The sequence below is a fragment of the Legionella longbeachae genome (assembly GCF_004283175.1).
In the GTDB taxonomy this organism is placed as follows: Bacteria; Pseudomonadota; Gammaproteobacteria; order Legionellales; family Legionellaceae; genus Legionella; species Legionella longbeachae.
The window spans coordinates 173,015-230,685 of the sequence record NZ_RXNW01000005.1; the positions used below are offsets into that span (position 1 = coordinate 173,015).

The following is a 57,671-nucleotide window of genomic DNA, read 5'->3' on the forward strand; positions in this document are numbered from 1 at the left end:
ACGTTATGTTGACTATAAATTTACTGCAGAGCTTGAAGATACTCTTGACGCAGTATCTCGTGGTGAAAAAGAGTGGATACCGGTTTTAGATGAGTTTTGGAAACCATTTGTACAACAAATTAAAACTACGGATGAACAGGTACAACGTAAAGATGTGACTTCAGAAGTTCTGGATGAAAAATGTCCAAAATGTGAGAAGCCTCTTTCCATCAGGCTAGGCAAACGTGGACGGTTTATTGGATGTACTGGCTACCCTGAATGTGACTATACTCAAGATATTGCAGGCCAGGAAAATGAAAAAAAAGAGCCGGAAGTCATTGAGGGAAGAGTTTGTCCTGAATGCTCGAGTCCCTTGCATATAAAAGTTGGACGTTATGGTCGTTTTATTGGATGTAGTAATTACCCTCAATGCAAACACATGGAGCCTATAGAAAAACCTGCAGATACCGGTGTTGATTGTCCCAAATGCCATCAAGCAAAAATATTACAACGCAAATCAAGAAAAGGAAAAATTTTCTACTCTTGCGGTAATTATCCTAAGTGTGATTATGCATTATGGAATGAGCCGATTAATCAACCTTGCCCCAAATGCAACTGGCCTATTTTGACGGTTAAGGAAAGCAAAAAGTTTGGTCGCCAAATTTTATGCCCGCAAGAGGGATGTGGTCATTCCACAAAGGAAGAGTAAAAATATGAAACGTCACCTTCGGTAAAAGAGGGCGACGTTCTTCTAAATATCATCCCGCATAAAAGCAATAGTGAATTTTCCTTAAGTTCTGCCTGCCAGGGATAAACTCAGGGGAATAACGTTTGCTTTAGCGATATAAAAGGTGCTTTTATGCCGGTCGAACGCACCTTAACTAATACCAATCAATAGTGGTTGCTGTAACATCAACTCCCGGATAGGTGTAAACAGCTACAGGTTGAACGGTAGGCATCACTTGCCTGTATTCGACTACATCAGTTGAGTAATAACATCCAGACATTAATACAGCACTAATAATTAGGATACTCCATTTCATGATAACGCCCCTTTCTTGGACTCTTATAAAAATTGTATATTATTTGATCAGTTATGGCCAATTTTGATGCCCATATTGGTGTCAATATTCAAAGAGCGCTGCATATAGAAGTTATATAATGTTTTATAACACATTCTTCCTGTTCATTTTGAATCGGTATATACTCATCAACTTCATAGAAAATAACTCAAACAGGATGTAGCGATGTTAGACAGGGCTATTGTGGTTGATGAGCGGTTTGTAAGCCGGATCCAGCAAGCAGATTTTCCAAAGTCCAGGAGTACGATGGATCCGGAAACGGCGGAATTAGACAAAAAAACTGCTATTGACCTCTTTGATTCGCAAATCAAATCGCGTCTGCTTGATTTGATTGCCAGGCAGCTGAAAGAAAAGGGTTTATCTTTTTATACTATTGGTAGTAGCGGGCATGAAGGCAATGCGGTGTGGGGGCAGGTTTTCCGCCCCGAAGACATGGCTTTTTTGCATTACCGAAGCGGTGCATTTTATCTTCAGCGTGCCAAAAAATTGCCAGGAACTGATGGTGTTAGGGATATTTTGTTGTCTTTGGTTGCTGCTGCTACAGATCCAATATCAGGCGGTCGCCATAAAGTATTTGGTAGTGTTCCCTTAAATATTCCGCCACAAACATCGACTATTGCTTCTCATTTGCCTAAAGCCTTAGGGGCGGCAATATCTATTACACGAGCAAAAGAATTAAAAGTATCGAGTAATTTAAATTCTGACTCCGTCATTCTTTGTTCTTTTGGCGATGCATCTACGAACCATGCTTCTGCACAAGCTACCCTAAATGCGTGCTCTTGGATGGCACAGCAAAATTATCCATTGCCCATAGTTTTTATCTGCGAAGATAATGGAATAGGTATTTCTGTACCTACTCCCCGTGATTGGATAGAACGTTCTATTGGTGCACGTCCTGGGTTGCATTATCTGAGTTGTGATGGATTAAATATTGCTGATGCTTATGCTGTGGCCCAAGAAGCCGAGTATCTGGCTCGAATAAAGAAACAACCTGTTTTTTTGCATATGCGTTGTGTTCGTTTATTAGGGCATGCAGGTTCTGATATTGAATCTCAATATTGTACTCAAGAAGAAATTGAAGCTAGAGAAGCAGACGATCCCCTGCTTCATACTGCAGGTCTTCTTTATCAAGAAGGCTGGATGAGTATTCAAGATATGCTCAGTCTTTATCAAAACAATAAAGATTTAATCGAAGCCAAGGCTGTCGAAGCGATAAGGCAGCCTAAATTGTCCAGTGCAGATGAAATAATGTCTTCATTGATTCCTATTGTGCCTCCCAAACAGATCTATCCTCCTCCAAGTGAAGAACAGCGGGCCAATGTATTTGCTAATGCGTTTTCGCAGATAACTCAAAAGCGTAATTTATGCCAACAGATTAATTTTGCGTTGACAGATTTGATGCTGCAATATCCAAATATGTTGGTGTTTGGTGAAGACGTTGGAAAGAAGGGTGGTGTTTATCGCGTGACGGCTGATTTGCAGGCGCGATTTGGGCGGCGCAGAGTGTTTGATACTCTTTTGGATGAGACGACTATCTTAGGGACTGCTATTGGTTTGGCTCATAATGGATTTATCCCTGTTCCAGAAATCCAATTTTTAGCCTATTTACATAATGCGGAAGATCAACTGCGTGGAGAAGCTTCTACCTTATCCTTTTTTTCCAGTGGCCAATACCAAAATCCTATGGTTGTTCGAATCGCCTCATTAGCTTATCAAAAAGGATTTGGTGGTCATTTTCATAATGATAACTCTATTGCGGTATTACGTGATTTGCCTGGTGTCATTGTCGCCTGTCCATCTAATGGCCCAGATGCTGCAAAAATGTTGCGTACTTGTATGCGTTTGGCTTATGGGCAAGGGAGGGTTGTTGTGTTTTTAGAGCCTATTGCTTTGTATATGACTAAAGATCTGCATGTGCCTGGTGATAACGAATGGTTGTTTCACTATCCAGCTCCTGAGGTTGAGATTCCGTTAGGTGAAGTGGGTATTTATGGTGAAGGAACAACAGTCATTTTGACCTACGCTAATGGTTATTATTTATCACGACAAGCAGCACAGGTACTTCAGGAAGAACATAAAATTTCAGTGAAAGTTGTGGATTTACGTTGGCTTAATCCCTTACCAGGCGATGCAATTTTAAGAGAAATAGCCAAAGCAAAACAGGTATTAATTGTGGATGAAGGGAGAAGAAGTGGTTCTGTTAGCGAAGGGTTAATGTCCTTGCTGTTGGAAGAAGCTTCATCCAGCTTAAAAATTAAACGAATTACGGGTAAAGATTGCTTTATTCCTTTGGGTAATGCATGGCAGTATTTATTACCCAGTAAAGAAAGTATTATTGAAGCCGTAATTGCGTTAGAGTCAGATAAAAGGGAGAAAGAGAGTGGACGACTTGTTGTTTCTTGATGAACAGTTAAATGATGATGAGCGCATGATACGAGATAGCGTAGCGCGTTTTGTCAGCAATGATGTAATGCCTTTGATGGCTGATTCCTTTGAACATGCCCAATTTCCACGGGAGCTGATTCGAAAGTCTGCTGAATTAGGTTTATTAGGGTTAACCTTGCCTGCAGAATATGGAGGAGCAGAAGCTTCTTATGTTGCTTACGGTTTAGTTTGCCAAGAATTAGAAAAAGGGGATAGTGGATTACGAAGCTTTGTTTCGGTACAAAGCTCTTTATGTATGTTCCCTATTTTCCGTTATGGTAGTGAAGAACAAAAAGTACGTTTTCTACCTGGAATGGCTACTGGCGAGATTATTGGATGTTTTGGTTTGACTGAACCAGATTTTGGTTCAGATCCTTCAAGCATGAGAACAACAGCAAAAAAAGTCGATGGAGGTTGGTGTTTGAATGGTGCCAAAATGTGGATAACCAATTCACCAATTGCTGATATTGCCATCGTTTGGGCCAAAACAGATGAGGGTATACGTGGTTTTATTGTGGATACTGATTCTCATGGTTTAAGTCGTCCTGAGATTAAATTAAAAATGTCGTTACGTGCTTCGATAACTGGAGAATTAGTATTTGATAATGTTTTTGTTCCTGATGAAAATTACCTTCCAGGTAGCGATAAAGGTATAGGTGCTCCTTTAAGTTGCTTAAGCCAGGCACGCTATGGTATTGCCTGGGGGGCTATGGGGGCGGCTATGGCTTGCTTTGATATTACCCGTGATTATCTGCTGGAGCGCAAGCAATTTAATAAACAGTTAGCTTCATTTCAACTGATTCAAAAAGATTTAGCTGATATGTACACTGAAATTATTAAAGCACAATGCCTTAATTTACAAGTGGGTCGCATAAAAGATCATCACCGCGAAAACCCTGTAATGATTTCTCTTGCTAAAGGGAATGCTTGTCGTGAGGCATTGAAAATTGCTCGAAAATGCAGGAACCTATTAGGAGCAAATGGAATCAGCCTGGAATATCATGTAATTCGCCATATGCTTAATTTGGAATCAGTCTTTACCTACGAAGGTACAGACAATGTCCATACCTTGGTATTAGGAAAACATATTACAGGAATTAATGCTTTTGTTTAAATCAAGCAAAATCTGATTAGGAAGTATTGAGAATATTTACTTATGGGGAAAGGTGTAAGCCTACTCCACACTACCATCAAGTTAGAGTTCCATTAGATGGGTATCCGATGAGAAAGATGGCATGATGCTGCATTAAAAATGGATGTCCTCGAGAATGGCTTCTGCTTTATGGTAGTGTGTCAATTTAGCAATATTAATGAATTTGAGAGTGTTATTGATTATTCAGTAGAACTTACTTCATAGGGATTGTGTGAAGTAACGGCGGGTTTGTCGGCAACTTACAGGAGTATCTATGTATAAAATGATTTTGAAAAAATCTTTAATTTGCAGTTTAATCCTATTTAGCATGGACGCCCAGTCTGGGCTCAGTAAAGAACTTTTAGCCAATCAATGTTATCAGTTATCCCGAGTCATTATTTCGGCCTCGGAAAAACAGTATAGAAATCAATGCGTTGATAAACTTCTTATGGCATCAATGCAAGTAAATGCAGCAGCTGTTTTAATTATGGAAGATGAGCCAAATTCTGCTAAAGGGATCTTAAATAATGCAGTCGCTGATTTGCAATATGCAGAATTACTTAGTTGCAATCAATACATACAAATCGTACATTCAAAATCTGAAGTGAAAAAAATTAAAACATTATTATAGAACCATAATATTTCTCAGGTTTATGCTGGATGAATAGTAACCAATATTAGGCTTGACCTTTTGCAATTCTCGATGTCGCGCATAAAGCGCGACATGTACTGGGGGAAACTTTATGGTCAATAAACCTTGATTTAAAGAGCAGTTGGCAGACACTATTTACCGATGCGAATTACCCAAGTTTCCATCATACGAGTAAATTTATTTAAATAAATTAATTGTAATTATTATTTAAAATGAGTAAGTTAATTAAGAAAATAAACAAGGAGTGAAAGATGACATGTAAGTTTTACCCACTAGTTATTAGTGGCCTCTTCCTGGCAAATACAGCATTTGCTGCTACCCCACCTATCTTAGATAAGGATGGTCCAGTTTGTTCAAGCATGCTTTGTGCATTCAAGAGTCCTGGCGGATTATATGTTAATGGAACTGGTTATTATGTGCAACCAAGTGAAACGGGACTGGGTTTAGTGACTGACAGTTGGTTATTTGAGGCTCCGGGTAGTTCCCAGGCGCAAAGCAAGCCTTTTAATCCAGGCTATCAATGGGCTGGTAGTGTGGCCTTAGGTTATGATATACCTATGACCGCTAATAATGTTGAAGTCAGTTATCTTTATTTAAATAACAAAACCCATGCAGTAAATACTTTTGCAAATGGTTCCATTTTATTTGGAAGTATCTTATTTCCTGATGCCACTATTCCTGTCGATTTTGATCCAGGATTGGTCAGCGATGCATATTTAAGTTACAGAGTCGATCAAGTAGATGTTAAAGCGGGAAGAAAATACAGCGATACTTCTGGGGTATTCACTATCCGTCCTTCTTTAGGGGTACGATATGCGCAAATTAAACATGAGTTAACTTTTGCAGCTCCTGGAGATTTGAACAGTAAATTTAGTGGAGCCGGACCACTTTTTGGTTTGGATGGCCACTATAATTTATGGAATGGATTTGGCTTGCTTGGATATTTTGATTATGCACTGATGGCAGGGTCAATGCAGTCTTATTCAGCTGTTTTTCTTGGAACTAATCTGAGTTTTAACTGGCCTAAGCGCAATCGAGTTGTAAATAGTGTTACAGGAAAAATTGGTTTAGATTATACCCACCAATTGCATAATGCTTCTACTTGGACTGCTGCAGTAGGATATCAAATTAATGAATATTTTAGTGCGATGGATACACTTAGGGGATTTACCGGTATAGGTAATTTAGGTCCTCAAAGGATTGCAGGAAATGAAACTAATAACTTCTCATTTCAGGGTCTTTTCTTAAGTTTAACATTACATGCTTAAAATATTGAGTCCAAGCAAAATACTCACCACTTAGACCCACGATGATTTTTTAATCTAAATGGGTTGAATGCTCCAGCTAAGATCCTTAGTTGGAGAAAAAACTTAAATGTTCGTCCTATGATGCGAATTAATTTCCAAGAGCTTTTTTACGATGCCTTCAAGCTCAGTTTTTTGAATGTCTGTAGTTTGCTCCTTATTTAGCTTGCTTTCTAATTTCGATAAGGCGGTAACTAGATAAAAAGTATTTTTACTTACAGCCTTACTATTAAATGCTTCTGCAAGATCATTACCATTGTGCTCAATTATTTTTAATAATAAGTTTGTTATCGTGGAAGTATCAATATTTCGATCCATAGCAATAGTTAATGCCTGAACAAGATGCATAACGCCATTTTCACCTGTTCGTATTCCTGTCTTAATTGGTTGAGTTAATGCCGAGCTTATTGAATCTGGTGATTTTTTAAAAAATTTGTGGATCAGATCAACAAGTAGGTTGAACATTTTTGTATTATTTTCAATGTAGGATGCGGAAACAAGTGCTGTGAAAATAATATGGAACGCATGCATTCCTTGATTGTAGCCACTTTGAGCGATTTTAGTAAGTGAGTCCATTAATGGTTGGGGATGCTTTTCATTTACTATTAAAAGAATTTTACAAATAGCGTCTACAGCATCAATATTGTCTTGAGAGCATCGCGCAAGTGTAGGTATTATAAAGTCCATATACCTGGTTCCTGAAAAAGTACCTTTAGTAATTTCCTGGGTTAAGACAAATCCTATTTCATTAGGAGATTGGTTGATAAACTTCGCTAAGAGCTCTGCAATTAAATGTGTTATCGATTGGTTGCAATCATATTCAGATGCATTTTTTAATGCATAAATAAGGTTTAATAAGGCATTTGTTCCGCTTGTAAAGCCACTTTCAATAGGTTTAACCATAATTGATGAAAATGCATTGCCTTCCTGCTCAAGCAAATGAGAAAAAATTGTATTAAAAGCGACTAAGGTTGGAGAAAAAATAGAATTGAATGTTGCGCTGTAGAGTCGATCCATCCAAACAAAAATCCCGGTTTGACCTTTAAATTCACCGAAATCAATTGTTTTTCCAAGCATCGTTATTGCAAGATGAGGATATTGCTTGCTTATTTTATAAAAGATCGATGCGATTTCATAAGAAATTGAGAAATTTTTATTTTTCATGGCATGAGACAAACCATAGGTCAGCCAATAAAAGGTGTTACTCTGTTCGAGCTCAAGTTCTGATAAACTGTCTAGTTCTATGTAGGATTTTATTCGATTGATAAGCTCCGCCAATTCACTCTCAGAGAGATCAGGTGCAACATCTCCTTTGTATTTTTTAATGGGGGTGTTAAGGAAGTCCTCTTGAATCATTTTTTCAATCATATGCCAGGTGGTGAATTGGTGTTTTTTTTATTATAACGAGCTTAACCTGGATATTCAAAGATTTTTCATCTAGCAATATTTTTTTACAAATATAGTCTTAGTAAATCAAATACTTTATTTCACTTCGTTTTTCCAGAGATGGCATTACAAAATCTAATTTTATAAATAAAACCCTTATTGCTCTATAATTAATCATAAAGTTAATGATTTTAACGTAGAGGTTACTATGGATGAAAAGATAGTGATAGAAAGACCTAAACAGGGTAAACATACGCCATTTTTTATATTACTCGAGAAAACCCAGCGAACTACTCTTTATACATCTTACGGAGGTGATGAAGAAGAGTATATACATAAAAATGATGGTGTTTTGAAGCAATTACAGACCTATGTAAAGGCAGGTAATGAGGAAGAGTACAATAAATTGATAAATAAATTTCCAAATCGTATCTTTCGACGAACAAAAGGGGAAGTTTATGAAATGTTTGATGAGGGTAAGGAAATTGAGATACGTATTGCCTTACAAGTCAAAGCCCATAGTTTGACCTGGTATTTCTGGAAGCCAGGTGTTATGGATCAATATCCTCAAGAATTTAGAGATATACTTTATCATGCTGCGGCACAGGCACATAAAAAAGTGACAAACGGTTGTGATTTATATTATCGTGGTAGTAATTCAGTCCATCTAAAGTTAATGCATCATCTGGAAATTGAATCACTTCATAATCATAACCACTATCGTTTAAAAAATAACCAACCCTATACTCCTGAGGATTTTAACCAACACATGGAGGCTTTAAAAGAAACGGAAGCATTTGCTCAATTCTTTAATGAGGGTGAAATCGAGAAAATTGAAGAGCGGTTTGCTCAATTTTATGCCGATTGGCATATAAAACTAGAAGGAAGTTTATCGAAACACGAGGAATATATGCAAGATCCTTCTCAGCGGTTAAATACAGGAGATGTGATAGAATTGATGCTATTTGGCCATCAACAAGAACCCTGCCGTATTAATGTAAGTGAATTAACCATTGATTATGATCGGGCAAGAAAAGAAATTGAGGAGGCATTAGAAAAAGGAGTTTCCTCCGATTTGCAACTTGAATTAACCCAAAAGCTTCAAGAAATAGAAAAACAATATAAGGCTCTTTTAAAGTATCGAGAAAAAGGGGGGAGTCGTGGTTTACTTTCAGAAATTGGTGCTACGCGACAAACTTACCAATCGGAATTTAAACCAAATCCTTATGTAGGTGGACAAGACAGCAGTTTGGGGGCTCCACCAGAAGTACCCGAGTGGGCTACAAAACTCAAAGAGCTTGTTGACGAAGGCAAAAAAGCAATGATTGAGACAAGAGCCGAAAGAGAGATTATAGAGGACTCTCATAAAGAAGAGGCCATAAGAAGTTTTGAAGAAGAAGTTCCCGAGCATATTCGTAAAGCAAATCAGCAAAAAAATGTGACGTTTTTTAAAGAAGAAGCAAAAGAAGAAATTCAACAAGACAATCAAGATAGGCTACGGAAGGGATTCCAAAGCAAATAAGAGCGATAGAAAGCAATATTTATTGAGAGGATAGAAATATGCAAACTACAAAATTATTAAATGAAGCAGATAACAAGCAAAAAGCGGAGTTAATCCTTCAGAATCTTGATAGTGTTCAATTAGATATAGAAAAATACAATAAAGAGCTTTTACAGCTTGGCGAAAAACTAGACGCTGCCAGTTCATTCCCCGAGTTTTTTAAAATTGTTAATGACATTATTAAAACAGAATCAGACCTTGATAAATTTCTTATAAATGAAATGAAGGGATTGAATCAAAATATAAAAAATATTCTGATACAAGATATTAAAGATAAAAGCGAGTTTCAGTCCTTGACTAACGTTCTAAGTTTTAACCAAATTATAACGAATAAAATTTTAAAAAATAAAGAGCGGTTAAGTTTCTCTCTTTTAAAAGATGAATTACCCGAACCCAAATATACTCTTGCAAAAAAATTTATACATTCCATTACGGTCTTAAAGCCAATCACCGAGCTTATTGAAAAACAAAAGGCTCATTTTAAAACTGAATTAGATTCAGCCGATTCAATGGAACAAGTTTGTGAAATAGAAAAAGAAATTGATGCTCAGGATCGTGATTTATTAGAAGCGTATCAGGCGTTAATTAATTTTCCAGAAGATGAACAGACTGCCGAGGCCGTTATTAAATTTTTAGAGAAAAATCAACAATTCAAAACGATTATGGAGTCTTTCGATTTTTCTGAATCCTTAGCGGATGATGTACTAAATGCAAAGGTCAGGGTTTCTGTTTCTCAAAATCATGGTCCTAATTAATGGGGGAAAAGGAGCATAGCCACAGCAAATTAAGAGACACTTTGATTATGTTATCCTGATTTCATGAAAATGAAAATTGGAGTGCCTACACATGGGTTTTGTTATAAAAAGTAAATAGAAAATCTGTTTAACTGTATTGAAAGTCTTGGTTCAATTCCCAATGGACTCATAATGGATTTCTTGAATAAATAAATCTTGCTCTTGTTATTTCCTCCAGACTTCGCTATTATTTGCCACCAGTCGGGGCGTAGCGCAGCCTGGTAGCGTACTAGCATGGGGTGCTAGTGGTCGAAGGTTCAAATCCTTCCGTCCCGACCATAAAATCCCCTTTATAATCAGTAAGTTGCATCTTCTTAGTTAAACCCCTTAAAAATAAAAAATTCTGCTAGGTGTACTTCTGGGTGTACTTTTGTTTTGGATCCCACCTCATGAGTAGGTACTAATAATTATGGCAAAGCCTAAAGAAGAATATAAATTTACAGTTTTATATAATGGAAAACGTTATGGAATAATGGGACATAGTATTGAGAAGGATGAGTCAATTTATGTTAGATGTCGCAAAAAAGTAAATAACACCATGCTCGTAGATTCGGGAAATTTAATTTACTCTAGTGATAATTTAAAAATTGATTCAAGTCCAAAAGTAAATTCAGTAGGTAATCAACTTCATTATCATCCTTCTGGAGCTGTTTCAAGAAAAGAGAATCAAAGAATAATAAAAAACGATCAGTTTTACCCCTTAATATGCCTTCCAGAACCAATAGCCTTACTTAAATTTAGTCCGCCAGAAATTGAGTGGCTTGATGAGGCATCAGTTAACAGTAGGGAAGTCGTATTTGATCTTGCACAAATACCATCTCCATTTTCTAGATTAGATTTTCAAATATGGATAGGACCTAAAAACTGTTTTGCGAATGGATTTCGACCAGTTAACACTTATGCGTCATTTATATTTGAAAACGAAGTTTTATATGATGTTGCATATTTTATTAGAGAAATGGATCCAGTGGAGGAAAAATTAAAAAAAACAGCTATAACAGCCTTTCCAGAAACAAACATAACAGATCATAAAATTAAAACGGTAGCACCTGCGCAGTGGGTCGGTTGTTTAGCGGTAGGTAGGCAAGTACGTACTTTTATGGAAGAAATAATTAATATTAACAGATTAGAACCAAATAAAGGTAAGGTATCTACCCTCCAAATATTTAGTTCTAGCTATCATACAAGAATGAGTATTTGCACAAATGGAGTTATAGGTGCTGTAGGTTCTCGATTGGAACCTAATTCAGGCTTCGCTAGTATGGAGTGGAGGCATTTTAATTTATCTGTAGAAAGTGTTCTGAATATGTTAATAAATCGGCCTGATTTTAGTGATTTTATTGATATCAACAAGCATGATAAAAATATTCCGGCTGAGACAATTTTTGTCAGGCGGCAGGTGCCCCAAAACGATAAAATGAAACATCAACTTGTCGTAGTAGGTAAAGAATCTCCCAATGGATATTATCAATTACCAGATTCATTTACGTCTAGAGCTGCCAAAATTCAAACAATGCTAATGAATTTATGGAACAATCCAAGTTGATTGTTTAATTTAATACTTATCCATATTGGGCTGCTATATTGATAGTTTCTTCGGCCAATTTTTAATCCAATCATTTGCTAATACCTGCGCTCTTTCAATTTGTTCATTAGTCATCTTTTTGGCTAAGGCATCTCTAATTGAGCCTGCGTCTTTTAGTCCATTTGCAGATGCCATATTATAAAGAGCATGAGCAATCGTATAATTTTGCAGTACACCATGACCATTCAAGTACATCATTCCCAAATTATATTGAGCTTCTGGATTACTTCCATTAGCACATGCTTTTGTGTACCAATCAATGGCATAAGAGTAATTTTGCGGAATCCCACTACCTGTTTGATACATATAACCTAATTCGAATTGAGGTATACCTGTCTTATTTGATGACTGATCAAAAATTGATAAATACTTAAATGCATCTTGATATTGCTTATTTGAAAATAATTTTTCCCCATATTGAATAAATTCAACATTACACATATCTATATTACGTTGCTTTAACATGCTGTTTAAGTAATTCATGATATTTTTATCATTCGCAAAATAGAGGCAAAGTTCAGCTCTTTGTGGTAAATATTTTTGAATAGGCAGCCAATAGGCATTATAAACAGCGGTAAACATCTTAGCTTTTTCAACGCCAGATAAATTGATATCTTTTAAATAAATGGCTTTTAGACAGGTTTTTTTAGAAAGAGGATCTACTGATTCAACGATCCAATGATCAGGTACACATAGTAATTTTATTGAGCCAACTGAACCTTGATTGGCATATTTTCTGTAAATACTGAGAGCTTTTTCCATATATTTTGAACTATTTTTTAATTTATTTTCTTTTTTAGCCTCAACAATCTCTAGTGCTGTATGGTAGAAACTCAAAGCTAAATTTGCGTTGGCTCCACATAAATCTGTTTTTTTAGATCTAGAAATTAACAGATTCATTTCAGGGTTGGTTAATTTATTTTTATCAATGAATGTTAATAAAGTTTGTTTGAAATTACTCGGGGAGTTTAAACTCGCAACTTGTTTAAACATTAAATCAAGCTGACTTATTTTATGTATTATTTCTTTATCTAAACAATTTTCTAATATTAGCTCATCTGGAAGGAATTTATTCTCAACATCAGTGTTTTTAGTAATTGCCGTATATTGATCAGAAGCGAAAGTATTATTTATTCCAAACAAAATTATAACTAATATAAATAACTTAATTACACTTAATTTCATAATGTCTCATATACAATAACATACAATAACCAACTTAATGGTTATATGTTTCAAATTGAACGCCATTATATTTATTTATAAAAAAATGATCAAATATTGCCCAGAGAATAAATATTTTTAATTCTGCATTAAGGAACCTGGATTGCTGCAACGTAATATGAATATTTGAGGTAGGATGTCTCTATATTGTTATGCGCTATTAGCAAAAGTCTATCCTAGATAAGTCTTAGTAATATTCAAGCGAGAATGACCAAGTTCACGGCTAATAATTGATCTCGCTCGCCTATCAATTTGCTTTTCTTGATGATTGAGTTCCTCTGTAGCTTTTCCTCCAGCTATCGGGCAGATTAACCCAACCTTTAAAGGATCAATCTCTTTGGTCAATTCGGCATACCGTCGTTGGGCATAAGCATGACGCAGGCCATGTAGTTTACAGACTCCCATTAACTTGGCTTGTTGCTGATAATGACTTAAATGCTGTTTATAGGTTCTTTCCGCAGGGATTAGTGACTCACCGCGTCTTATCTGTTTCCAGACTGTTTGTAACCATTTCATTTGCGCCTCATTAGTAATTTTAAGCAATCGACCAATACCACCCTTTGTCCAACTGGGTTTTATATGCAAACAATCACCATGCCAAGCTTCACTGACTACAAATTTCATTGACTCCTCTCTACGTAAACCAAAAAGCATTTGTGCTTCAAGTGAAAGGCGTATGTGCGGATCGGTACATAAGTTTAAGTCGATATGGTGGATGGCTTTGTTTTGAGTGGGAATATAAGTGCGTTTATCAATTTGATAAGAGTCATTACCCGTTTTAACCAGCTTAGGTTTATCCAGAAAATAAGCGAGTTTACGCAATTTGGACATATAATTTTTTATAGTTGCTGGACTCTTGCCTTGCTTCTTCCAATGTTCAACAAGTACATAGATATGTTTAGGCTTTAGGCCATTTAAATGACCTACTTTAAAACCCAATTCGTGTAGATCTTTCATGCAGCGATTAATCATATGTTTCATGTCTGCCTTACTGGCATAGGAATAACCTTGCATTTGTTTAATCAATTGATGTACTGAATAAAGTGCACTGCGTAGTTTATTGCTCATTAAGATAACTCCAAAGTGTGGTACGGGATTTCAGACCCATTTCATCCATGATGAGTAAGGACAAACAGTAATGGGATATTTGAGAGGATAATTGCGAACTTAATTGCTGAGCATAAAGATAACGCCAGCATTTCTTTCCAGAGAGTCTTAAGGACTTCATAGCCTTTTGCCAGCCAAAACAGATAGCTCTATAGCCATGAGTAGTGATAAGACAGCCGTTCCCTTGGGTTAATAGATTAAAATCCTGTATAAGCTTTATTTGAGTTTCAGAGCGAATAGGAATTTTCCTATCTTTGCTATTAAAAGTGATTTCTCGAGTTAGTAATAATTCATGTTTTTGAATATGCACCCCGGGCAAAATTCGCATGGCTTCGCTCAAAGTCAAGCCAAAATGAATTTGAAAGCCTAAAAGGATTTTGGCTACAGGATCATTGAGCTTCTCTAATAAATCAGTAGGGGATTTCCGAGTTTTCTTCTTAATTTTCTTAGTTTGCAAACCAAGACTGAGATTATCAATATTCTCAGCATTATGACCAACATGGTTTAGAAATTTTCGGATGATGGTCATGTAATTCATCAGAGTCGAAGGTTTAACTTTTTTCTTATGCCAGTGTTGAATCAGTTGCTGCAAATGGATTGGTGTCAAACCAGACCAATTGGATGGTGCAAGCCCAAGGACAAAGAGATCCTCAATCATCCTAAGAATAACAAAGCGACGATATTTTTTGCCACGAGGGCTACCGCTATTATCATGATCCAGATACTGGCTCGCTATTTGTCTTAAAGAGTGTTTGCGCATAGTTCTATTCAATCAATTTATTTGCCCTGTCTTTGGTTTAGTGTTAGTCGAGCGATTCACTCAAAGAGGATATCCAGCTTGCGCTGCAAGGCTCGAAATGGTGGGGCAAATCAAATGTTAATGATTATTTGGTGAAACGGTTTTTTAGTGGTTTATCTCCTTATTGTTTAAATACAAAAACGCACGGCAATCCAACAGCAGCTGCCGCTGATCCATGGTTAATAAAGAAGTGATTATTAACTTATCTACCCGATGGTAGCCTATCCTAGAACTACAGATTCCCGACTAGACGTCCAGCCACAGGTTATGGGATGAGAGTGGCTTAGCATAAGACCCGAAGGTTTCGCCTGAGTTGCACAGGCTCATCAGTTATGCTTATGAAAAATTTAGCAAAGGTGAGATCTTGGGGCAATAGGTTTTGGAGGAATATTTTGTTCAATCCTGTGGTGTGGGATTGAATTTTATTTGTTAATTGTCTGATTTTAAATTTGAATTTTTGGAATTATAGTCTGCGTCACTGCACATAAATTGCAGTGACGCAGGATTATTTGAAATTGACTAAACTAAAAATAAGTCAATAGATTTAATAATGGAATATAAAAGATGGTTGGTAGATTAAAAAAAGGAGTAATACCTGTATTAGACTTATCAGCTTCACAAGCGAAAAAATATTTTTTAAAGGCAGAAAGCTATTGCAATTTTGATTTACCAAATTATATAAATTTTGATCCTCTATTGAAAATGGTTGAAAAGGAGCTTAAGAATAAAGAATTATCTGATTTTTATAATGGAGCAAAACCTAGGGACTTTGAAAATGTTAATCATAAGATTCTAAATAATAAAGATAGTAAATATTCTTGGAGGCCGTTCCAACTAATACATCCAGCATTATATGTACAACTGGTGAAGCAGGTTACTGAAAGTAAAAACTGGAAGCAAATTCAATCCCGATTTAGGCGTTTTTCCTCTGATGAACATATTAATTGTTTAAGTATTCCTCTTCGCTCAAATTTAACTACTTCTGATAAGGCAGAGCAAGTAACGAATTGGTGGATTTCTGTCGAGCAAAAATCATTGGAATTAGCTTTAGATTTCCAATATATAATAAAGACAGATATAACAGACTGTTATAGCTCGATTTATACACATTCAATTGCATGGGCAATTCATGGCAAAAATTTTGCTAAACAAAATCAGAAAGATAAGACCTTGTTAGGAAATAAAATTGATAACCTTTTACAAGATATGCATCATGGTCAAACAAATGGGGTTCCTCAAGGCTCAGCCTTGATGGACTTTATAGCTGAAATTGTTTTGGGTTATTCTGATGAATTACTTGCTGAAAAATTAAATAGTACTGAGTTTCAAAAAGAGTTTTTAGGAGAATATTTTATATTAAGGTATAGAGATGATTATAGGATTTTTGTAAATAACCCTATCACTGGAGATGTAATAGTTAAATATCTTTGTGAGATATTAGCTGAATTAAACTTAAAATTGAATCCAGGAAAGACTTCTGTTAGTTATGACATTATAACTGAGTCAATTAAGCCAGATAAATTATTTTGGATTAATAAAAAGCATTTTGACAAAAACCTACAAAAACATTTGCTGATTATTCACTCTTTTTCTAGAGAGTATCCAAACTCTGGAAGTGTAATAAAAGCTTTAAAAGCATACTATAAAAGGCTTTCTCAAAGAAAAAAGGGTGTTGATAATGTTGAGGCTTTACTTGGAATTGCTGTTGATATTGCACAAAAAAACCCTCGTGCTTATCCTGATTGTGCTGCGATTATAAGTTGTTTAATTTCAAAGATTAAATATAAGAAGAAAAAAAAGGAATTAATTAAAAAAATTCACAAAAAATTTGAAATGACGCCTAATACTGGACATTTAGAAATTTGGCTTCAGCGAGTGTCTCTGCAATTTTTTAAGGAGTTTAAATATGAAGAAACTCTATGTAAGAAAGTGAATGGTAAGAAAATGGAGCTCTGGGATTGTAATTGGTTAAGTACTAGACTAGCTAGATTAATTAATGAGTTCGATATAGTTGACAAGGAAATCATAAATAACCTTCCAGATATAATTAGAGCGAATGAAGTTGAACTTTTTCATTCTAAACAGGACTATTACTATTAGATATAGAAATAATTTGGTTGCTGTTTGGTGGCTTTTAGCTCTGTAAATCAGAATTCTCTAAAGAAGGATCTGGTATTTATTAGTCTATACTATTAAGGATACAGAAGAGAATGGATTATGTTAAAAAAGACTCGCCCAAGACATACAGACAAGGATATCGAGATATCAATCAAATATGCCATTGACAATGGTTGGGAGTTTAAGAAACTAGGCTTGGGAGGTCATTCGCATGCATGGTGTAAGCTAACATGTGTAGCAAAAAGTAGAGGGATTAAAATGGACGAATGGTGTTCAATGATAATTTATTCAACACCATCAAATCCTAAATTTATTGCAAATAAGGTGATTAAATATGTTCAAAAATGCATGCACTAATCAAGAAAATTTTGATTTTAGATTAAAGTTATTAAACTGTGACTTTAATGAGGAAGTTGCCAACCAAATATATTCATCTGGGTGCAGTGATGCTCTTTTGGTAATGTCACATGGCGAACTAATTTTAGATTTTACTCGACAAGCCGAGTCATTGGAAAAAGCTATTAAAAGTGCTTTGAGTGACCTTGATAAATTAGGTTATAAAGCTGAGTTGATTGAAGAAACTTGCCGCCATTCCTCAATGTGATTGTTCGGCTCAATCTGTCTACATTACGTCTACATGAAGAAATCTGAATTTTGGGCCAATTCTATGCGATTAGCCAGCCTTTTTGACCCAACCAACTAGCAGGATAAGGCCAATAAGCACCTGACCGATTAATTTTCGTTAGCTGTTCTTGTAATCCAACCATGATCTGTTCAAAAAGTCTCTCATCAGGATCAATTTGCTGGAATTGCTTCCATGCTTCAGTTTTATAACTAGGCAAGGGGTAGAGTTGCCAGAATTGTTCGAATTTTTGATATAGATTTTTTAGGTTACTGCTGGGCTGCGCATTTAAAGCTGATTTTGATAAGTAGGTTGGTTTTTCAGTTTTTACTGATCTCAGATTTTCAGTTGGTGCTGACTGGTTTTGCTCTACTTGGGTTGATGCACTATTTTCAGGCTGAGATTCATTTTTAATGTCTACAGGCTCATATGGATTAGCCAGAAGACATTTCACAATGAGATTTTGGGGCGTTGAGCAAATTTCTATAATGCCTTGGCGTGCCAGTGATTTAATTACACGTTTCATTTGCTGGTGGCTAGGGCAGCCTGTTTTTACGCCTTTGATTGGTGCGACATACAGAGTTTCTCTCAGTGACTGGTAACTGATTTTTCGTTTAATGCCGACTATGAACGTTTTTCTGTCCATGTAGGGGCGGATGCCCATGAGGTAGACTACTCTTTGCATGAGGGGGATTTCGCTGAGTGCGTCCAGTTCGTATGTGGTGACGAATAAGAAATCCATTTTTACTCCTGTTTTGACCCTTTATTTTGATTTCAATTGATATCAAACGCTATCAATCGATGATATTTAGATAACCAAGATGCATTAAACTTGATTCATTCTAGGAAATTGGTTGAGGGTGTCAATAGGGGAAATGGGTTTGATAGCAAATGATATTAAATGAACCTTATATTTTTTTACTGAGAAGTTTTTGCATTGGTAATTGGTTATTTTTGTTCAAAATTGTTTAAAAAATTTTTCCTCGCGCGCGTAAAAACATAAAAAACAGATTTTGGAGTTATGAGGTGGGTCGGCCTAGAGAATTTCTCTTTGTCGGGTTTTTCTATTCGACAGGTTTTTTCTTCTTGTCAGTACTGAATTTTGCTATGTCGGGTTTGTGTCGGGTTGATGTGTCGGGTTAGGGTCGGCCTTGTTTTGGACAGATTTAGGCTCATTGATTTTGGGAGTTAAAAAAATTGTGGTGAAAGTTTAGTTTAATGGTTATCTATTGATGATGTTTATTTAAATCTGGGTGTTTGTCAAAGGTTTTTTGTAGTTGTCATTATTTGAACGTATATGAAGTTAATTTTTAACTGGTGACAATTTGTCACAGCTTTATCTTTTTCAACCGGTTACACAATGTAACCATTTGCGATTTGCTTTTGGTTTGAATATTAACCCAAAATGGTTTCACTCTAGCCGTAACCTCAAAGAGATTGAGATGAACGGGTATTATAGAGTTTGGCTTTTATGACCATTGACATGTAATACTACACCATTTTTGTGGCATTGGATTTTGTTGAGAGAATGTTAATACCAGTGGATAAAGAAAAGCCTGAATTTTACTAATAATTTCTTGGAATTGAATCGGTACATACTCTTGCTTGAGCCGTTTGGTAAAGGCTAGCCATTGAGTTTGTTTTAATTGTATAAATTGATTTGAAAATGCCTCAATGTCATCTGATAATACAGTGTTACGGTTTTCAAATGTCAGACGTATTGCTTCTGAAAGTTCCTTACCATTAAAATCAAATTGTCTAGATAACATCCAAATATCATAAAAATCTTTCATTCTACTATTGAGGCTACCTAGCTTAATTATCGCCTCAAATTTTTCAGCAATCGCAGTTTCTCTGCTGTAAGTCAACAATTCTGGTGCTGGAAGATCCAGGATTGTTGGCATAAATGATTTTTTAGGAACAGGATGGACAACATCACCAAAGCCAATATCGATTTGCATATGAATTTTTGCTGTATCGAGATTGCCTTTAAAGAGTATTCTTATCCCATGATAATCAGCATCTTCTTTAATCCGTTCTGCCTGCAATGTGGTTACGTCAAAGGCGAGGCCGTCTTCTGGAACATTAACTGATAGTATTTCTTTCATCTGTTGAACAATATTTATTTCATCGTTACTTGTTTTTCCCAGCATATCAATATCCATAGTCGGTCTTGACTCCGGAGCGTTCCATACTCTTAGCATTAATGCACCTTTTAAGATGAACTTATTTTTGTGCTGGGATAGTGATAGACGATAAAGAAATCGCTCCATTGCATAATATTGAAGAATCTCATTAAATGGTTTTTGGTAGGTTTTCGAATGATTTAATAAACGCTGTCGGATTGATGCGGCACTATTTTTGGGCGATTTCATATGATTGCTTCCAGGTAGGGGGTTATGCCCTTATCAACTCTACAGATTTTAGCGTATTTGAGAATTTCATTCATATTAAATTGTTTTCTAGCTCGATAAAATTTTATTGCTTCCAGCACTATATCCATACCGATTTTATTCCTATATTTAAAACAATCAGCGATTGTTTTTTCAGCAGAATAAATTTTAATGTTGGCCTCATCTATAAGATGCTCTTCTATACCAGACAGATATGCTTGCCCTGAAAAGCGATGGACTTGAATCGGTGGATAAACGAGTGAGGGAGTGTGAGTTTCTCTTGGTATAGCTATAGATACAGAATGAGGTATTTGGGTTGTTAGACTATGATATGACAGTGCAGAAATCAGACAAATAACTGCATTAGGAAAACGAAGACTAACTGTTACCAGATCTTGATTACTAAGTGGAGGGAGACTAGTGAGTCGATATACTCCTCTACTAATTTGCTCAATAATTCCCTTATCTTTAAGAGAATAGAGCATATAACGAGTGATGCCATGCTTTATAGCCTCGCTCATTCTCAGCTGCCCGCCATATTGATGAAAAATTTCCTCAGGATTTTTGTTTGTCATTATCAGACAAATCCTTGCCATTTGTTTATATATGGTAAGATTATGTCTGATTTATTTTATTTGTGCAAATAGATGAATTGCCTTGATGATCTCAGATAACAGAAACTCAGTATATTCTTTTTCAAATTGTTTACGAAAAAGAGGATGTTGCATTTCTCGTTCAAAAGTAGATAAATCCTTTTTAGTCATATTAGTTATCATTATGATTCAATTGAAAGGGAGGCGGCAATTTGCCATTACCCTTAATCGAACTTTATTATTAATTGTTAATTTCAGTCGGTGACACAATGTCACCGACTGGTATTTAGTCCAAACAATTTATGCACAGAGATTTAAATGAAGTGGTTTGGGTTTTTTACCTTTGGAGTTTACAAAAGCTCTGCTTCTTTTAAAGTTCAAATAAAAATTCTTTTGATCAGCTTTAGTCTTAGTCTGAGTTTGTTCAATAATATAGAGTCGTAAAACTTGTTCTGTATTTTCATTCATACTTGTTATTTCATCCCCACATTTTTCCCATTTGCTGACAGCAGTGTGAGATTCATGAACTACGGTTTCACCAAATTCACGTAGAGGCATGGAAAAATAAGAACGAATGAACTTAACTTGATTGCCAGTTAATCTCTCTTCTTGTGTGGCCAGTTTTTTTATTATTTCATGAGTAACGTAGTGAACATCGATTTTGGGATGCCATTCGTCATTGATCTTTATCATTTCTACATTTTCTAATTCAATAGGAAAACCAAGCCCTTCGTAGAGGAGTGTGGATTCAATTTTAGATTGCATGGTATTTCCTCCTCGCTTAAATTGATCACTGTCATAATTAGTATCAGATTATCAGTATTAGAAGGTTTTATAATCATTATATTATGGTTTTTGTAAACTGGGTTTACAAGTTTCGTTTTGAAATTTATCAATAAATGAATTCGCTGCGCTCATGGGTTCCTGGATTTCACGTTGTTGCATCCAGGCTACGTCTAAATTGTCGTGAGATAAGGATTCAATGAGTTGGCTCCAACTTTCTAATGCCTCTTTTCTTTGAGGTAGCATTTCATTTTTATTGTAAGTGGCCATGATCTTCGGCATCTTATGCCCTAAACATTTCTCAATCACTACTGGATCAACATGCAATGCTTCACCAAGCTGAGTTGCAAAGGTGCGTCTTAGGTCATGGGCTGTCCAGTGAGGTATGCCAACACGGGATTGTATTCTGATTACAGCTCTTGGCATAGCTCGGTCGGATAAAATACTTTGGCCGTCTGCACCTGTAATGACGTATTCTGAATCGCTGTGTGCTTTGAGTTCTAGCAATACCTTTTTGGTCATTTCAGTGAGGTGGATTCTCATGACTATGTTGGTTTTAGTATTTTCGGCAGGTATTGTCCATAAGGAGTTTTCAAAATCGAATTCTGACCATTTGGCTACTCGAATTTCACCTGTTCTTACACCTGTTAGCAGGATGATTTTCAGGGCTGCACGGATTTGGAATGAGGTGCCGTGCTCTCCGCTGTCGAGGAATTGCCATAGGGTTTTAACTTCATCGAGAGTTAGATACCGTTCTCTGGGTTTTTCTATACCGCCTATGTCTCTTGCGCGAATGGTCATGGCTGGATTTAGCAGCATTTCGCCTCGGCTTACTGCATAGTTAAATGCTTGTTTTAGTGTGCTTAAGACTTTATTGGCATGTACTGGTGAGCCTCGGCCTACAATTTTATCGAGGGCTTGGGTGATTTCTCTTGTTTTTAAGTGTTCCAGTTTCTTGTTGCCTAACAGGGGAATGATATCCACTTTGATGTGTTGCCAGATTTGCAGTGGTTGGGCTCGGTGCTTTTCGATGTAGTTGGTATACCAATGGAGGATCAGATTTTTCACCGTGCTTTGCTCTTTCTGTTTTTGTTCTGCAATCTGTTCTTTGGGGTTTACCTCGCCATGGCGTATGTCGCTTAAATCAATAAAACGTTTCCTGGCTTCGGATAAACTCATAGCAGGGTAGTGGCCTATGGTGATGAAATGCCTTTGGCCGTTGATTCTGTAACGATAGAGAAATGTCTTTAGCCCTTTTGGGGTTACACGGATGCCAAAACCGCCATCTCTGAATTCTTCGTAGCGAGAAGATCTTGGTTTTAGCGATCGAATATAGGCGTCTGTAAATTGTCTTTCCATCATTGCACCACTTAAAAATTAGGTGTACTTCTAGGTGTACTTTCGTGAGTTCTTACATGAAATCGTTTGATATTTTTTGAAGTATAGCAGATGATGAAAATTAATAAAATACAATAACTTAATGATACTTTTTGATATCAATTGATACTGTTTGAAAATGGTCTTTTTAAGAATGGGGTACTAGTGGTCGAAGGTTCAAATCCTTCCCTCCCGACCAATTAAATCCCCTTAAAATCGAAAGATCTGGGGTCTTTGCGCACTCCTAATGAAGGTGCCACAATAAGAAGGTGAAATGTATACAGTGAGTATAGACCCACTCCCTTTAAAGGTTTTGGTGAGCATAACAAAACCTACATTGAACGCAAATCAGGCTTTAAATTGGCTCTTGTTTAAATAAATTATGAAATTCCTTTATTAAAACACTCTATATGGGTATAAAATCTATTATTTCTAATCGCATTAGTGTGCCCTATGATACCAACAAACAGAGCTCCAGCGCACCCAGGGGAAGTGTTACTAAAGGAGTTCCTTGAACCACTCAATTTATCACAAAGGCAGTTTGCCGAACATTTAGGCTGGACCTATGCTCGCCTTAATGAAATCGTTAATATGCGCCGAGGAGTCACTGCGGACTCTGCCTTGTCGTTTGCCGAGTCATTAGGAACAGAACCCGAATTTTGGCTCAATATCCAACAAAGCTGGGATTTGTGGCGAGCCAGACAAACCCATACAGCTGTTACTCCCTTACCACATATCGAAGGGTAATCCCATCAAATGCCCAAGGCAGACTATAAATCTTACCAGAAAGCAATTAAATCGTATATCGGTATATGATATAATCGCTATTATCAGTTTCAACAAAACCTCTACTATAAAGTGATTATGCTTGAATTGAATCCTTCAATGATTTTATATTGAAGCGCTGTAGAGGTACTTTGCTACCGGAAGGAATATCATGTTTTCAGTATTGGCTCGCTCTGATCGAAATGAAAAAGATTTTTTTGGCGATCCCATTATTTATCGCACCAGAGACAGTTGGGGTGAGATATTAGTCATTGATAGGAAAATGAAGCGTGTACTTGCTTTTGACCCGATTTATGAACAAAGCTGCTTGAATTTAAGTGAGCCACATATCCCTGCGCACGAATACACTCGAATCATGCTCCTGGTCCTGGCTTTTGTTCACCCCAAACACGTGACCCTTTTAGGTCTGGGCGGTGGATGTCTTCTTCACTCACTTCATTACCTCATGCCCCAATGCACGATTCGTGCCATTGAGCTCCGTAAAAAGGTGCATGAAGTGGCCCTTAATTTCTTTTTAATGCCAAACCGGCCCAATATTCAGGTCGTTATTTCTGATGCACAAAAAGCATTAGTACAATGCGATGCACAAAGCACTCAGATTATTTTTGCAGACATGTATCAAGCTCATGGCATGAATCCTTTTCAAATACAAAAAAAATTCATTCTTCAATGCGCTCGCATTTTGGATGACAATGGCTGGCTGGTGGTGAACTATCATCAACTTCCAGAGCATAATTCACGCTTCATCCAGTGTTTACAACGTTATTTTTCCGAACTATTTGCAGCTCTTTCTTACAGTGGAAATTATATTTTATTTGCTCGAAAAAAACAGGGTGGCCCTCTGAGTAAGTATCAAACGAACGTACTCGATTTAGAAAACCAGCTTAACGTTAAGTTACTGATGCTGTTCAAACGAATTACTCGCGTGTACACCAAACCATACTGATAAAGGCTTAAATGCTATTTTCCTGAATTCAAATAAGGAACAACTCTTAAGCTTTTTGCCCATTGAAAATCTGTGCTCAATTCAAGATTAAATATTGGCTAAAAAAACTTCATAGACATTGTTTAATAAAACTCATTGGATTAATTAATTTCTAATTGATTAAATAAGTGCCAACATGTGATATCAAAATATTTTGATATCACATATGAAAAAAATTGTTTAGTTGCCGTCTTTTTTTATCGATAAACTGATTATTTTTTAGGAAGTTAAAGATGCATGAGAAATTTGAAAAAAAATGGACAAAATATTTTGTTAACGATATTGAATGTGAACGCGATGCCATTTATCAAACAATTCTTGAAAACAAATTGTATGATTCGACAATTACTCTTATTAAAAAATATCATTTCGAATTATCTGAAAAAAGTAGAGTAGAAGAGTCGAACGGCTATCGATCTAATAAAAAAATAAGTACTTCAAGTCAATCAGAGAATAAATCGGCGTATATCTCTCATGAGACAAAAGTATTTGCAGACAAAATGGGGTATGCAAGTAAAGAATATAATCAACTGATTGATAAGCTGATTCATGCGGTTGATATGCTTTTTGAAACGGAGAAAAATTATGACCTGTATTCGCAACAATTTCGTGCTGCCATGCGTGATTTTTTAAGTTTTCTTTATAAATATACAGTTGAAAACGATACCGCTTATAATGATTTTTTGCGTAAATTATCCTTGGAGTACGCAATTTTTCTTTTTGATATGATTGCGTTTAGTCTATCGGAAGGTTACTGTTCTAATCAGAAAAAATTACCTTCTTTGGTCTTTGATTTTAGCGACCTTAAAATAAAATGGAATGAGAATTGGGATAACAAAAGCAAAGAGGAATTTTTAAATAAATTTTTATCTATTCTGCTGCAACAGACAGAGATAGTTCTTTCTCAGTGGCAAAAAAGTGATGCATTCAATGAAAGTGCTAAACAACAAATCACTGCTTCTTTTAATGAATTTAAAGAAGTAATCAAAGATTTTCAAACTCAGAAAAGAATGTTGGATAAATTATTGTTCCCAGAAATACAGAAAACCATTGTATTTGATAATATGTTTGCCTTTTATCAACAACCCCAAGTCAAACTGAGGATTGATGAGCAAGAAAAGAGCAGATTGCTTGGTCCACAATAAGTGTTCCATTTGCTAAGAACTAATCAATCTAAACCAGAAAGGAAAATATGGCGGCATAGGCCACCGGGGATTTTGTAGCAATATACAGTTTCGTCTATCCTCAAAGCAGTGCTAGTTATATTAATGTTATTTTATCAATAATGATTAATTTACGGGTTATTATTCATTGTTTATTCCCTTTAAAAGGTGATAACATCAGCATCGATTAGAGCAATAATTAAGGAAAGTTGTAGTTATGAATCAGGGAGTCAATTCGTTTATTTTTTTGGCTTAGGCCTCCGGAACTTGCGCTGTGACGCAAAAATATCAAAAAACTTGGAATTTCTTTGATCTAATTATTTTTGATTAACGCCCAGACCGTTTTCTTGAGCAGTTTCTGATGTTATCCCCGGCAATACTGGGTAAAATTACAGATCTGAGGCAAAAGCGAATTTGGGCTGAAATTAGGTTGAATTTAAATCTAAAAGAGTTTTTATAAGTCGATTTGAACTTAATAAATTATGTTAAATGGCCAAAGCTGTGGTTCTTTTTTATTCCAATAAGATAAAATATTGCTCTTGTTTTTTTAATAAATGGACTACAATTCGCTTTTGCCTCAGATTTGTAATTTAACCCAATTATATAGCAAGGCAATTTGGTGTGGGCTTTGCTATGTCTACTGCAAAAGCTTTGAAATTATGCCGCCATCTCATAGTGCGTTCTGGACGAATGGATGTATATAGACAAGAAAGCCAATTCATTCGGGAGATATTTTCAGACTATACCGATTTGATTGAGCCTTTATCTTTAGAGTAAGCGTATCTTGATGTCACTCATTCCACCAACTGCAAAGGAAATGCTACGTTGATGGCAAAGGAGATACGGGAACGAATTTTTCAAGCACGATGTCTCACAGCCAGTGCGGGCATTGCGTCAAATAAAAGTTTGGCGAAGATTGCCAGTGATTGGCATAATCCCAATGGGCAAATGGTGATTAAGCCTGATGAAATTGAGGATTTTATGATTGCCCTGCCCGTACGAAAATTATTTGGCATTGGTCCAAAAATGGAAGAAAATCTACGTGCCTTTATCATTAAAACCCGTGCAGATTTACAACAGTATTCAAAAAAATATCTTTTTAATGAATTTGACATTATAGGGCAAAGACTTTATGAGTTAGCTCGAGGTATCGATAATCGGCCGGTTAATCCAGAACGAATTCGGAAGTCCATTAGTGTGGAAGAAACTTATTTAAACGATTTACCGGATGTTGAGGCATGCCTTGCCTCATTATTCCAATTGATTATGCGTCTTGAAACCAGAGTCCATCGTGCAGGAACAATTTCGGAAATTCATACTCTTTTTGTTAAATTGAAATTCTTCTTGTTTATCCTTCATCATCTTGTTCCATGCAGTTGTAAAATCTCAGTTCGAAGTTTTGTAAGAATTTATGTGGGAATATTGTAACCTATTATGAGAGTTGGCCAAAAATTACAGGACATAATATTCCAAGCAATATTAGCTATTAAAAGGATCAAAAGGTCTAAAATTGGGATTCATTTCATAAACATCTTTAAGTTCAGTAAGACATTGGAACAAACAATCAACATAACTTGCATCAAACAATGTTCCCTTGCCTTCCTCTAAATACTTTAATATGGTTTCTTGTGATAACAAATTTCGATAAGGCCTATTCGTTGACATTGCTTCATATACATCCGCAATAGCCACTATGCGTGCGGGTATTGTAATCTCATCACCTTTAAGCCCATTTGGATAGCCAGATCCATCCATGCGTTCATGATGTTGGAACACTACGGATTTAATATCCCAAGGAAATTCCATGCGCTCAATTATTTTATTACCAACTGCAACATGAGTTTTCATTATTTCATATTCATTCATAGTCAATCGTCTTGGCGTAACTAAATACTCCATAGGAATCGCTATCTTTCCAATATCATGAATCAGGGCACCATAGTATATTGCGCTTAAGCAATGTGGGTTTGTAATGTTTGCTCTAGTAGCCATGTTTAGTGAAAGCAATGCCACTCGTTTTTGATGTCCAGCTGTATAAGAGTCCCTAGACTCTACAAAGTCAGAAAAAGCCAAAATTGTATCTAAAAAAGACTGTTGTAATAATCTTTTATCGATTTTTAATTGTTTATTAAGATTGATTTGTGATGTTATATCTTCAAAATGTATCATGTAAATTAATTCATTAACCAAGATATTACTTACTGGAATAACGCAAACAATGAATGTCCTCTCTCCTGCTGCTATTTCGGATCGGGTTTCAACACATTGTTCCACAGCTTTTTTAAAATGATCGGGGACTGTATCTTGTAAGGGATATACTTTCCAAAAAGGTTTATTCTCCGGCTTTTCAGCTACTAATTCTTTATATGCTTTGTTTGCAAATAATATGACCCCGGCCTCATTGCAGACCAGGCTGGGACTCAAAAATTTATCAAGAAGTTGAAACATAACAGTAGCAAGTTTTTTTTCTTCTTCGCTATTAAATTTCATGTTTGGTTGCGCTATTGCCAATTAACAATAATATTTTTTAGTATAGCAAATACTGTAATTTTTGAATTCAGGATATCAGGCGATGTTCCACCGAGTTAAAGATGGCCGATGGATAATATTCTTAATGCTAAAAACCCGGAGCAAAATAAAAATTATTTAAACTGTTGGAACCAGGTCGAATCAATATAATTTTATTAAATCCTCTTAATAAAATTCAAAAAAATTGTACGGATTACAAAAAATGTACTTAAATTTTTTAAAGAGCATGGCAAAAGTATGAGTTATGGAGTCATTATGGCCAATCGAATTTGTTCTGCATCAAGTAGCATTACCCTAAGAGCTCGCATAAAAATTACTCCAGGAACTTTTGGAAAATTGGCAGCGGTTATCGAAAAAGAAGGAGGGCAACTCAATGCGATTGATACTGTTCGCGTTGAGGATGGTTACCAGATACGTGATTTTACCATTTTTACGTGTGGCCCAAAACATGCTGAAATCATAGTAAATCAATTACGTATGATTCCTGAAATAGAGGTGCTCCAGGTTTCTGATCGAACTTTTCTTGCCCATCTGGGTGGAAAAATTAAAATCAAAGGCCGGATTCCATTAAAAAACCGAGATGATTTATCAATTGCTTATACACCAGGTGTTGCACGAATTTGTAATGCTATTTATGAAAAACCTGAAAATGTATTTAATTTGACAATTAAAAAGAACATGGTTGCAGTTGTTTCAGATGGAAGCTCCGTATTAGGTTTGGGAAATATAGGGCCCTATGCAGCGATTCCCGTTATGGAGGGAAAAGCATTATTATTTAAAGAGTTTGCCAATGTTGATGCATTTCCTATATGTCTCGATACTCAAAATGTGGATGAAATCGTTGCCAGCATTAAACATATTGCCCCGGTATTTGGGGGAATTAATTTGGAAGATATTTCTGCCCCTCGTTGCTTTGAAGTGGAAGAGCGACTTAAAAAAGAATTGGATATCCCTGTATTTCATGATGATCAACACGGTACAGCAGTGGTGCTGGCGGCGGCTATGATTAATGCACTCAAAGTGGTTCAAAAAAAACTGGAACAGATTAAAGTGGTTGTAGTGGGCATTGGTGCAGCCGGTACGGCTTGTACTAAAATGCTACTCAATTTAGGGGTAAAAAATATTATTGGTTGTGATTGTGATGGTGTGATTTATCAAGGTAAATCAGGATTACACCCATCGCATCAATGGTATGCTGAACATACCAATCCTAATCTTGAAAAAGGTACAGTGCATGAGGTAATCAAAGGAGCTGATGTTTTTATTGGCGTTTCAAAACCTGGAGTTATTTCTGCCAAAGATGTAAAAAAAATGAATAAAGATGCAATTGTCTTTGCAATGGCAAATCCTACACCTGAAATAATGCCTGAAGATGCAAAAAAATACGCTAGTATCGTTGCAACAGGGCGAAGTGATTATCCTAATCAAATTAATAATGTATTGTGTTTTCCAGGCATGTTTCGAGGTGTTTTAGATTGTATGGCGACTGAGATTAATGAAGAAATGAAACGAGCTGCAGCTTATGCTATTGCAAATTCGATAGAAGAACAGCATTTAAGTTGCAGTTACATTATTCCCAGCGTATTTGATACTCGTATTGTAAAAAATGTCGCTCAAGCGGTTAAAGATGCTGCCATTAAAACGGGAGTGGCGCGCAAATTAACAAAATACAATTTTTAATCGCCATGTAACCTTTAAAATAGTGAATACTAGACTGTTTGAGGATCAGGTTTCAAACTTTTTTTTTATTCCTCATATGATGGGCTATAATTATCATTGTATTACTTCGCATTGCTTGTAAAGGGAAACGATGTCACCATCCATAATTGCAGAAAGGTGAATATATGGCATTTATAGAAGCAGTTGTTGAGGAAATAATTCCTGTCGCGCAGCAACGTCTTGTTACCATCAGAGATGATGCTCCATTACTGGAGGCTGCTAAATTTCTTGATGGTCGACACATCAACCTTGTTGTGGTTTGTGACCAGGATGGGGCAATGGTTGGGATCATTACGCGAACAGATGTTGTTCGTATGATGGCGGTTTGCCAGGGTTGTGGATGTACCGTCCCTGTTGCAACGGTAATGACCAAAGATGTTATTTATTGTCATCCGAACTACTTATTGCGAGATGTATGGGCCACTATGAAAGAGAAAAACCTTTTACATGTCCCTATCGTTGACGAAAATTTCAAACCATTAGGGGTAATCAACGCACGTGATGCTCTTTTGGTTCTTATGGAAAAAGCAGAGTTTGAGAGCTCACTGTTACGCGATTACGTCATGAACGTTGGATATAGATAATTTTTTTCTATCCTCTGTGACAAAGCGATTTTGAATCGAGCGGGACGATTTTGATTTCTAAAAGAATAATAAGAACAGCAAACAGAGTTCGCTCTAAAATAGCTGATTTTTAAACTTATCTATTATGAGGTTGACATGTAGGAGTATAGAACCAAAAAAGACAGGAGGTCTTGAATGCGTTTTTCTATTTATCGTTATAATCCTGAGACTGATACAAAACCCTATATAAAAGACTACGATTTAGACATACCACCCGATTCCAACATGATGGTCTTGGATGCACTGCAACTAATAAGAGAAAAGGATGAAACCTTAGCTTTCCGTGCATCATGTCGTGAAGGGGTTTGTGGTTCTGATGGTATGAACATTAATGGATTAAATCGTTTAGCGTGCATCACCTCAATTTCTTCCCTGACACCACCTATTGTGATAAGGCCATTAATCAGTTTCACAGTCATTCGTGATTTAGTGGTGGATTTTACCTTATTTTTTAAACAATACGAACGGGTGAAACCCTATTTACAAAATGACAATGAACCTCCTTTGAAGGAACGACTTCAAACCCCGGAAGAGCGTGCCAAATTAGACGGACTTTATGAGTGCATTTTATGTGCTTGCTGTACCAGTAACTGCCCATCTTCTTGGTGGAATCCAGAAAAATTTATCGGTCCTGCAGGATTATTATCGGCTAATCGATTCCTGCAAGACAGTCGTGATACAGCAACTGAGCAGCGTTTAGCCGATTTACAGGATCCTTTTAGTGTTTATCGATGTCGTACGATTATGAATTGTACTGTGGTTTGTCCTAAACACTTAAATCCTGCAGAAGCTATTGCAGATATTCGTCGTTTGATGACAAAAAAAGGAACTTAATTCTTATTCAAGGAACTTGTATGAATCAGCAAAAATTTCGTAACTTTGATTTACTGACGATTAGTTACCCTTTTACAGCAATTATCTCGATCTTGCATCGAATTTCTGGAGTTTTTTTGTTTTTACTTATTCCTTTCCTATTATGGATGCTTGAAACTGCTACAAATTCCCCTGATGGATTTACATACATATACGCAGTTTTAGCAAACCCTGTTGCAAAATTAATACTATGGTGCATGTTGGTAGCATTTTGGTATCACCTTCTTGCAGGCATTCGTCATTTGTTAATGGATATTGGCATAGGTGAAGGTCTAAAAAGTGCACGTTTCACTGGAGGAGTAACCATAGCACTTACGCTCATCGTAGCAATCTTCATAGGGGGCTGGTTATGGTAAACAAACTGACTGCAAATATGAGTTTAACGGGAAATGGCTTGCGGGATTGGCTAGTACAACGTATTTCTGCACTCATCTTGGCGGGTTACTTTTTTGTCGTGTTCGGTTTTTTTATTCTGCATCCACATCTTGATTACATGGGTTTACGCCAATTTTTTGCAACTACTTGGATGCAAGTATTTACGCTCATTGCTTTGTTTAGCTTATTTGTACATGCCTGGGTTGGGATCTGGACAGTCATCACCGATTATGTCCATCCTGTCGCCTTGCGCTTAAGCATCCAGGTCTTAGTCATTGTGACGTTATTTATTTACTTTTTTTGGGGTGTAGAAATTTTGTGGAAACTACTTTAATGAGAGCATAACCATGTTAACAACTTATACATTTGATGCGGTGATTGTAGGCGCAGGTGGAGCTGGAATGAGGGCTTCACTTCATCTTGCCCATTCCGGGCTCAAAGTCGCCGTTCTTTCGAAGGTTTATCCAACACGTTCACACACAGTTTCTGCACAAGGTGGTATTGCTGCAGCATTAGGTAATGTACACGAAGATGATTGGCGCTGGCATATGTACGATACGGTTAAAGGATCTGATTATTTAGGCGATCAAGACAGTATTGAATACATGTGTAGAATGGCACCGAGTGCAATGTACGAACTGGAACATATGGGCATGCCTTTTTCACGCCTGGATAATGGAAAAATTTATCAACGTGCCTTTGGTGGCCAAACGATTCATTTTGGAAAAGAAATAGCTCATCGCACTTGTGCTGTTGCTGATCGTACTGGTCATGCTTTATTGCATACTTTATTTCAAAATAATATCAAAGCAAAAACTCATTTTTATAATGAATGGTTCGCGATTGACCTCGTAAAAAATTCACAGAACCAGATAGCTGGTGTCATCGCACTGTGCGTTGAAACAGGAGAAATGGCCTTTTTTAATGCTAAAATAACTGTTCTTGCTACAGGTGGTGCAGGGCGAATTTATGCTTCATCTACCAATGCGCTTATCAATACTGGTGATGGATTGGGTATGGTATTACGTGCTGGTTTTCCATTACAAGATATTGAAATGTGGCAATTCCATCCAACAGGAATCCCAGGCGTAGGTGTTTTAATTACTGAAGGTGTGAGAGGAGAAGGTGGCTATTTGCTCAATAAAAATGGTGAACGCTTTATGGAGCGGTATGCGCCGCATGCCAAAGATCTTGCTTCCCGCGATGTAGTTTCTCGTGCCATCGCTTTAGAATTACGCGAGGGTAATGGGTATAATCCAGAGGGTATTGATTATGTTAAATTAAAACTTGACCATTTAGGTGCGGAAATTATTAATTCACGTTTACCTGGAATAAGAGAGTTGGCAATCACCTTTGCTCATGTAGATCCACTTATTGCTCCGATACCTGTAACGCCAACCTGTCATTATATGATGGGTGGTATACCTACTAATGTACATGGACAAGCGCTCACTTTAGGGGCTAATGATAAAGATGAAATTATTGAGGGTCTTTATGCGATTGGTGAATGTGCCAGTGTATCGGTGCACGGTGCAAATCGCTTGGGAAGTAATTCATTATTGGATTTGGTGGTATTTGGCCGCGCTGCTGGATTACATGCGGAACAATCCATTAAAGATGGGTTAACACTTTCTAAAATTAGTGGGAGCGATATTGACGCTGCCTTGGTTCGCATACAACGATGGAATAATACGTCCGAAGGAGAAAGTGTTACTGGTATTCGACAGGAAATGCAAAAAGCCATGCAAAGAGATTTTGGCGTATTTAGGCAAGAAGAGCCAATGATTGAAGGACTTAAAAAACTAAAAGAGTTACGAGAGCGGTTAAAACATGCTGCATTGAGTGATAAAAGCCTGGTTTTTAATACAGCCCGCATTCAAGCATTAGAGCTGGATAATCTCATGGAGGTAGCGTTTGTCACAGCCGTCGCGGCATTGACACGCAAGGAAAGTCGCGGTGCTCACAGCCGGGAAGATTATCCTAAACGTGATGATCAAAACTGGTTAAAGCATTTATTATGTTATTCTGACGGAACGATTCATTATCGTCCAGTGAATATGAAGCCATCATCAGTCGACCCGTTTAAACCGACCGAAAGGGTGTATTAAGTACCGGATAGGGGATGAATATGAATGTATCATTTACATTATACCCCATTGCTCCATATCGATTGGATTATACTGTTTTCGCGTTACGCAGAAGAAGTAAAAATTGTGTTGATTGCTGGAATGGCCAATACTATACGCGCGTATTGAACCTTGATAATAAACCCATAAAAGTGGTGGTTGAGCAAACAAATAGCCTTAATAATCCAGAGCTTCTTGTATCACTCAACGAACCTGTTCATCCTTTGGTTCAAGAAAAAATAAAACATCTTATTGAGATGATGTTGGGCCTAAATAGAGATCTAACTGGTTTTTATAAAATGGCCAAGGATGATGTTCGATTAGATCCACTGGTATTTCAATTTATGGGAGTCAAACCACCTTGTTTCCCTTCTTTTTTTGAAGCACTCATTAATGCAATTTCATGCCAACAAATATCTCTTGATGCAGGTTTACACATTCAAAATCGATTGGTTCAACATATTGGTATGAAAATGAATCATGAAAATCAAGTGTATTATGCGTTTCCAACTGCCGAAGATGTGGGCCACTGTTCCGTTGCTGAATTAAAAAAAATAGGTTACAGCACCCATAAAAGTGAAACGATTGTCTCTTTGGCATCAATGCTCAAAGAAGAGCACTCTTTTTTGAATCGTTTGGAGGACAAGCCAACAGAAGAGGTGATTCAATTGCTCTGTCAATTTAAAGGGATTGGTCGTTGGACGGCTGAATATGTTCTATTGCGTGGTTTAGGGAGGATAGAAGTCTTTCCTGGAGATGATATTGGTGCACAAAATAATTTACAAAAGCTGCTTCATCTTGAGGATAAGCTCGATTATAAAAAAACCTCAAAAATTACTGCGCTATGGCATCCCTATGCTGGATTAGTTTATTTCCATTTATTATTAAAAAAACTCGATGAGAAAGGAGCGCTCTAAAATGCCGAACATTGAACTTAAAAGAATTTATGAGGAACCCCAAAAAACAGATGGCTTCAGAATCCTGGTCGACAAATTATGGCCACGCGGTATTAAAAAAGAAGATGCTGCAATTGATTTATGGCTCAAAGAGATTGCGCCCAGTGATGCATTGCGCAAATGGTTTGATCATGATGCCCAAAAATGGGCGGACTTTCAAAAGCGTTATGCAAATGAATTAGAAGAAAAGAATGATTTACTCGATAAAATTAAGGAAAAAGCAAAAGAACAAAAAGTAACTCTACTGTTTGCCTCTAAAGAAACAGAGCATAATAATGCAGTTGCGTTACTTAATATACTCCATCATCGCACGCAGTAGCATCCGGAGACTCCAAATGCCCATAAAAAAATGGATGGATTGGTTTAAGGGTTCTAAATCAAAAGAAGCTCAAACAATAGTCAATGAATCATCAGAGGAATCATTTCCTGCCAGTGATCCTCCTTCTTGGATTACTCAAGAGCATGAAATCAAAAAACCTGCAATTGCATCATCCATTATTTTGGAAAAGGAATTTCACCAAAAAATACAACAATCTCTTGTAATACATGGTATAGAATATCATTATTACAGTCTAGCAGAAGCAGAGCACGCAGGGCTTAAAGGCTTATCGCAGCTTCCCTATACTTTGAAAATTCTTCTAGAAAATTTACTTCGTCATCTAGATGGACATACGGTTAATGTTGATGACGTTAAGGCACTTATAGACTGGTTAAAAGATAAAACATCCGATCATGAAATTGCCTATCGACCTGCACGTGTCTTGATGCAAGATTTTACTGGTGTGCCTGCTATCGTTGATCTCGCAGCAATGCGTGATGCCATTAAAGAAATGGGCAGCGATACAGGACAAATTAATCCATTGACTGCTGTTGATTTGGTTATTGATCATTCCATACAGGTGGATCAATTTCTTGTTCTAGAAGCATTTACTACCAATGCCACAAAGGAAATGGAACGAAACTATGAGCGTTATGAATTTTTACGTTGGGGACAAAAAGCTTTTCAAAATTTTCGTGTAGTGCCACCTGATACGGGGATATGCCACCAAGTGAATTTGGAATATCTGGCGAAGACTATTTGGAGTCAAGAAATAGGTGGGAAGATGTATGCTTTTCCAGATACCCTGGTGGGTACGGACAGTCATACGACCATGATCAATGGTCTTGGTGTGCTAGGATGGGGCGTTGGCGGTATAGAAGCGGAAGCTGCAATGCTAGGACAATCCATTTCGATGCTTATCCCGGAAGTCATAGGTGTCAAATTGATTGGACACTTGCAAGAAGGCGTGACTGCGACAGATCTCGTGCTTACGATTACTCAACTTCTACGCAAAACAAGTGTAGTAGGTAAATTTGTTGAATTTTTTGGAGAGGGATTAGCGGAGTTATCCATTGCCGATCGAGCAACTATCAGTAATATGGCGCCTGAGTATGGGGCAACTTGTGGTTTTTTTCCAATTGATCAAACAACACTTGATTATTTGCATTTAAGCGGAAGGGACACGCAAACCATTTCCTTGGTTGAGGCTTATGCCAAAACTCAAGGCTTATGGCATGAATTGGGTCAAGTCGAGCCTGTTTATACTGATGTTATTACTTTGGATTTAGTAATGATTCGATCTTGTATGGCAGGACCAAAACGGCCACAAGATTACGTTGAATTATCCAATCTGGCTCACGTGATGGAGCAATTTCTAACTGAAAGCAGTCGTATTGAGGAGAAGTATAAAGTATTTGGTACTGATGCTGATTATGAATTACGCCATGGTGATGTGGCAATTGCTGCGATTACCAGTTGTACCAATACATCAAATCCTGATGTCCTCATTGCTGCCGGATTGTTAGCAAAAAAAGCAGTCGAAAAAGGCTTGAGCAGAAAACCATGGGTTAAAACCTCATTTGCCCCGGGGTCTCAGGTAGTGACTCGATATTTAGAGCAAACTGGCTTACAAAAATATCTTAACGAATTAGGGTTTACCTTAGTAGGATATGGCTGTACGACCTGTATTGGCAATTCAGGGCCACTTCCAGAACCTGTCGAAAAAACCGTGATTAAAAATGATTTGATTGTGTCTGCGGTACTGTCCGGTAACCGTAATTTTGAAGGACGGATCCATCCTCTGGTGAAAGCAAACTGGCTCGCATCACCACCTCTTGTGGTTGCCTTTGCTCTTGCCGGGACTACGTTAATCGATTTAACGCAAGAGTATCTTGGAGTCGATAAAGAAGGAAACCCTGTTTATCTTAAGGATTTATGGCCAACAAAAAATGAAATTGCACATGAAGTGGCAAAAATAACCAAACAAATGTTTCATGAAACTTATGCTAATATCTTTACTGGAACAGAGGAATGGCGTGCCATGGCAATTGAAGAATCAGATACATATGCTTGGAAATCCAATTCAACCTATATTCAACATCCACCATTTTTTGAGGGAATGGATGTAAACCCAGAAAAAATGCAGGATATTAAAGGCGCAAGGATTCTTGCCCTTTTTGGGGATAGCATTACTACCGATCATATTTCACCTGCTGGCTCAATTAAACCTGATAGTCCTGCAGGACAATACCTTCAATCCAAAGGGATATCCAATAAGGATTTTAACTCTTATGGAGCACGTCGAGGAAATCATGAGGTTATGGTCCGTGGAACATTTGCTAACATACGCATTAAAAATGAAATGGTTCCGAACGTTGAGGGAGGTTTTACAAAGCATATTCCCAGTGGTGACATAGTCCCCATTTATGATGCGGCAATGCGTTATAAAAAAGAACACAGGCCCTTAATTGTTATAGCCGGAAGAGAATATGGGACTGGATCTTCTCGAGATTGGGCAGCTAAAGGACCAAAACTTCAGGGAGTAGTGGCCGTTATTGCAGAAAGCTTTGAGCGAATTCATCGCTCAAATTTAATAGGTATGGGCATTTTACCTTTAGAGTTTTCTAAAGGAGTCACTCGTAAAACACTAAAAATCACAGGCTCTGAGCAAATTGATATTTTAGATCTTGCCCATCAATTAAAACCGCGTGCAACAATAAAAGCGGTTATTCATAGAGAAAACGAAATACAATTGGAGATTAACCTTATTTTGCGAATTGATACCTTAACTGAATTGGCGTACTACAAAAATGGTGGTATTTTGCAACATGTACTTAGAGGAATGACAAAAACTTAATAAGTATTAATAGAAAAGTACCATAAAAACGGGGTTAGATGGCTATTTTTGTTCTCAAAATCTTGCAATATTTGATTAGATTGAGAGCTGCAGTGGGTGTCCTGAAAAACTAATAATTCCGAGTAGTCTATAATTGATTTGAGTGTATTATTAATGTGCACGCAGAGGGTTAGTAAATTATTTCTATTATTTGACAAAATTTTGCCAATGTCTGAATTGTTAATTTTACAAAATAACCTGTAGTTGAGAAATTAAGTATTTTTTGAGTTATTAGAATGCAAGATTACAAAAAATTTATTTGCGTTATTTGCGGCTTTATATATGACGAAGCAAAAGGATGGCCAGAAGAGGGAATTGAACCAGGTACACGCTGGGTTGATGTACCGGAAAATTGGTTTTGCCCTGAATGTGGTGCTTGTAAGGAGGATTTTGATCTGGTTGAATTTGTCGCTGATTAATTAAAACCACAATGATCTATTTACCCAAACTACTTATGGGATATTATTTTTTTAAAATATTTTGTTCATTTGAGTGCCTCGGATAAGCCGAGGCACGTAGGTTGTTTAACGAGTCATTCAAAAATCAAATAACTATTAATTTTTTTGATATCAGTATCATACTGAATTTTATCGAACTTCTATATTAATTGTTAAATTAGAGTTGAGTGTGTTAGAAATAAAACAATAATCATGTGACTTATCCCGAATTTTATTTAATGTTGCCGAATCAGGTTTATTTGTACCAGCAAATGTTACTTTTGCATTCAAGGTAATGTCAGTGATGCAATTTTTACCCTTTTCATTTTTTCCTGTTATCCCTGTTGCATTATCAGCATAATTATCAATGATAAATCCAAATTTACAGGCAACTGCAAGGAACGTTTGCATGTAACAACTTGATAAAGCAGATATGAGCAATTCTTCTGGATTGGGAAATTCGCCGTCCCCAAAATATTGAGGGGGATTTGATGCTTGTATTTTTTTACCACCACTATACGTAATAGTATGAGTGCGATTGTACGTTTCATAATGAAAATCGGGTGTATTACGTATCCATTCTACTACAATTTTATGTTCAGTCACTTTGCACTCCTGATAAAGCCTGATTGATTCATATCATGACTCTGTTTCTAGCCCTGACTGCCATTCTCAAGCCATTTTATAGACTCTGTCAATTGGCCGGACACTGATTGTGAATTTTTGACTGTACTTAACCAATTCATTATTTGTTCCCTTAGTATGTTTAAAGTCACTGTGCCATTTTGGAGCACTTGATTGTGGAATTCTTTAATATTAAAGGCAGAACCTAATTCAACTTTTGCCAAATCACGCAATCGCTCTATTTCAAGTTTACCAAGCATATAGGCAGTAGCTTGTCCAGGCCATGCTATGTACCTATCAATTTCACCCTCTATGATAGATGCATTTACCGCAGAGTGTGTACTCAAATAATCTACTGCTTGTTGTCTCGTCCAATGCTTGCTGTGGATCCCAGTATCTACTACCAATCTTGAAATGCGAAATGATTCATTAGAAAGCATGCCTAGCCTGGAAATATCATCATCATAAACACCCATGGCGTCAGCAAGCCGTTCCGCATATAAAGCCCAGCCTTCTACAAATCCCGAGTTATGAAAATATCGGTTCATAAACAGCAATGACTTATTTTCTACATGCAAAGCGATTTGAAAGTGGTGTCCAGGGATTAATTCATGAAACAAGGTTGCCTGTTGATCGATACGACTGATTTTTTCTGGTTGATAAGTGTTAATATAAAAAATACCAGGCTCAGAACCATCTTCACTAGGTGCCTGATATTCTCCTGAAGCACCTGTTTTTGCCCTATGAAGAGGATACGGTTTAACGATACCCTCCGATTTGGGCATCAAATCAAACCATAATGGAACTTGCTCTTTTATCTTATTTAAAGCAACCATATTATAATCTAATATGTCTTTTTCTGTTGAAAAATAATGTGCTGATTCCTGTTGGGCTCTATGAAAAATTTCGGTCATATCCCTTATGCCATATAACTTATAACCAATTTCAGAAACTTCTTTATTTAATCGTTCCATCTGCATCAACCCTAATTGATGAATTGCTTCCGGGCTTATATTGATGGTAGTGAATTGCTTGATCTTAGCCTGATAGCACAGTTGTGCAGAGGGCGGTAGGGCTGAAACTCCAACTTCCTCACGTGCTACAGGGAGATATTCATTTTCAAGAAATACAACGTATTCCTGTAATGCGGGATTAATTTTTGTAGTAACAAGATTGGCAACCTGTTTTTTAAATGCTGCATCGTTATCCCTTTTGGCAAAATCATAAAAAGGTGATTCTTCTGCCTGCTCGCTAATCATAAGATGTATTTGCTTAACAACGCGCTGGACTGCGGGTTTCGATGCAGTAAACCCCAGGGAGATGCCTGTTTTTAAATTACGAATTTCATTATGAACCAGTTGAGGAAAAGTTGCCCACCTTTTTAGAGCCATTGCTCGGTTTTCAGGGGTGCCTACAGGCTGCTTTGTTGCAATATCCACCACGTTGTTGTGCCATCCTGCTGCAGAATTGATATCCCACAACTCGTCTTTGCATATCCTACTGTTTTTGTTGTTTTGCAACGTTTCTTTCATCAACCAATAGGTTGTATATTCTGGAGTTCCAAGTAATTTATTGGGATCTAATTCATTAAGGGCAGATAAATAGTAATCCTCTTGAGACTGCCAGCGATACATAGCTTCAAAAGAGTTATCAGTAAACTTATCTTGTGGAATGTCCTTACGATCTAAAAATAAAGCTGTTTCAGGAGCGTGCTCAAATAGGCTATTTTCATAGGCTTGGATAAGTGTTGCAAAGTCATTTAAATTTGAGGCATGGGGATTACTCGCTGCCAGGTGTTGACTTAAGGCAAACGCGCCAAAATAGACAAGCACATTAAATAATTTTAACCGTTTTTTTCTCATATTTTATTTATCTCCATATTGTTCGAATTGTCATTCATGCGTAAAAGGAATAATTGGGGGCGTCTTGTCAAATGAGGCTAACGCTTTAAATCCACAATAAATAGTACAGATGTATTGGCTTGAGATGCAACGTATATTATTTTACAAGTTAACTGGATCATTTAAGGAATCCGCATGCGTCAGATATTGGCTACACTTTTTATTTTTTTGTTGTCTCATGCAGTAAATTGCGCACCTGTCTTCGAAATTGTTCCCCTGGGAGTTTATGGTGGCTTGAAAGATGGAAATTTATCAGCTTATTTATTAAAGACTACTGACAGCGAAAATTATACCGCTCTTGATGGGGGGACCTTGGTCCATGGACTTGAAGTTGCAGTCAATCGACAATCACTGCGTCATAAAAATGTTGCAGATTTGTTACAAAAAAATATTCCAGCTTATCTCATTTCCCATGCGCATCTTGATCATCTTATGGGGCTTGTGATGGCACAGCCCGAATTGCGAGAGCAGCAAACAATTATGGCACGTGAAGAAACTATGCTGGCATTGCAGAAATATATTTTTAATTGGTCTGTTTGGGGGAATTTTGGTGATAGAGGGGAAATTCCGCACCTTAATTTTCAGCATTATCAAACGATGGCATTATTAGAGTGGGTTGCTATTCCTAATACTGATCTGCACGTAAAAGTATTTCCTTTAAGTCATGGTGGGATGGCATCAAGCGCTTTTTTAATACGTTATAAGACCGAATATATTTTATATTTTGGTGATACTGGTGCTGATAGGATTGAAAAATCGACAAACATGGAGTTTATTTGGAAAACAATCGCGCCACTCATAAGAAAGAAAAAGCTTCATGCCATTATGCTGGAGTGTTCATTTTTAAATTCACAGCCGGATGACAAATTATTTGGTCATTTAAAGCCAAATTTATTTATGTTCGAGTTGCGACAATTGGCGTCCATTGTTGATCCTTTAAATTCAAGAAACTCGTTACGAGGATTGCCTGTGGTTGTTACTCATATCAAACCAAGATTAGTTGACTATTCAAATTCCAAGGAAGATTCAAGAAGTCAGGTGATTCACGAATTGTCTCAGGAAAATGATATTGGCGTAGAATTAATTAAACCAGAACAAGGTATTATGTTAAATTTATAGCAGGGAAGTCTTTAAATTTTGGAAATCATGCTTGATGTCAACCAACCTTTTTGCCAGTTGGTTTGACGCTGATTTTTGCTGGGTTAAGGTTGTTCGTGATACGGGAGACAGCTCTATCTACCCGGCGTTGAAGCATGATTTCAACCATTACGGTTTCATTGGGATGAAGAATTTTGTTAATGTCAGCAAATGAGGAATGAAAATCAAGTAATCTGTAATAGGCAAGGGCTTGGTCATTTGGCTCAGGGTATGCCTTGATACGGAACCCCAGTTTACCCTGCATTTTTGGCGTATTAATTCCTGCCTCCATGATATCGTAATTAAGAAAATAAGTGAGCTTTCCTCGATTATTCAGGTTTCGCTGGCGATCTACGAAAAACCCCGTAGGAAGCGCCAGCTCACTATATTGGGGTCCTGCAGTTAGATAAAGATCATAATCGGCAAGATGGTTGCCCCGGTCATCAATAAGCCGGAAAATAATCATTGAGTAGCGATTAGTGATATAATCGCGCTTACAGATAAGCGTCTTCACTGTTTCAGTATACTCATTCTTCTGCGTTTCTTGAGTAACTTTGTCTAGGTCTTTTGCTAACGTGTTGTAGGAATCACGATTTTTTACTTGCAGACACCGCAGAACCCATATTGCTGTAGGATGAAGGGCTGCATTAGCCATTGTGACACTACGGATAATTCCCATTTTTTTACCGGAATGTGAACACCCGGGTAGAACTCCAAATGCCATTGGTTTTGTCCGTGTCATTTTAGAGACAACAAGACTTTCACCATTATTTCCCTCCTGATGTAATTTCAATAGACTATAATTCATATTTGCAGCTGCTACGCGTACCACTCCATCAGATCCAGCTTCTCCCGTGTAGGAGTTAAGTGCATCATAAAGTTGGCGATCAATTTTTTGGCCCATAAGTACAAAAGAATAGATACCATGAGCAGTGCAATCATAATTGAGCCAACTTTCATTAAGTTGCCAGCTCATATCGCTTCCGAGCTCAAGCCAATCAAGTACACACTGTCCTGGCTCTACACCTTCAAAAAAACTTTTTATACGGCCTAGCCGGGATTTCCCAAGTTGAGCAAGAGCAGAACCATGGTTGGAAGGGGACAGCATGATCAGATGGCTTAATGGGCATTGTGCAAGATTATTCTTAAAGTATAAATCCATCCATTTTCGAACAATAGGTCCACCGGTAGAGTGGGTAATACAAGCAAAACGTTCGCGATTTCGTAGCTTATCAGCAATTTCATCGTATAATGCCTGATCAAATGCACGGGCTATATCGTCAACCGTTACTGTATCTTCAAAACTAATGTAATGACCGAGAAAAATATTGCCAACTTGGATATCCAGCTTACCATTTTTGCCCTGGCTTTCAAGCCATTGGGGAAGCTCGCCATAAGTATTGGTATGTGTGACACTCCAACCATGGACGAAGATAACTATCATAACACTCCTTACTTATGTACTCTACAGCCGTGAATTGTTCAGTAACTTGATGATATTAGATTATTTTATACCCGCTCCTCAAGATCATCGCCGCAAATTTTCTGTTCTGACAGTTCCCCGCTGGTATGAAAAAAGCACCATATCCACTTAAGCGATCAATCAATCTCTACAGGCTTTCCACACCAATTCCCATGCGTTACAAAATTAATTTTTATTATGGAATGTTGCGGATAATAATGGTAGGAGCAATTGTCCTAAAATGAATGAATTGAAAAGGGACAGTTGTTCCATTCGATATTTCAATGCAATGGAAAGAGCTCATTTCCTACTTTTTAAATATTGCTAATCGATATTTTCCTATTTCTTGAAAGCCCAGGGATTTATATGCGCGTATAGCAGAGTGCTCATTAGTGAATAAAATCGCCCTTTTAACCCCATTCATCGCAGCGTGTTTTAAACAAAGATATACTGCGATTCTCGCAAAACCATTGTTTCTTGAAGAAAGGGGGGTATAAACTGGGCCTAGCTGCACAATATCAGGTAAATTGGCGTTAAATCCACATAGTGAAACTGGGAGATTATTTACAAATAAAACCCAGCGATTTTGACTAAGTTGCTTATCTTGAATTTCATTAATAATAGAATCTTCAAGTTTGGGATTATTTACATCGTCTCCAAGGGCTTCTATATGATAAGCAATAAGCCATTCTTTGATAACCTCTATTGGGCAATCTTGTACTGATTTGAGGGCATGGTTATATGTATGAATTGCTGCGGGTATTATCATTTTTTCAAGATTAAGTAAGAAAAGTTTTTCTTGATAATTAACGGCAAATAGAGACGGCGATTGCAGGTTTAGTTTATCAAGGACAAAACTGGCTTGAGAGTCTTCACCTAATACCCCGGCAATGGGTCTTGTTCTATTCAGTTTAAATGCGTCAACCAAGGCTGATAATATCGAAGGGTTTTCAGCCTGCATCATAATATTCCCATTCCAATAATGAACTAAAACCCCACTAAGTTGGTGTTTCTCGAAAGAACCATAATATTCCCCGTGAAATGGTGTACCCTGGTACGTGATTCCTGAATAATATAAATTGTTCCTAATGAACATAGTGGTTTCTTGATAATCGTTGAGATAAGCGGACAATTCATCCCTATGTAATTCATTCAGTTTCTTTATCTCTATCATATTTTCCCCAGTATGTTGATTTTTTACATATATTTGATTCAACAAGAAACACATGTCAAAGAAGTCGCTTTAAAAAGTTGGTATATAACGCAAGGTGAATATTTTATAAATATTCAAATTTTCGACTGAAAATAGACCGACTCCTTTCTGATAAATATTCGGTTGCTACCTCACATATGTATCAGAAAAGGAGTCAAATGAAAAACCATTAATAGGAAATAGAGTTAGAATCCGCATAGTGGAGGTAGATCCGCTTCTTCCTGTAAATCGTTTATAGCGTTCCCTACTTTTTCTACCCTGTTAATCGAATCAGTTTTAACCGGGGAGTAAAAACAGGTACCTTGGCTATTCCAATAATTATATAACGGGACTGACCCCAGGCTTACAATGGTCTTTAGGATATTCACGAATAATTCTTTCCATCCTCCATCACGATGTATTTCTAAAGTAGGCCGGGCTTCCCTTATCCAATTGTCGCAATGAGTTTTAAAATTTTCAAAGTTTGTTTTACCTGATTTATATTGTTGGAATTCTTTGTTTAGCTCTCTATAAAGTGATAAGGCAACTCTTTTTTTTGCTTGGGTTAGAGGATCTAAATCTGTTAGCTCGTTGGCCTTGTCTTTAATCTTGATTAAGAGTTGCTCAAGTTTTTTAACGGCCTTGGGATTTAAATTTGGGTTATTTAGAATTTGCTCGCTCTCTTCCACACTTACAGGGAATGTGGGAGCTTCAAAATTTCCTAAAGACAATTGAGCCGCATCTTGAAGTTGTAAGTGTTTTTGGTGTATTACCTCCAGAATGGCATTATAAATAACTGATTCCACAGTTTTTTTTAACTGTAAAAGTGACTCTGCATACCTTACCAATTCTTGTGATTTCTCTTTTAATTGTTCATTAATTTCCTCTTTACTGTTACAGGAACTAAAATTAAAATCGAACTTATAAATTTTTTCTTTAATTTCGTTAACTTGCTCTATTTCTCTTTTTTGTTTTTCTTTTACAGCATTATTTTCCTCTACAGCGTTTAGATAATTTATTGGGCTATAAACCATCATATCAAATTCACCCTGGACAAACTGACTATCTTGCTCACTAAGCGCCTTGTGTTCTCTGTTTCCAAGATTGGTAATATGTTCTGAAGTAATAATTTTATTGAAAACCGCTTCAAGAGCACCTATGGGAATATGATGAAGTTCATCTATGCTGTAGCGATCGAAAAACTTTTTAAGCTCCAGGTCAAAAAAAGGATATTGACAGTATTCTGCCAGCAGTTTATTGGTATCAAATCGTGCCGAAACAAAAGAATTAAAACCAAAACTATCCTTGGGACCAAGTTTAATTTTGTTGTCAGGGATTTTATTACTTAAATAAGACTCTATCTTTTGGGATAGGCTTATGATATCAGATAATGATGAGTATTTATCAAAATAAATAGTGATTTGATCCGTGTTTTTAAACCGATTATCATCATGACAACGAGGGTCAATAATTTTAAAAAAGAATTTTGCTCCATTTTGGTTTGATTCAGCTTCGTCAATTAAGAGTTTAATTAATCCTAATACAATTTGTTCATCTAACTCACCGATATTATTCAGATTGAGGTGCGACTTTAAAGAAGCTTCATTATTATTATAAAATTGGCCATAGAAATTATTTTTTCGGAGTTTTTCCTCCGCTTTTTGCACGAAATTTTTATTATTACGTTGATTTTGGTGATATTGTGAGATTGTTCCTGCGTAATTATGATTTGGCTTGTATGCCCTTTCTAAGGGAAGCTCCTTATTTTGATTTGGTGTAATTGTTAAAAAAATAGTGCCCCACATGGGATGACAATCAACATCTTTTTTTAATGCTCTGATCTTTTTCATTAACTCTTCTAGAGTTATGTTTTTAAATTTCATACTATTTGTCCTAATTTATAACTTTAAAAGCTGATATTAGAGAAAAATATTTAAATTAATCTTAAGGAAACAGGAAAAGAGGGAATGCATAATGCTTCTATGGAATGGGCAACTCAGATTTATATTTTTGGGTATTTCATCATTATTCATCCCATAAATTAGATTACTGCCTGTTTCAGATTGCTTCGACAAAACTAAATGAGGTATTTTAATATAACGAACAAGATGGGGTGTTACTTACAGCGAATAAACCATTATGTCAAAAAACAAATTAAAACGGAGTTTTAAAGCCAGACATTTAATGATGATGTCAGTAGGCGGTGTGGATTGGTGCTGGCGGAGCTATTGAGTTAGCCGGCCTGGCCGTTTTAATTGATTATTTCGTTGGCGGGATTATTGCATTATTGGTAACCATGCTTTTTGCCGAGATGGTTGTTGCGATACCTGTTTCCGGTTCCTTTCAAGTTTATGCCAAAATAGCTTTTCATCATTTAATGGGTTTTCTAACCGGTTTAACTTATTGGTTCGTATTTTTGATAGGTCCTGCTTCAGAGGCGATTGCCGCTGGAACCTTTTTACACCTTTGGTTTCCAACAATTGCGGTTTGGAAGTTTTGTTTTCTAATTGCTACCACCATGATCATCAATATGATTAGCGCCCATTTTTTTGGTGAAATAGAGTTTTGGCTTAGTTTAATTAAGGTTATCGCATTATTAGGATTTATTATTCTTGGACTTCTGGCATTAGGTATTCCCATGCACCAGGAGATCAAATCCTTCAATTTGTCTCCATTTGCCCCACATGGACTAAACGGCATTATCAATGCGGCATTATTAGTAATTTTTGCCTATGGTGGTGTCGAATAACTTGGCACTGCAGCAGAAGAAAGCTTAAACGTTGAAAAAGCTATTCCCAAAGTGATTAAAGGTATAACCTTGAGAATAATCATTCTTTATCTGGTTTCAACTGCAGTATTAATTATGGTTTTGCCATGGCAACAAGCCGGTCTAAGCTCAAGCCCTTTTGTGGATGCAATCACCCTATTAGGTGGAAAACAATATGGGGAACTATTGGGAAACATAATGAATTTTGTGGTGTTAATAGCAGCATTATCGTGCATTGATGCTGGAATCTATGCCACTTCACGTATGTTTTTATCATTGGCCTGCTAAGGTTATTTGCCAAAAGCTTTTATCTACATTCATCCGCACAGAAAAACACCAGTTTATGCCGTTGCATTAAGCAGCTCAGTACTTTATTTAGGAGCATTAATGTCATTGTATTCATCTAATGCTTATGCATGGCTAGCTAGTTTATCGGGTTTTGGATTTTTATTTTCGTGGTTAATGATTATACTCAGTCAACCTATTATTAGAAAATCGATTGTCTCTGATAAAACTGACGTTTTGACATGGAAGGCTCCGTTTTATCCTTACACTTATTATCTTGCTCTACTATTAATTCTTGCCATTTTTATAGGTCTATTTTTTAGCCATGAGGGTAGGATAATTTTATTATCCGGGATCCTATGGTTTATCCTTATTGGAATTTATTATTACTATGTCAAAAGAAAAGGGTAGGGAGGTGATAAAAGAGTAGATTACCTGTAATTCATACGCTATCCTCAATTAGGGAAGACACCATTTTCAATCAAAGGAGTGATATATAATGACTTTTTCCTCGCTAAAAGGACCAGCTCTTGTTCTTACCATGCTTTTATCCCTTAATGTTTATGCAGATGCCCAACAACAAAGTGGAGATTTCCAAACTATATGTACAGATGCCTGGATGAAAAAGGCTGATAAAGCAAAAGATAAAGTAGATTATAAAAATTTTGGTGAAAAATATTGCAGTTGTGCCGCAAAACAACCCTTAGATAATGATGCGGCGGTAAAAAAGGCAATTCAGCTCTGCATGTCAAGAACCTTATTGCATGATGCGATGGATTCCCTCGAAGATGAAATTACTTTAAGTAAAGCCAAAGAAAGTGATATTAATGATTATTGTCTTGATCGTTGGAGTGTTGTTCTGCCACAACAAACAGAGGATGATAAAAGATTAATTAATGTTTATTGTCAGTGCGCACAACCCAAATTAATGGCTCTTATTAAGCAATCAGATAACATGACTGATAAAGAATATGAAGCGGGTATCGATAAGGTGGCTGATAATTGTACTGAAAATTCGCTGGTTACAAAACCTAACCCATCCCGGTAATCCAAAAAAATGCATACTTTTCAGGCACTAACACAAATTTGGTGCCTTATTAATTTAGGAATAATTTATGGATGTTCATAGAGTTTGCCCGCAATTCGTTTCTTGTAGAGCAAAAGCAGGACTTTTTTGAACTAAGAAGGCTTTAATTTATTTGGCAAGATAAGGTATGGATCCTGTTACTCATGCAGCATTAGGTGCTTCCTGCACACAAGCAATTTTTGGAAAATATAAAAAGCATATTCCCTGGGAAGTTGGTGCATTAGCGGCTATGGCACCTGATTTGGATATATTTATTCGTTTTAAAAATGATCCTATGAGCTTGGAACTGTGGCATCGTAATTTTACGCATTCACTTTTGTTTATTCCTCTGGGCGGAATATTGGTAGCTCTATTCTTTTTGTGTTTTTCCCGTTATAGGGCATGTTGGAAGGCTACTTTATGTATCGCCTTGGTGGGTTATGCGACCCACGGACTGCTCGATGCGCTTACCTCTTATGGAACCATGTTACTATGGCCAGTGAGCTATAAACGTATTAGTTGGGATATAATTGCTATAGTTGATCCCCTGTTTACTATCCCTTTAATATTAGGCCTCACGTGGACTATTATCCATCACGATCAAAAGGGAGTCATGTTTGGTTTGCTATTTGCAAGCATGCTCTTGCTATTTAATAGCATACAACATCAGCGTGCACTTCAAAGCATACAAGCATTTGCTGTACAGCAAAAATTACGCTTAACACGCGTTCGGGCAATACCTGCCTTAGCAAGTTCCTTTTATTGGCGTGTCATTGCAAAAAATAATGATTGCCTTATTATTAAACAGGTTCATACACCAATTTTAAAAAAAAGCTCTATGATGTCCGTGGCACAAATACCACTTTTTTCCAACCTTACCAGCGTACGCTTTACCCCTGAGCAGCAACACGATTTGGCTATATTTTCGTGGTTTAGTGACAATTATGTGATTGTTGCCAGGCAAGAACCCCTAACTCTTGCAGATGGTCGCTACACTCTAGGGAAGAACCCATTATATTCGTTATGGGGAATTGAATTTTTAAGCAAAGAACATATTAACAAATTGTCTTTTATTTTGCTTGATAAACATTGCAAATATTAGTTCTACTGCCTGCCTGTTGTGCGGCCGTATTTCTATAGTTTTTCATGAATTTTCTTCATATTAATCGATTTTTGCCATTTTGAAATGATCAATGCAGCAATGGCATTGCCGATCATGTTGGTTAAAGATCTTCCCCCAGACATAAAACGATCCACCCCAAGAATTATAACTACACCGGCCACAGGAATGGTTCCTACAGCGGCTAGAGAGCTGGCCAATATAATAAAACCACTTCCTGTAACTCCAGCTGCCCCTTTTGAACTGATAATCATAATCATTAATAAAAAGATTTGCTGATCAAGGGGTAAATTTGAATTGGTTGCCTGCGCAATAAATAAAGCAGCGAGAGTGAGATAAATCGCCGTTCCATCTAAATTAAAAGAGTAACCTGTGGGGATCACCAGATCCACTACTGATTTATCACAACCCAATTCAGTGAGTTTTTCCAGTAAGTTTGGCATTACGGTTTCAGAAGAAGATGTTGCAAAAACGATAAAAATTTCGGTTTTAAAATATTTGATTACTTTGAATACATTTAAACCTAAAACAAAGTAGAGAATACTTCCCAGTAAGACAAGTACAAATGCAATACAAGTTAAGTAAAAACAAAGCAATAATTCGGTTAATCCCAGCAAAGAATGGGCGCCATATTGACCTACGGTATAGGCCATAGCAGCAAAAGCTGCTACCGGGGCATAATGCATCATCGCATGGATAATGTTAAAAAATATTTTGGTCAAGTGCTCAAATCCCTCCAGGATAAATTTCCCTTTACTTCCATATGACATCAATCCTAACGCAAAAATGATTGCAACAAACAACACTTGTAAAATTTCCCCAGAGACAAAGGCACTAAAAAAGGTTTCAGGAACAATGTTCAGAACAAAATCCTGGACATTATTTATCTGTTCTGTTTTGCCCAGGTAAGATTGTGCTTCGGAGATATTTAAAGAAGAGGGATCTATATTCATGCCCGCGCCCGGCTTAACTATATTTGCTACTACCAGCCCCAATGCTAAGGCGCAAATAGTTGTTATTAAGAAGTAAATTAGTGAGATACCGCCAATTTTACCTACGGTTTTTAAATCACTCATTGCAGCAATACCGGAAACAAGGGTTAGGAAAATGATAGGCGTTATCATCATTTTTATTAGTTTTATGAATAAATCAGCAAAGGGTTTAAATGAGACCGCTAAAGTTGGAGCAACAATGCCTAAAAGAATACCGATAAATATTCCTGCAATAACTTGAACATATAACCGTTTAAAAAATTTCATAATAAATCCGTCAATTTCAATAAGGGTTTTTCAGTATTTAGGCATAAAAACGACCAGGTCAGTCAAGCTTTCTAATCTACCCTTGCTGAGCATTTATAAAAAATTATTGGCACTATAATTTATACATTTTAAATTGCAATCAGATCTATTTGCTGATGGGAAATCAAAAGTTTATTGGGCTGTTTTTCATGGTTATGATTTTGCCTTTAAAAATCAGATGAAAATAAAATGTTACCTGCTATGATACCTTCATGTTTTTCAGATGTTATCAATAAATTATGACAGATGTAATTTTTATTGGTGCAGGGCCTATAGGCCTTTTAGGTGCCATACAATTAAAACTGCAATTCCCTGAAAAAGAAATCCTAATGTTTGAAAAATATGAGGTTCCTATACGTAATCACGCTATGTATGTGGAACAAAGCTCTTTTTCTGGAATGGATAGAAGTAATGGCTTTGGAGAGGTATTAGAGAGAATCCATTCTAAAGTGACAATTAGTGATTTGGAAAAAAAGCTAAGGGAATATGCCACATCAATTGGTATTAAAATCCAATACCAAGAAGTGAAAGACTTTAATGAGTTACAAGAACAATATCCTCAAACGGATTATTTTGTAGGAAGTGGTGGATTAAAAGGGATTATCCATCCTCAAGTTTTTAATGGGGAAAACCAGATTAATGAACCTTTGCGTTATGCGGCTGAAGTTAAATATAAGGTTTCTGGCACTACACGCACACTCAATAAAGTTACCGAACTTCCAGGAGTGCTTGCTCATACCAAACACCTTGTTTCCGAATATGTAGGGTATTTAAAAGAGGGGCAGACCCCAATTTCATTAAGAATTTTCATTGATGAATCTACCTATCAAGCGATGAAAGGGGCAACCTTTAAAACACCATATACCCTTACAGATAAGGATAAAATCCCTCCTGATTTATATCAAACTCTAACCACTTATTTAAAAGGAAGAAAACACCTTGCTCAAGAGATAATTGAGGAAGGCACCTTAAAAATTTCTACAATTACCTTATCCTTTATGCCAGTAAAGATTTTTGTAAGAAAGTAGATGGAAAAATAATTTTTCAAATTGGAGAAGAGGGCTTTGCCTGCCCGTTTTACCGTAGTTTTAATGATAATGCATCATGTATCCCATTTTTTACTAACGCGATGAAAGCACTTTTCAAAAACCGTAATGTAGAGGTAAATAAAATTGGTTCAAGCGTATTATTTAAGGCTTCCACTATGGAAGAACATCCACTTGAATATTATCAACATAGTGTACAAGGACTTGTAAATCGAGAGATTCGGACTATTCATTACTTAAACTTTGGGATTGAAATGCTTGAAACTACAGTTAGTTCATCTCAAGCTGTCCCTAAAATCGCAGGATCTAAATTGAATTTAAAAACAGGAGGTAAGCGTTTCTTACATGAAATAAATAGAGAACATCAAAAAGAAGAGCGAGAAAAAACGTCTTTATCATCATGTGTGCTCTTATAAAATTAATGAGGAATATATATTGATAAAGCCAGGGTCGATTTAGAAGACTAATTGGTTCTGGCTTGGTTATTATGATAGATGGTCGTCTCTTAATTGGTTTTGTATATTCCTACAGCCAGTAATAGCCAAGCAGTTATAAAACATACTCCACCGAAAGGAGTGACCATTCCAATGGTTTTTATTTTCGTCAAACTCAGTAAGTATAAGCTACCAGAAAACAACAAAATACCAGCAAAAAATAACCATCCTGCAAATCTTATGGTTTGTGCATTGAATTGATAGAGGAACATGCCTACAAATAATAAGGCTAAGCTATGGATAAATTGATAAAAAACCCCCGTTTGAAAAATATGCATCTGATAGGCATCAAATTCTGCTTTTAAAGAATGGGCAGCAAAAGCCCCAAAAATTGTGGCAAACATTGCTGATAGAGCACCAATTACCATAAAACGCTTTGGCATTACTGATTTAGATGTAGGATGTACCATAGTGTTAGAACTATTTCTAATGGTCAATCAATGGATTATATCAGGCTTTATTAAAATACAAGTATCATTTTAAGCTCACAGGTATTTAAGAGGTTGATTTTTACCTAGTGATTTATAAACATTACATATAAAATAACTTATTCGCAATTATCTCAAAATGATTGTCCAATTCGTTTTATAATAAGTGGCCTTTATGAATTTGTTTATTAAAATAGTTTTATCAACGGTGCTAACGTTAGCTCTTATAAGCCAATCTTCTGCTAATCCACCCACTAAACCTCCTGTACAAGGTTTAGTGAACATGGGTGATATTACTTTTTATAATAAACAGGGTAGTATTGATCCTCCTCCTTCCCCAAATAATTCTTTGGATAAGTTAACAATGCCCAATACGATACAACTTTTTGGTGGTACTGTAATTAATGTGACTTGGGCACAATTACAGCCTAATCCACCCGATAACAATGGAAATATTACGCTTGATACAACAAGTATTGATCAAGCACTTAGTGCTATTAATTTATATAATCAAGCCAATCCCAATGCAAAAATTACTGCTAAATTGAGAGTTTGGGCGGGCTTTGCAGCTCCGACTTGGGTAAAAAGTTTAAATGGAAATGCACCTATAAATATTGTTGCTCAAAAAAGTAATGTAACCCAGAGGGGTACAGTGGCTCACTGGTGGGAGGAGGATTATTTAGATAATTGGACACGCTTTTTATCCGCTTTAGCTCATGCAAAGGATATAAACGGTCATACTTATGATGAAGAACCATTGATACACGAAATCAGTGTGACCTCTTGTGCTTCGTCTACGGATGAACCCTTTATTTCATGGGCTGATCCAAATGCGCAAAATGCATTAATCAGCGCAGGTTATACAGATCTTGCGCAACAAAACTGTTTATCAAATGCTATAAATCTACACTATGCTGCCTGGAAAAACACTTGGCTTGATTTCCCTATTAACCCATTTTTTCCTGTCCAAGCAGAGAGTTCAAAACCTAACTTCACTTTCTCATATAGCGTGATGCAACAATGCGCTGAAAATGGGGCATGCATTATTAGCAATCAGGGTTTAAATCAAGCATCGTCCATAAATAGTAATTTGGCCCAAATCTATCAAAAAATATTAAGTTTTGTAGTTAATGGTGTATACGCTGATTTTCAAACGGTTTCTCCAACAATATTGGCAGGAAATAAAAATGATAATTTGTGCTATGTTTTCAAAACTGGAGCCCAATATGATGCACAATCGATTGAGCTATGGCCCTCTGTTGCTAATTTAAACGGATTCGATACCTTATCGCGTACCCAAATACAAATTTTGGCAGCGATACTCCAAGGAAATACGGACCTATCATGCGATAATTTTCAGTCTAATAAAAAATAAAGGCTATTAATAATTAGTTAAGTTTTGAATGATACAATACAATTGTAGCGATATTAAATCTCCAAGGTTATAAATCAATTTTTTATCGCTACATGCAATTTGAATCTTCTTTTTTGTTACGCTCTTTCCAGTAATTTAATACCCCCTGTTACAAGTTCTCGTATTGGATTTTTTCAAGAATCAAGGGAATCTACAGTGCTTTCTAACGCCCACCGTATTATACGCTGACGTTGCAGGATGAAGGCGGACGAAGCAAGACCTGAACTTTTTAACCTTTTGCATCTTTTATTAAGGCGTGTTGACCATTCATCCCCGCCACGACTTGTTCGCGGCATCCATGCGCTCTTAATCAAAGGCAGATTTCTTCATCTAGATCACGCCATTCTGGATTAAGCTCCTTAATCCTATTTAACTTCCATTGTCTGCAATAACATTACCTCAACAATCATACGCAGATCAGGCTTGTCATAAATCTGGTGTCGTAGCATCCCCTCCTTCAAGTTTGACCATGACCCATCATGGAGTATCAGTCCAGCCATTGCAAACTCATTTTATACTTGATATGAGAATCGTTCTATGATGTGGTTGCTCTTATTAATCAATCGATTACAATAATCTATTGGGTTCATTTTAAATAGGACTATCTCCGGGGTGCCGCGAACAAGTTCGGTACGTAGGCGGTGGGGATGAATGGTCAAAACGCCTTAGTTTACTGCATTATCCCTATAGAAAAATGGATTAAAAACTGGGGGAACGACTATGCCTATACCTATCCAAAACATTACTGAAAAGGTATCTATTGCTGGCAACGGAATTGTTGCTTTAATGATTGCCTATTTTGCTTTCTTGAAAGCAAGGGAGGAGGATAAGGCAATTAAAATTTCTATACGGGGTAAATATCCGATCACACAAACCACCGCAGCATTCTTAGTGCCAAGCTTGAGCTGGAATGAAATACTGTCCGTGGTTCCTCCAGGGAAAAAATTTATTGAAGCATTAGGAAAATTTTTTACGGAATTTAATGGCGGAATTTTACTTCCGAATGCGGATAAAATTATTTATCAAGCGGAAGAGTTCATTGAAGCTGTAAAATCATGTGGTGAAGAAGATATTTACCGTAAAAAAGAACTTCTTATTGAATTTAGCAAACTTTCTTTGTCGTTGTGGGGTTTTATTCATGAAACAGCAGATGAGGAATTGCGTCATATTTTGCTTGAAAGTAACTATTTAGCTTGTCGTGAACGAAGTGTCTCTGAAATACGTCTAAGAGATGGCTATCGCCTGGATATATATTATGATGTATTGAATTTTGAAGAAAAGTTAGATGCAACGATTAAAGAAAGTAGGGAGGCAGGCTATCAACAAGCACAATTAATAAGCCCTGATGAACTTATACAACTTGATTCTTCTTTTCAATTATTTTATGAAAATTACAGTACTACCCGGAGTGATGGAGTTAGATGCTGGAATCCTGGAGCAGGAGTTATATTGCGCCCAGGAGGTTGTATCAACACACCAGTATTTTTAAGCAAATTTGTGGATTACTTGACACGGGTTATGGGTACTTATCTTACCGAGGATGGTAAAGAAAAACCGTGTTTTAAAGCGAAGCTCGGAGAAGTTGTAGGGCTTGGTTACTCTGTTGAAAAAAATCATGTTTCCCAATTTCATATTGCCGATAAAAAGGCCACAATAAAAAAACGTAACTACAACTCGAATGATTTTATTCTTTGTCCTGGAGAAAGTGTAGGTACACTTCGTCGATTCGGCTTATTCGAACCACCCCATGCTCGTTTTGCTGGATTCTCCTTAAAATTAATTTTGCCTGAGCGTTTGGTTCTGAAAGCAGGTTTTAAGATGGATTATAAATGTAATTTGGCTATTCGTACTGGAGTGGCGAGCTCCTCTGTGGTGCAAGTCGGTAAATTTGGAGAGTCATTTACGCTGGGCATTGGTGGAATGAAAGCATTTTTAGGTCTGGACGAACCTGATTTAAATGCTGATTATGCAATAAAAGCTTCAGTGTACCAATTAAATGTGTTGAACCAAATTTATGCACCATTGATTAGTGTCTGTTTAGATCGAGATACTAGATGTATCACACTGGGGCAACAAGAACTTGACCAATTGATTCGTGATCGGTTTCTTACTCGTTGGACAGGTGCAAGAGCATGTGCTTATGATGGGGTTCCTACAATATGCTATGGACAAAATGAGTATGGATCGATAAAAAATCTGATTGTTGCGACTCACTTATCTTCAGGGGGGGTTACTAATGCACCTGGAAGTGCTTATCTCGTTGCCCACTTGCGGGAAAAACAAAATACTCACAATACCGGGAGCCTCGGTGGTTTTTTTAGAAAAGCAAAAGAACCAAAAGAACCAAAAGATACAGAACAGCTTCTTAGTATAATGAGCGCGACAAGACAAGCTCAAATACCATGAGGTTGTACTTCTTTTTAATAAAAGGTTTATTTTTTTATTCTATTTCATTTAGAATGCGCATTCCAATATCAAATGGACTCTAAAATGTCCTTTACTAAATTGAAAATGACATTAAAAGTTTAAAGATCAACGTTAGTGATTAATTAGAAATATGCATTGATATCCTGCTTTAATTCAAAACCGTTGGGCATATTAAATTTCTCATCTAGCAAAAGTTCAAACACGTAGATAAGCGATAAATAATGTTAGTTATTAAAAAAATTTCCCAAACGGGCGAACGCATTGTGGATAGCCTCGAGGCATATGAAATTGCCCAACTCTATAATTTG

Annotated in this window: 50 protein-coding genes, 1 tRNA gene and 3 pseudogenes (2 of these 54 running past the window's edge); 34 read left to right on the top strand and 20 right to left on the bottom strand. The window is 36.8% G+C overall.

Annotation, left to right across the window (positions count from 1 at the left end; genetic code table 11):
• Positions 1-688 carry the end of a type I DNA topoisomerase gene (topA, locus tag EKG34_RS06805; RefSeq protein WP_003632876.1) on the top strand. Its footprint begins 1,592 nt before the window's first position, so only the last 688 of its 2,280 coding nucleotides appear in the window; its start codon lies off the left edge, out of view; the stop codon is at positions 686-688.
• 172 nt (positions 689-860) lie between these two features.
• Here the strand turns inward: topA and EKG34_RS18185 are convergent, their stop codons facing one another.
• A complete protein-coding gene (locus tag EKG34_RS18185; RefSeq protein WP_003632875.1) occupies positions 861-1,022 on the bottom strand; it encodes a hypothetical protein in 162 nt (53 codons plus the stop codon).
• A gap of 204 nt (positions 1,023-1,226) precedes the next feature.
• Between EKG34_RS18185 and EKG34_RS06810 the strand changes: the two genes are divergently transcribed.
• The 4 genes from EKG34_RS06810 to EKG34_RS06825 all read left to right on the top strand — a co-directional run bounded on the left by EKG34_RS06810 (position 1,227) and on the right by EKG34_RS06825 (position 6,537).
• On the top strand, positions 1,227-3,464 hold the full coding sequence (locus tag EKG34_RS06810; protein ID WP_003632874.1) for a dehydrogenase E1 component subunit alpha/beta: 2,238 nt from the start codon (positions 1,227-1,229) through the stop codon (positions 3,462-3,464).
• Positions 3,442-4,599 carry an acyl-CoA dehydrogenase family protein gene (locus tag EKG34_RS06815; protein WP_003632872.1) on the top strand — a complete coding sequence of 386 codons (1,158 nt, stop codon included), beginning with the start codon at positions 3,442-3,444 and terminating at the stop codon, positions 4,597-4,599. Before EKG34_RS06810 ends, EKG34_RS06815 begins: the two co-directional genes overlap by 23 nt.
• A 292-nt stretch (positions 4,600-4,891) precedes the next feature.
• Positions 4,892-5,248 carry a hypothetical protein gene (locus EKG34_RS06820; RefSeq protein WP_003632871.1) on the top strand — a complete coding sequence of 119 codons (357 nt, stop codon included), beginning with the start codon at positions 4,892-4,894 and terminating at the stop codon, positions 5,246-5,248.
• A 272-nt stretch (positions 5,249-5,520) separates the two neighbouring features.
• A complete protein-coding gene (locus EKG34_RS06825; protein ID WP_003632870.1) occupies positions 5,521-6,537 on the top strand; it encodes an Lpg1974 family pore-forming outer membrane protein in 1,017 nt (338 codons plus the stop codon).
• 102 nt (positions 6,538-6,639) lie between these two features.
• Here the strand turns inward: EKG34_RS06825 and EKG34_RS06830 are convergent, their stop codons facing one another.
• Complete coding sequence (locus EKG34_RS06830) at positions 6,640-7,929, bottom strand: hypothetical protein (RefSeq protein ID WP_223800100.1); 1,290 nt, start codon at positions 7,927-7,929, stop codon at positions 6,640-6,642.
• A gap of 238 nt (positions 7,930-8,167) precedes the next feature.
• Between EKG34_RS06830 and EKG34_RS06835 the strand changes: the two genes are divergently transcribed.
• From EKG34_RS06835 to EKG34_RS06850, 4 genes are all read left to right on the top strand, one after another.
• Complete coding sequence (locus EKG34_RS06835) at positions 8,168-9,481, top strand: hypothetical protein (RefSeq protein ID WP_003632868.1); 1,314 nt, start codon at positions 8,168-8,170, stop codon at positions 9,479-9,481.
• Positions 9,482-9,519: 38 nt separating this feature from the next.
• The gene (locus tag EKG34_RS06840; RefSeq protein ID WP_003632867.1) at positions 9,520-10,275 is read left to right on the top strand and encodes a hypothetical protein; all 756 of its coding nucleotides are present in this window, start codon (positions 9,520-9,522) and stop codon (positions 10,273-10,275) included.
• Between the two features lie 241 nt (positions 10,276-10,516).
• Positions 10,517-10,593: transfer RNA gene (locus tag EKG34_RS06845), tRNA-Pro, on the top strand.
• A 130-nt stretch (positions 10,594-10,723) separates the two neighbouring features.
• A complete protein-coding gene (locus tag EKG34_RS06850) occupies positions 10,724-11,860 on the top strand; it encodes a hypothetical protein (RefSeq protein ID WP_080619829.1) in 1,137 nt (378 codons plus the stop codon).
• A 33-nt stretch (positions 11,861-11,893) separates the two neighbouring features.
• On the opposite strand, the gene EKG34_RS06855 is transcribed toward EKG34_RS06850, so the two are convergent.
• The 3 genes from EKG34_RS06855 to EKG34_RS06865 form a co-directional block, all read right to left on the bottom strand.
• Positions 11,894-13,084, bottom strand: a complete 1,191-nt coding sequence (locus EKG34_RS06855; RefSeq protein WP_080619828.1) for a tetratricopeptide repeat protein — start codon at positions 13,082-13,084, stop codon at positions 11,894-11,896.
• Positions 13,085-13,294: 210 nt separating this feature from the next.
• A complete protein-coding gene (locus EKG34_RS06860) occupies positions 13,295-14,191 on the bottom strand; it encodes a phage integrase N-terminal domain-containing protein (RefSeq protein ID WP_080619827.1) in 897 nt (298 codons plus the stop codon).
• Complete coding sequence (locus tag EKG34_RS06865; RefSeq protein ID WP_080619826.1) at positions 14,181-14,990, bottom strand: phage integrase N-terminal domain-containing protein; 810 nt, start codon at positions 14,988-14,990, stop codon at positions 14,181-14,183. Before EKG34_RS06865 ends, EKG34_RS06860 begins: the two co-directional genes overlap by 11 nt.
• 603 nt (positions 14,991-15,593) lie before the next feature.
• On the opposite strand from EKG34_RS06865, the gene EKG34_RS06870 reads away from it, so the two are divergent.
• Positions 15,594-17,129 (top strand): RNA-directed DNA polymerase, encoded by a 1,536-nt coding sequence (locus EKG34_RS06870; RefSeq protein ID WP_027266339.1) that lies wholly within the window; start codon positions 15,594-15,596, stop codon positions 17,127-17,129.
• A gap of 352 nt (positions 17,130-17,481) precedes the next feature.
• Positions 17,482-17,751: a hypothetical protein gene (locus EKG34_RS06875; protein WP_027266341.1), complete on the top strand. Its 270-nt coding sequence runs from the start codon at positions 17,482-17,484 to the stop codon at positions 17,749-17,751.
• 61 nt (positions 17,752-17,812) lie between these two features.
• Here EKG34_RS06875 and EKG34_RS06880 read toward each other — a convergent pair whose 3' ends face one another.
• From EKG34_RS06880 to EKG34_RS06900, 6 genes are all read right to left on the bottom strand, one after another.
• Positions 17,813-18,511, bottom strand: coding sequence for a Vir protein (locus EKG34_RS06880; protein ID WP_080619825.1), 699 nt, complete (start codon positions 18,509-18,511; stop codon positions 17,813-17,815).
• A 727-nt stretch (positions 18,512-19,238) separates the two neighbouring features.
• Positions 19,239-20,144: a nucleotidyl transferase AbiEii/AbiGii toxin family protein gene (locus EKG34_RS06885; protein WP_080619824.1), complete on the bottom strand. Its 906-nt coding sequence runs from the start codon at positions 20,142-20,144 to the stop codon at positions 19,239-19,241.
• Positions 20,141-20,737, bottom strand: a complete 597-nt coding sequence (locus EKG34_RS06890) for a type IV toxin-antitoxin system AbiEi family antitoxin domain-containing protein (protein WP_080619823.1) — start codon at positions 20,735-20,737, stop codon at positions 20,141-20,143. Before EKG34_RS06890 ends, EKG34_RS06885 begins: the two co-directional genes overlap by 4 nt.
• A gap of 51 nt (positions 20,738-20,788) precedes the next feature.
• Entirely contained in the window at positions 20,789-20,926 is a 138-nt protein-coding gene (locus EKG34_RS18190) for a hypothetical protein (RefSeq protein ID WP_158618571.1), read from the bottom strand.
• 129 nt (positions 20,927-21,055) lie between these two features.
• Positions 21,056-21,520, bottom strand: coding sequence for a hypothetical protein (locus tag EKG34_RS06895; RefSeq protein ID WP_105166049.1), 465 nt, complete (start codon positions 21,518-21,520; stop codon positions 21,056-21,058).
• A gap of 81 nt (positions 21,521-21,601) precedes the next feature.
• On the bottom strand, positions 21,602-22,900 hold the full coding sequence (locus tag EKG34_RS06900) for a tyrosine-type recombinase/integrase (protein WP_223800101.1): 1,299 nt from the start codon (positions 22,898-22,900) through the stop codon (positions 21,602-21,604).
• Positions 22,901-23,368: 468 nt separating this feature from the next.
• Between EKG34_RS06900 and EKG34_RS06905 the strand changes: the two genes are divergently transcribed.
• The 4 genes and pseudogenes from EKG34_RS06905 to dinB all read left to right on the top strand — a co-directional run.
• A complete protein-coding gene (locus tag EKG34_RS06905; RefSeq protein WP_003632743.1) occupies positions 23,369-23,662 on the top strand; it encodes a HigA family addiction module antitoxin in 294 nt (97 codons plus the stop codon).
• 190 nt (positions 23,663-23,852) lie between these two features.
• On the top strand, positions 23,853-24,647 hold the full coding sequence (locus EKG34_RS06910) for a spermidine synthase (RefSeq protein ID WP_003632742.1): 795 nt from the start codon (positions 23,853-23,855) through the stop codon (positions 24,645-24,647).
• Between the two features lie 272 nt (positions 24,648-24,919).
• Positions 24,920-25,831, top strand: coding sequence for a hypothetical protein (locus tag EKG34_RS06915; protein WP_003632741.1), 912 nt, complete (start codon positions 24,920-24,922; stop codon positions 25,829-25,831).
• Between the two features lie 615 nt (positions 25,832-26,446).
• A pseudogene (gene dinB, locus EKG34_RS06920) lies at positions 26,447-27,190 on the top strand (DNA polymerase IV); the annotation flags it as partial.
• A 138-nt stretch (positions 27,191-27,328) separates the two neighbouring features.
• Here dinB and EKG34_RS06925 read toward each other — a convergent pair.
• Positions 27,329-28,339 (bottom strand): HD domain-containing phosphohydrolase, encoded by a 1,011-nt coding sequence (locus EKG34_RS06925; RefSeq protein ID WP_012978847.1) that lies wholly within the window; start codon positions 28,337-28,339, stop codon positions 27,329-27,331.
• Between the two features lie 294 nt (positions 28,340-28,633).
• Between EKG34_RS06925 and EKG34_RS06930 the strand changes: the two genes are divergently transcribed.
• From EKG34_RS06930 to EKG34_RS06975, 10 genes are all read left to right on the top strand, one after another.
• A complete protein-coding gene (locus EKG34_RS06930) occupies positions 28,634-30,058 on the top strand; it encodes an NAD-dependent malic enzyme (RefSeq protein WP_003632738.1) in 1,425 nt (474 codons plus the stop codon).
• Between the two features lie 164 nt (positions 30,059-30,222).
• Positions 30,223-30,681, top strand: coding sequence for a CBS domain-containing protein (locus EKG34_RS06935; protein ID WP_003632737.1), 459 nt, complete (start codon positions 30,223-30,225; stop codon positions 30,679-30,681).
• A 174-nt stretch (positions 30,682-30,855) separates the two neighbouring features.
• Complete coding sequence (locus EKG34_RS06940) at positions 30,856-31,554, top strand: succinate dehydrogenase iron-sulfur subunit (protein ID WP_003632736.1); 699 nt, start codon at positions 30,856-30,858, stop codon at positions 31,552-31,554.
• Between the two features lie 20 nt (positions 31,555-31,574).
• Positions 31,575-31,949, top strand: a complete 375-nt coding sequence (gene sdhC, locus EKG34_RS06945; protein ID WP_003632735.1) for a succinate dehydrogenase, cytochrome b556 subunit — start codon at positions 31,575-31,577, stop codon at positions 31,947-31,949.
• Complete coding sequence (gene sdhD, locus EKG34_RS06950) at positions 31,943-32,302, top strand: succinate dehydrogenase, hydrophobic membrane anchor protein (protein ID WP_003632734.1); 360 nt, start codon at positions 31,943-31,945, stop codon at positions 32,300-32,302. Before sdhC ends, sdhD begins: the two co-directional genes overlap by 7 nt.
• Positions 32,303-32,315: 13 nt before the next feature.
• Positions 32,316-34,076 carry a succinate dehydrogenase flavoprotein subunit gene (gene sdhA / locus EKG34_RS06955; protein WP_003632733.1) on the top strand — a complete coding sequence of 587 codons (1,761 nt, stop codon included), beginning with the start codon at positions 32,316-32,318 and terminating at the stop codon, positions 34,074-34,076.
• A gap of 20 nt (positions 34,077-34,096) precedes the next feature.
• Positions 34,097-35,011 (top strand): DNA-3-methyladenine glycosylase family protein, encoded by a 915-nt coding sequence (locus EKG34_RS06960; RefSeq protein ID WP_012978848.1) that lies wholly within the window; start codon positions 34,097-34,099, stop codon positions 35,009-35,011.
• A gap of 1 nt (position 35,012) precedes the next feature.
• Positions 35,013-35,369 (top strand): DUF488 domain-containing protein, encoded by a 357-nt coding sequence (locus EKG34_RS06965; RefSeq protein ID WP_003632728.1) that lies wholly within the window; start codon positions 35,013-35,015, stop codon positions 35,367-35,369.
• Positions 35,370-35,385: 16 nt separating this feature from the next.
• Complete coding sequence (gene acnA, locus EKG34_RS06970) at positions 35,386-38,226, top strand: aconitate hydratase AcnA (protein ID WP_003632727.1); 2,841 nt, start codon at positions 35,386-35,388, stop codon at positions 38,224-38,226.
• A gap of 275 nt (positions 38,227-38,501) precedes the next feature.
• Positions 38,502-38,684 carry a rubredoxin gene (locus tag EKG34_RS06975; protein WP_003632726.1) on the top strand — a complete coding sequence of 61 codons (183 nt, stop codon included), beginning with the start codon at positions 38,502-38,504 and terminating at the stop codon, positions 38,682-38,684.
• 168 nt (positions 38,685-38,852) lie between these two features.
• Here EKG34_RS06975 and EKG34_RS06980 read toward each other — a convergent pair whose 3' ends face one another.
• Together EKG34_RS06980 and EKG34_RS06985 are read right to left on the bottom strand one after the other, a co-directional pair.
• Positions 38,853-39,308, bottom strand: a complete 456-nt coding sequence (locus EKG34_RS06980) for an OsmC family protein (protein WP_003632725.1) — start codon at positions 39,306-39,308, stop codon at positions 38,853-38,855.
• Between the two features lie 47 nt (positions 39,309-39,355).
• A complete protein-coding gene (locus EKG34_RS06985) occupies positions 39,356-41,188 on the bottom strand; it encodes a DUF885 domain-containing protein (RefSeq protein ID WP_003632724.1) in 1,833 nt (610 codons plus the stop codon).
• Positions 41,189-41,362: 174 nt separating this feature from the next.
• On the opposite strand from EKG34_RS06985, the gene EKG34_RS06990 reads away from it, so the two are divergent.
• A complete protein-coding gene (locus EKG34_RS06990; protein WP_003632723.1) occupies positions 41,363-42,346 on the top strand; it encodes an MBL fold metallo-hydrolase in 984 nt (327 codons plus the stop codon).
• A gap of 37 nt (positions 42,347-42,383) precedes the next feature.
• On the opposite strand, the gene plaB is transcribed toward EKG34_RS06990, so the two are convergent.
• The 3 genes from plaB to EKG34_RS07005 all read right to left on the bottom strand — a co-directional run bounded on the left by plaB (position 42,384) and on the right by EKG34_RS07005 (position 46,901).
• Positions 42,384-43,808: a phospholipase PlaB gene (plaB, locus tag EKG34_RS06995; RefSeq protein WP_012978849.1), complete on the bottom strand. Its 1,425-nt coding sequence runs from the start codon at positions 43,806-43,808 to the stop codon at positions 42,384-42,386.
• 325 nt (positions 43,809-44,133) lie between these two features.
• Positions 44,134-45,000: a GNAT family N-acetyltransferase gene (locus tag EKG34_RS07000; protein WP_012978850.1), complete on the bottom strand. Its 867-nt coding sequence runs from the start codon at positions 44,998-45,000 to the stop codon at positions 44,134-44,136.
• A 224-nt stretch (positions 45,001-45,224) separates the two neighbouring features.
• A complete protein-coding gene (locus EKG34_RS07005) occupies positions 45,225-46,901 on the bottom strand; it encodes a hypothetical protein (protein ID WP_003632719.1) in 1,677 nt (558 codons plus the stop codon).
• 320 nt (positions 46,902-47,221) lie between these two features.
• Here EKG34_RS07005 and EKG34_RS18565 point away from each other — a divergent pair.
• The 3 genes and pseudogenes from EKG34_RS18565 (at position 47,222) to EKG34_RS07020 (ending at position 50,238) form a co-directional block, all read left to right on the top strand.
• A pseudogene (locus EKG34_RS18565) lies at positions 47,222-48,481 on the top strand (amino acid permease).
• An 88-nt stretch (positions 48,482-48,569) separates the two neighbouring features.
• Positions 48,570-49,118 (top strand): hypothetical protein, encoded by a 549-nt coding sequence (locus EKG34_RS07015; RefSeq protein WP_003632715.1) that lies wholly within the window; start codon positions 48,570-48,572, stop codon positions 49,116-49,118.
• A 166-nt stretch (positions 49,119-49,284) separates the two neighbouring features.
• Positions 49,285-50,238 (top strand): metal-dependent hydrolase, encoded by a 954-nt coding sequence (locus EKG34_RS07020; RefSeq protein ID WP_003632714.1) that lies wholly within the window; start codon positions 49,285-49,287, stop codon positions 50,236-50,238.
• A 32-nt stretch (positions 50,239-50,270) separates the two neighbouring features.
• Here EKG34_RS07020 and dctA read toward each other — a convergent pair whose 3' ends face one another.
• Positions 50,271-51,515, bottom strand: coding sequence for a C4-dicarboxylate transporter DctA (dctA, locus tag EKG34_RS07025; protein ID WP_003632713.1), 1,245 nt, complete (start codon positions 51,513-51,515; stop codon positions 50,271-50,273).
• A gap of 278 nt (positions 51,516-51,793) precedes the next feature.
• On the opposite strand from dctA, the gene EKG34_RS07030 reads away from it, so the two are divergent.
• Together EKG34_RS07030 and EKG34_RS07035 are read left to right on the top strand one after the other, a co-directional pair.
• Positions 51,794-52,582: a hypothetical protein gene (locus EKG34_RS07030; protein ID WP_003632712.1), complete on the top strand. Its 789-nt coding sequence runs from the start codon at positions 51,794-51,796 to the stop codon at positions 52,580-52,582.
• Between the two features lie 176 nt (positions 52,583-52,758).
• Entirely contained in the window at positions 52,759-53,016 is a 258-nt protein-coding gene (locus EKG34_RS07035) for a hypothetical protein (protein ID WP_003632710.1), read from the top strand.
• An 89-nt stretch (positions 53,017-53,105) separates the two neighbouring features.
• On the opposite strand, the gene EKG34_RS07040 is transcribed toward EKG34_RS07035, so the two are convergent.
• The gene (locus tag EKG34_RS07040) at positions 53,106-53,504 is read right to left on the bottom strand and encodes a DUF423 domain-containing protein (protein WP_003632708.1); all 399 of its coding nucleotides are present in this window, start codon (positions 53,502-53,504) and stop codon (positions 53,106-53,108) included.
• A 193-nt stretch (positions 53,505-53,697) separates the two neighbouring features.
• Here EKG34_RS07040 and EKG34_RS07045 point away from each other — a divergent pair, with 193 nt between their 5' ends.
• Positions 53,698-54,897 carry a hypothetical protein gene (locus EKG34_RS07045; RefSeq protein ID WP_035904523.1) on the top strand — a complete coding sequence of 400 codons (1,200 nt, stop codon included), beginning with the start codon at positions 53,698-53,700 and terminating at the stop codon, positions 54,895-54,897.
• A gap of 428 nt (positions 54,898-55,325) precedes the next feature.
• Here the strand turns inward: EKG34_RS07045 and EKG34_RS18570 are convergent.
• Positions 55,326-55,436: pseudogene (locus EKG34_RS18570) on the bottom strand (IS5/IS1182 family transposase); the annotation flags it as partial.
• A 220-nt stretch (positions 55,437-55,656) separates the two neighbouring features.
• Here EKG34_RS18570 and EKG34_RS07050 point away from each other — a divergent pair.
• Together EKG34_RS07050 and EKG34_RS07055 are read left to right on the top strand one after the other, a co-directional pair.
• Positions 55,657-57,342 (top strand): FAD-dependent oxidoreductase, encoded by a 1,686-nt coding sequence (locus EKG34_RS07050; protein WP_080619822.1) that lies wholly within the window; start codon positions 55,657-55,659, stop codon positions 57,340-57,342.
• 242 nt (positions 57,343-57,584) lie between these two features.
• Positions 57,585-57,671, top strand: the start of a protein-coding gene (locus EKG34_RS07055) for a hypothetical protein (RefSeq protein WP_003632703.1). The gene runs 876 nt beyond the window's last position; 87 of the gene's 963 nt are visible here — the first part of the coding sequence; the start codon lies at positions 57,585-57,587; the stop codon falls past the right edge of the window.

Coding starts and splice junctions, on each gene's coding strand:
- dctA (WP_003632713.1), bottom strand. CDS start 51,515: ATGAAATTTTTTAAACGGTTATATGTTCAAGTTATTGCAGGAATATTT.
- EKG34_RS06820 (WP_003632871.1), top strand. CDS start 4,892: ATGTATAAAATGATTTTGAAAAAATCTTTAATTTGCAGTTTAATCCTA.
- EKG34_RS06830 (WP_223800100.1), bottom strand. CDS start 7,929: ATGATTCAAGAGGACTTCCTTAACACCCCCATTAAAAAATACAAAGGA.
- EKG34_RS06890 (WP_080619823.1), bottom strand. CDS start 20,737: ATGACAAACAAAAATCCTGAGGAAATTTTTCATCAATATGGCGGGCAG.
- EKG34_RS06860 (WP_080619827.1), bottom strand. CDS start 14,191: ATGAGCAATAAACTACGCAGTGCACTTTATTCAGTACATCAATTGATT.
- EKG34_RS07030 (WP_003632712.1), top strand. CDS start 51,794: ATGACAGATGTAATTTTTATTGGTGCAGGGCCTATAGGCCTTTTAGGT.
- acnA (WP_003632727.1), top strand. CDS start 35,386: ATGCCCATAAAAAAATGGATGGATTGGTTTAAGGGTTCTAAATCAAAA.
- EKG34_RS06825 (WP_003632870.1), top strand. CDS start 5,521: ATGACATGTAAGTTTTACCCACTAGTTATTAGTGGCCTCTTCCTGGCA.
- EKG34_RS06880 (WP_080619825.1), bottom strand. CDS start 18,511: ATGGATTTCTTATTCGTCACCACATACGAACTGGACGCACTCAGCGAA.
- sdhC (WP_003632735.1), top strand. CDS start 31,575: ATGAATCAGCAAAAATTTCGTAACTTTGATTTACTGACGATTAGTTAC.
- sdhD (WP_003632734.1), top strand. CDS start 31,943: ATGGTAAACAAACTGACTGCAAATATGAGTTTAACGGGAAATGGCTTG.
- EKG34_RS07035 (WP_003632710.1), top strand. CDS start 52,759: ATGGAAGAACATCCACTTGAATATTATCAACATAGTGTACAAGGACTT.
- EKG34_RS18190 (WP_158618571.1), bottom strand. CDS start 20,926: ATGACTAAAAAGGATTTATCTACTTTTGAACGAGAAATGCAACATCCT.
- EKG34_RS06990 (WP_003632723.1), top strand. CDS start 41,363: ATGCGTCAGATATTGGCTACACTTTTTATTTTTTTGTTGTCTCATGCA.
- EKG34_RS18185 (WP_003632875.1), bottom strand. CDS start 1,022: ATGAAATGGAGTATCCTAATTATTAGTGCTGTATTAATGTCTGGATGT.
- EKG34_RS06850 (WP_080619829.1), top strand. CDS start 10,724: ATGGCAAAGCCTAAAGAAGAATATAAATTTACAGTTTTATATAATGGA.
- EKG34_RS06975 (WP_003632726.1), top strand. CDS start 38,502: ATGCAAGATTACAAAAAATTTATTTGCGTTATTTGCGGCTTTATATAT.
- EKG34_RS07000 (WP_012978850.1), bottom strand. CDS start 45,000: ATGATAGAGATAAAGAAACTGAATGAATTACATAGGGATGAATTGTCC.
- EKG34_RS06940 (WP_003632736.1), top strand. CDS start 30,856: ATGCGTTTTTCTATTTATCGTTATAATCCTGAGACTGATACAAAACCC.
- EKG34_RS07050 (WP_080619822.1), top strand. CDS start 55,657: ATGCCTATACCTATCCAAAACATTACTGAAAAGGTATCTATTGCTGGC.
- plaB (WP_012978849.1), bottom strand. CDS start 43,808: ATGATAGTTATCTTCGTCCATGGTTGGAGTGTCACACATACCAATACT.
- EKG34_RS06870 (WP_027266339.1), top strand. CDS start 15,594: ATGGTTGGTAGATTAAAAAAAGGAGTAATACCTGTATTAGACTTATCA.
- EKG34_RS06865 (WP_080619826.1), bottom strand. CDS start 14,990: ATGCGCAAACACTCTTTAAGACAAATAGCGAGCCAGTATCTGGATCAT.
- EKG34_RS06985 (WP_003632724.1), bottom strand. CDS start 41,188: ATGAGAAAAAAACGGTTAAAATTATTTAATGTGCTTGTCTATTTTGGC.
- EKG34_RS07020 (WP_003632714.1), top strand. CDS start 49,285: ATGGATCCTGTTACTCATGCAGCATTAGGTGCTTCCTGCACACAAGCA.
- EKG34_RS06905 (WP_003632743.1), top strand. CDS start 23,369: ATGATACCAACAAACAGAGCTCCAGCGCACCCAGGGGAAGTGTTACTA.
- EKG34_RS06900 (WP_223800101.1), bottom strand. CDS start 22,900: ATGATGGAAAGACAATTTACAGACGCCTATATTCGATCGCTAAAACCA.
- EKG34_RS06915 (WP_003632741.1), top strand. CDS start 24,920: ATGCATGAGAAATTTGAAAAAAAATGGACAAAATATTTTGTTAACGAT.
- EKG34_RS06810 (WP_003632874.1), top strand. CDS start 1,227: ATGTTAGACAGGGCTATTGTGGTTGATGAGCGGTTTGTAAGCCGGATC.
- EKG34_RS06910 (WP_003632742.1), top strand. CDS start 23,853: ATGTTTTCAGTATTGGCTCGCTCTGATCGAAATGAAAAAGATTTTTTT.
- EKG34_RS06885 (WP_080619824.1), bottom strand. CDS start 20,144: ATGAAATCGCCCAAAAATAGTGCCGCATCAATCCGACAGCGTTTATTA.
- EKG34_RS07045 (WP_035904523.1), top strand. CDS start 53,698: ATGAATTTGTTTATTAAAATAGTTTTATCAACGGTGCTAACGTTAGCT.
- EKG34_RS06835 (WP_003632868.1), top strand. CDS start 8,168: ATGGATGAAAAGATAGTGATAGAAAGACCTAAACAGGGTAAACATACG.
- EKG34_RS06840 (WP_003632867.1), top strand. CDS start 9,520: ATGCAAACTACAAAATTATTAAATGAAGCAGATAACAAGCAAAAAGCG.
- EKG34_RS07005 (WP_003632719.1), bottom strand. CDS start 46,901: ATGAAATTTAAAAACATAACTCTAGAAGAGTTAATGAAAAAGATCAGA.
- sdhA (WP_003632733.1), top strand. CDS start 32,316: ATGTTAACAACTTATACATTTGATGCGGTGATTGTAGGCGCAGGTGGA.
- EKG34_RS06965 (WP_003632728.1), top strand. CDS start 35,013: ATGCCGAACATTGAACTTAAAAGAATTTATGAGGAACCCCAAAAAACA.
- EKG34_RS06895 (WP_105166049.1), bottom strand. CDS start 21,520: ATGCAATCTAAAATTGAATCCACACTCCTCTACGAAGGGCTTGGTTTT.
- EKG34_RS06930 (WP_003632738.1), top strand. CDS start 28,634: ATGGCCAATCGAATTTGTTCTGCATCAAGTAGCATTACCCTAAGAGCT.
- EKG34_RS06875 (WP_027266341.1), top strand. CDS start 17,482: ATGTTCAAAAATGCATGCACTAATCAAGAAAATTTTGATTTTAGATTA.
- EKG34_RS07015 (WP_003632715.1), top strand. CDS start 48,570: ATGACTTTTTCCTCGCTAAAAGGACCAGCTCTTGTTCTTACCATGCTT.
- EKG34_RS07040 (WP_003632708.1), bottom strand. CDS start 53,504: ATGGTACATCCTACATCTAAATCAGTAATGCCAAAGCGTTTTATGGTA.
- EKG34_RS06935 (WP_003632737.1), top strand. CDS start 30,223: ATGGCATTTATAGAAGCAGTTGTTGAGGAAATAATTCCTGTCGCGCAG.
- EKG34_RS06855 (WP_080619828.1), bottom strand. CDS start 13,084: ATGAAATTAAGTGTAATTAAGTTATTTATATTAGTTATAATTTTGTTT.
- EKG34_RS06925 (WP_012978847.1), bottom strand. CDS start 28,339: ATGAAATTTAATAGCGAAGAAGAAAAAAAACTTGCTACTGTTATGTTT.
- EKG34_RS06960 (WP_012978848.1), top strand. CDS start 34,097: ATGAATGTATCATTTACATTATACCCCATTGCTCCATATCGATTGGAT.